This window comes from Niastella soli (assembly GCF_017742245.1).
Taxonomy (GTDB): Bacteria; Bacteroidota; Bacteroidia; order Chitinophagales; family Chitinophagaceae; genus Niastella; species Niastella soli.
In genome coordinates this window covers 1,616,490-1,674,160 of record NZ_JAGHKO010000001.1, presented here as the reverse complement: position 1 = coordinate 1,674,160, position 57,671 = coordinate 1,616,490, and the positions used below count along the sequence as shown (strand labels likewise).

General features: G+C 43.0%; 51 protein-coding genes (1 of these 51 only partly in view). 25 read left to right on the top strand and 26 right to left on the bottom strand.

Annotation, left to right across the window (positions count from 1 at the left end; all coding sequences use genetic code 11):
• Window positions 1-117: 117 nt before the first annotated feature.
• The 4 genes from J7I42_RS06870 to gldC form a co-directional block, all read right to left on the bottom strand.
• Entirely contained in the window at window positions 118-894 is a 777-nt protein-coding gene (locus J7I42_RS06870; protein WP_209138033.1) for an alpha/beta fold hydrolase, read from the bottom strand.
• 131 nt (window positions 895-1,025) lie between these two features.
• Window positions 1,026-1,568 carry a CvpA family protein gene (locus tag J7I42_RS06865; RefSeq protein WP_209138032.1) on the bottom strand — a complete coding sequence of 181 codons (543 nt, stop codon included), beginning with the start codon at window positions 1,566-1,568 and terminating at the stop codon, window positions 1,026-1,028.
• A gap of 194 nt (window positions 1,569-1,762) precedes the next feature.
• Window positions 1,763-2,215 carry a GatB/YqeY domain-containing protein gene (locus J7I42_RS06860; RefSeq protein ID WP_209138031.1) on the bottom strand — a complete coding sequence of 151 codons (453 nt, stop codon included), beginning with the start codon at window positions 2,213-2,215 and terminating at the stop codon, window positions 1,763-1,765.
• A gap of 16 nt (window positions 2,216-2,231) precedes the next feature.
• Entirely contained in the window at window positions 2,232-2,579 is a 348-nt protein-coding gene (gene gldC, locus J7I42_RS06855; RefSeq protein WP_209138030.1) for a gliding motility protein GldC, read from the bottom strand.
• 592 nt (window positions 2,580-3,171) lie between these two features.
• Here gldC and J7I42_RS06850 point away from each other — a divergent pair.
• The 7 genes from J7I42_RS06850 (at window position 3,172) to J7I42_RS06820 (ending at window position 9,545) form a co-directional block, all read left to right on the top strand.
• A complete protein-coding gene (locus J7I42_RS06850; protein ID WP_209138029.1) occupies window positions 3,172-3,912 on the top strand; it encodes a DUF4290 domain-containing protein in 741 nt (246 codons plus the stop codon).
• A gap of 161 nt (window positions 3,913-4,073) precedes the next feature.
• Window positions 4,074-5,378: a UDP-N-acetylglucosamine 1-carboxyvinyltransferase gene (gene murA, locus J7I42_RS06845; protein ID WP_209138028.1), complete on the top strand. Its 1,305-nt coding sequence runs from the start codon at window positions 4,074-4,076 to the stop codon at window positions 5,376-5,378.
• A 62-nt stretch (window positions 5,379-5,440) separates the two neighbouring features.
• Window positions 5,441-6,010 carry a guanylate kinase gene (gene gmk / locus J7I42_RS06840; protein ID WP_209138027.1) on the top strand — a complete coding sequence of 190 codons (570 nt, stop codon included), beginning with the start codon at window positions 5,441-5,443 and terminating at the stop codon, window positions 6,008-6,010.
• 51 nt (window positions 6,011-6,061) lie between these two features.
• Window positions 6,062-7,345 carry a hemolysin family protein gene (locus tag J7I42_RS06835; protein WP_209138026.1) on the top strand — a complete coding sequence of 428 codons (1,284 nt, stop codon included), beginning with the start codon at window positions 6,062-6,064 and terminating at the stop codon, window positions 7,343-7,345.
• A gap of 169 nt (window positions 7,346-7,514) precedes the next feature.
• Window positions 7,515-8,372 carry a twin-arginine translocase subunit TatC gene (gene tatC, locus J7I42_RS06830; RefSeq protein WP_236065398.1) on the top strand — a complete coding sequence of 286 codons (858 nt, stop codon included), beginning with the start codon at window positions 7,515-7,517 and terminating at the stop codon, window positions 8,370-8,372.
• A gap of 40 nt (window positions 8,373-8,412) precedes the next feature.
• Window positions 8,413-8,859 (top strand): ribose 5-phosphate isomerase B, encoded by a 447-nt coding sequence (gene rpiB, locus J7I42_RS06825; protein ID WP_209138024.1) that lies wholly within the window; start codon window positions 8,413-8,415, stop codon window positions 8,857-8,859.
• Between the two features lie 233 nt (window positions 8,860-9,092).
• Complete coding sequence (locus J7I42_RS06820; RefSeq protein ID WP_209138023.1) at window positions 9,093-9,545, top strand: hypothetical protein; 453 nt, start codon at window positions 9,093-9,095, stop codon at window positions 9,543-9,545.
• Between the two features lie 74 nt (window positions 9,546-9,619).
• Here the strand turns inward: J7I42_RS06820 and J7I42_RS06815 are convergent, their stop codons facing one another.
• The 3 genes from J7I42_RS06815 to J7I42_RS06805 form a co-directional block, all read right to left on the bottom strand.
• Entirely contained in the window at window positions 9,620-11,728 is a 2,109-nt protein-coding gene (locus J7I42_RS06815; protein WP_236065397.1) for an LTA synthase family protein, read from the bottom strand.
• Window positions 11,729-11,954: 226 nt separating this feature from the next.
• Entirely contained in the window at window positions 11,955-12,929 is a 975-nt protein-coding gene (locus tag J7I42_RS06810; protein WP_209138021.1) for a deoxyhypusine synthase family protein, read from the bottom strand.
• 262 nt (window positions 12,930-13,191) lie between these two features.
• Window positions 13,192-13,635, bottom strand: coding sequence for a hypothetical protein (locus tag J7I42_RS06805; RefSeq protein WP_209138020.1), 444 nt, complete (start codon window positions 13,633-13,635; stop codon window positions 13,192-13,194).
• Window positions 13,636-14,238: 603 nt separating this feature from the next.
• Between J7I42_RS06805 and J7I42_RS06800 the strand changes: the two genes are divergently transcribed.
• The 4 genes from J7I42_RS06800 (at window position 14,239) to asnB (ending at window position 18,092) form a co-directional block, all read left to right on the top strand.
• Window positions 14,239-14,823 (top strand): acyl carrier protein phosphodiesterase, encoded by a 585-nt coding sequence (locus J7I42_RS06800; RefSeq protein WP_209138019.1) that lies wholly within the window; start codon window positions 14,239-14,241, stop codon window positions 14,821-14,823.
• Between the two features lie 195 nt (window positions 14,824-15,018).
• A complete protein-coding gene (locus tag J7I42_RS06795; RefSeq protein ID WP_209138018.1) occupies window positions 15,019-15,588 on the top strand; it encodes a DUF2911 domain-containing protein in 570 nt (189 codons plus the stop codon).
• A 4-nt stretch (window positions 15,589-15,592) separates the two neighbouring features.
• Window positions 15,593-16,234: a DUF2911 domain-containing protein gene (locus tag J7I42_RS06790; protein WP_209138017.1), complete on the top strand. Its 642-nt coding sequence runs from the start codon at window positions 15,593-15,595 to the stop codon at window positions 16,232-16,234.
• Window positions 16,235-16,250: 16 nt separating this feature from the next.
• Window positions 16,251-18,092: an asparagine synthase (glutamine-hydrolyzing) gene (gene asnB / locus J7I42_RS06785; protein ID WP_209138016.1), complete on the top strand. Its 1,842-nt coding sequence runs from the start codon at window positions 16,251-16,253 to the stop codon at window positions 18,090-18,092.
• 75 nt (window positions 18,093-18,167) lie between these two features.
• On the opposite strand, the gene J7I42_RS06780 is transcribed toward asnB, so the two are convergent.
• The gene (locus tag J7I42_RS06780) at window positions 18,168-18,608 is read right to left on the bottom strand and encodes a hypothetical protein (protein WP_209138015.1); all 441 of its coding nucleotides are present in this window, start codon (window positions 18,606-18,608) and stop codon (window positions 18,168-18,170) included.
• A gap of 346 nt (window positions 18,609-18,954) precedes the next feature.
• Here J7I42_RS06780 and J7I42_RS06775 point away from each other — a divergent pair, with 346 nt between their 5' ends.
• Together J7I42_RS06775 and J7I42_RS06770 are read left to right on the top strand one after the other, a co-directional pair.
• Window positions 18,955-20,094, top strand: coding sequence for a cystathionine gamma-synthase (locus J7I42_RS06775; RefSeq protein WP_209138014.1), 1,140 nt, complete (start codon window positions 18,955-18,957; stop codon window positions 20,092-20,094).
• A 45-nt stretch (window positions 20,095-20,139) separates the two neighbouring features.
• Window positions 20,140-20,913, top strand: coding sequence for a TIGR02757 family protein (locus J7I42_RS06770; protein ID WP_209138013.1), 774 nt, complete (start codon window positions 20,140-20,142; stop codon window positions 20,911-20,913).
• A 45-nt stretch (window positions 20,914-20,958) separates the two neighbouring features.
• Here J7I42_RS06770 and J7I42_RS06765 read toward each other — a convergent pair whose 3' ends face one another.
• Complete coding sequence (locus J7I42_RS06765; RefSeq protein WP_209138012.1) at window positions 20,959-23,670, bottom strand: outer membrane beta-barrel protein; 2,712 nt, start codon at window positions 23,668-23,670, stop codon at window positions 20,959-20,961.
• A gap of 208 nt (window positions 23,671-23,878) precedes the next feature.
• Here J7I42_RS06765 and J7I42_RS06760 point away from each other — a divergent pair, with 208 nt between their 5' ends.
• Window positions 23,879-24,208, top strand: a complete 330-nt coding sequence (locus J7I42_RS06760; protein ID WP_209138011.1) for a hypothetical protein — start codon at window positions 23,879-23,881, stop codon at window positions 24,206-24,208.
• Window positions 24,209-24,228: 20 nt separating this feature from the next.
• Window positions 24,229-25,353: a hypothetical protein gene (locus J7I42_RS06755; protein ID WP_209138010.1), complete on the top strand. Its 1,125-nt coding sequence runs from the start codon at window positions 24,229-24,231 to the stop codon at window positions 25,351-25,353.
• 65 nt (window positions 25,354-25,418) lie between these two features.
• On the opposite strand, the gene J7I42_RS06750 is transcribed toward J7I42_RS06755, so the two are convergent.
• From J7I42_RS06750 to J7I42_RS06735, 4 genes are all read right to left on the bottom strand, one after another.
• The gene (locus tag J7I42_RS06750) at window positions 25,419-26,081 is read right to left on the bottom strand and encodes a sterol desaturase family protein (RefSeq protein WP_209138009.1); all 663 of its coding nucleotides are present in this window, start codon (window positions 26,079-26,081) and stop codon (window positions 25,419-25,421) included.
• 23 nt (window positions 26,082-26,104) lie between these two features.
• Complete coding sequence (locus tag J7I42_RS06745) at window positions 26,105-27,202, bottom strand: fatty acid desaturase family protein (protein ID WP_209138008.1); 1,098 nt, start codon at window positions 27,200-27,202, stop codon at window positions 26,105-26,107.
• A 194-nt stretch (window positions 27,203-27,396) separates the two neighbouring features.
• Window positions 27,397-29,877 (bottom strand): glycoside hydrolase family 9 protein, encoded by a 2,481-nt coding sequence (locus J7I42_RS06740; RefSeq protein ID WP_209138007.1) that lies wholly within the window; start codon window positions 29,875-29,877, stop codon window positions 27,397-27,399.
• A gap of 4 nt (window positions 29,878-29,881) precedes the next feature.
• Window positions 29,882-31,129, bottom strand: a complete 1,248-nt coding sequence (locus J7I42_RS06735) for a serine hydrolase (protein ID WP_209138006.1) — start codon at window positions 31,127-31,129, stop codon at window positions 29,882-29,884.
• 160 nt (window positions 31,130-31,289) lie between these two features.
• Between J7I42_RS06735 and J7I42_RS06730 the strand changes: the two genes are divergently transcribed.
• From J7I42_RS06730 to J7I42_RS06715, 4 genes are all read left to right on the top strand, one after another.
• Window positions 31,290-32,300: a fumarylacetoacetate hydrolase family protein gene (locus J7I42_RS06730; RefSeq protein WP_209138005.1), complete on the top strand. Its 1,011-nt coding sequence runs from the start codon at window positions 31,290-31,292 to the stop codon at window positions 32,298-32,300.
• Window positions 32,301-32,311: 11 nt separating this feature from the next.
• Complete coding sequence (locus J7I42_RS06725) at window positions 32,312-33,193, top strand: flavin reductase family protein (RefSeq protein ID WP_209138004.1); 882 nt, start codon at window positions 32,312-32,314, stop codon at window positions 33,191-33,193.
• A 114-nt stretch (window positions 33,194-33,307) separates the two neighbouring features.
• Window positions 33,308-34,834, top strand: a complete 1,527-nt coding sequence (lysS, locus tag J7I42_RS06720; RefSeq protein ID WP_209138003.1) for a lysine--tRNA ligase — start codon at window positions 33,308-33,310, stop codon at window positions 34,832-34,834.
• Between the two features lie 228 nt (window positions 34,835-35,062).
• On the top strand, window positions 35,063-36,346 hold the full coding sequence (locus J7I42_RS06715) for a T9SS type A sorting domain-containing protein (RefSeq protein ID WP_209138002.1): 1,284 nt from the start codon (window positions 35,063-35,065) through the stop codon (window positions 36,344-36,346).
• 69 nt (window positions 36,347-36,415) lie between these two features.
• Here J7I42_RS06715 and J7I42_RS06710 read toward each other — a convergent pair whose 3' ends face one another.
• The 5 genes from J7I42_RS06710 to J7I42_RS06690 all read right to left on the bottom strand — a co-directional run bounded on the left by J7I42_RS06710 (window position 36,416) and on the right by J7I42_RS06690 (window position 42,741).
• Window positions 36,416-37,237: an SDR family oxidoreductase gene (locus J7I42_RS06710; protein ID WP_209138001.1), complete on the bottom strand. Its 822-nt coding sequence runs from the start codon at window positions 37,235-37,237 to the stop codon at window positions 36,416-36,418.
• A gap of 781 nt (window positions 37,238-38,018) precedes the next feature.
• Window positions 38,019-39,566 carry a DHA2 family efflux MFS transporter permease subunit gene (locus tag J7I42_RS06705; RefSeq protein WP_209138000.1) on the bottom strand — a complete coding sequence of 516 codons (1,548 nt, stop codon included), beginning with the start codon at window positions 39,564-39,566 and terminating at the stop codon, window positions 38,019-38,021.
• A 99-nt stretch (window positions 39,567-39,665) separates the two neighbouring features.
• A complete protein-coding gene (locus J7I42_RS06700) occupies window positions 39,666-40,718 on the bottom strand; it encodes an HlyD family secretion protein (RefSeq protein ID WP_209137999.1) in 1,053 nt (350 codons plus the stop codon).
• A gap of 30 nt (window positions 40,719-40,748) precedes the next feature.
• Complete coding sequence (locus J7I42_RS06695; protein WP_209137998.1) at window positions 40,749-42,110, bottom strand: TolC family protein; 1,362 nt, start codon at window positions 42,108-42,110, stop codon at window positions 40,749-40,751.
• A complete protein-coding gene (locus J7I42_RS06690; protein ID WP_209137997.1) occupies window positions 42,100-42,741 on the bottom strand; it encodes a TetR/AcrR family transcriptional regulator in 642 nt (213 codons plus the stop codon). Before J7I42_RS06690 ends, J7I42_RS06695 begins: the two co-directional genes overlap by 11 nt.
• Before the next feature lie 1,583 nt (window positions 42,742-44,324).
• Between J7I42_RS06690 and J7I42_RS06685 the strand changes: the two genes are divergently transcribed.
• The gene (locus tag J7I42_RS06685; protein ID WP_209137996.1) at window positions 44,325-45,365 is read left to right on the top strand and encodes a sialidase family protein; all 1,041 of its coding nucleotides are present in this window, start codon (window positions 44,325-44,327) and stop codon (window positions 45,363-45,365) included.
• Window positions 45,366-45,891: 526 nt separating this feature from the next.
• On the opposite strand, the gene J7I42_RS06680 is transcribed toward J7I42_RS06685, so the two are convergent.
• The 4 genes from J7I42_RS06680 to J7I42_RS06665 form a co-directional block, all read right to left on the bottom strand.
• Entirely contained in the window at window positions 45,892-46,881 is a 990-nt protein-coding gene (locus J7I42_RS06680) for a potassium channel beta subunit family protein (RefSeq protein WP_209137995.1), read from the bottom strand.
• Between the two features lie 337 nt (window positions 46,882-47,218).
• Window positions 47,219-47,797 carry an LPS export ABC transporter periplasmic protein LptC gene (gene lptC / locus J7I42_RS06675; protein ID WP_209137994.1) on the bottom strand — a complete coding sequence of 193 codons (579 nt, stop codon included), beginning with the start codon at window positions 47,795-47,797 and terminating at the stop codon, window positions 47,219-47,221.
• Window positions 47,798-47,824: 27 nt separating this feature from the next.
• Window positions 47,825-48,559 (bottom strand): type III pantothenate kinase, encoded by a 735-nt coding sequence (locus tag J7I42_RS06670; RefSeq protein WP_209137993.1) that lies wholly within the window; start codon window positions 48,557-48,559, stop codon window positions 47,825-47,827.
• Window positions 48,560-48,653: 94 nt separating this feature from the next.
• Window positions 48,654-49,301 carry an LON peptidase substrate-binding domain-containing protein gene (locus J7I42_RS06665; protein WP_209137992.1) on the bottom strand — a complete coding sequence of 216 codons (648 nt, stop codon included), beginning with the start codon at window positions 49,299-49,301 and terminating at the stop codon, window positions 48,654-48,656.
• A 121-nt stretch (window positions 49,302-49,422) separates the two neighbouring features.
• On the opposite strand from J7I42_RS06665, the gene J7I42_RS06660 reads away from it, so the two are divergent.
• Genes J7I42_RS06660 through J7I42_RS06640 form a run of 5 tightly spaced genes read left to right on the top strand, consistent with a single transcriptional unit; the run spans window position 49,423 to window position 53,720 of the window.
• Window positions 49,423-50,298: a glycosyltransferase family protein gene (locus tag J7I42_RS06660; protein WP_209137991.1), complete on the top strand. Its 876-nt coding sequence runs from the start codon at window positions 49,423-49,425 to the stop codon at window positions 50,296-50,298.
• Between the two features lie 40 nt (window positions 50,299-50,338).
• A complete protein-coding gene (locus tag J7I42_RS06655; protein ID WP_209137990.1) occupies window positions 50,339-51,097 on the top strand; it encodes a glycosyltransferase family 2 protein in 759 nt (252 codons plus the stop codon).
• Window positions 51,098-51,901, top strand: coding sequence for a glycosyltransferase family 2 protein (locus J7I42_RS06650; protein ID WP_209137989.1), 804 nt, complete (start codon window positions 51,098-51,100; stop codon window positions 51,899-51,901).
• A 10-nt stretch (window positions 51,902-51,911) separates the two neighbouring features.
• Complete coding sequence (gene meaB / locus J7I42_RS06645; protein ID WP_209137988.1) at window positions 51,912-52,826, top strand: methylmalonyl Co-A mutase-associated GTPase MeaB; 915 nt, start codon at window positions 51,912-51,914, stop codon at window positions 52,824-52,826.
• A 15-nt stretch (window positions 52,827-52,841) separates the two neighbouring features.
• Window positions 52,842-53,720 carry a hypothetical protein gene (locus J7I42_RS06640; protein ID WP_209137987.1) on the top strand — a complete coding sequence of 293 codons (879 nt, stop codon included), beginning with the start codon at window positions 52,842-52,844 and terminating at the stop codon, window positions 53,718-53,720.
• A 17-nt stretch (window positions 53,721-53,737) separates the two neighbouring features.
• Here the strand turns inward: J7I42_RS06640 and J7I42_RS06635 are convergent, their stop codons facing one another.
• The 4 genes from J7I42_RS06635 to J7I42_RS06620 form a co-directional block, all read right to left on the bottom strand.
• Window positions 53,738-53,956, bottom strand: a complete 219-nt coding sequence (locus tag J7I42_RS06635) for a hypothetical protein (protein ID WP_209137986.1) — start codon at window positions 53,954-53,956, stop codon at window positions 53,738-53,740.
• 234 nt (window positions 53,957-54,190) lie between these two features.
• Complete coding sequence (locus J7I42_RS06630; protein ID WP_209137985.1) at window positions 54,191-55,090, bottom strand: RDD family protein; 900 nt, start codon at window positions 55,088-55,090, stop codon at window positions 54,191-54,193.
• Window positions 55,091-55,204: 114 nt separating this feature from the next.
• Window positions 55,205-57,013, bottom strand: coding sequence for a translational GTPase TypA (gene typA / locus J7I42_RS06625; RefSeq protein ID WP_209137984.1), 1,809 nt, complete (start codon window positions 57,011-57,013; stop codon window positions 55,205-55,207).
• Window positions 57,014-57,197: 184 nt separating this feature from the next.
• Window positions 57,198-57,671 carry the final stretch of an acyltransferase family protein gene (locus tag J7I42_RS06620; RefSeq protein WP_209137983.1) on the bottom strand. The gene runs 633 nt beyond the window's last position, so only the last 474 of its 1,107 coding nucleotides appear in the window; its start codon lies beyond the right edge, outside the window; its stop codon occupies window positions 57,198-57,200.

Here is a 57,671-nt window from a genome sequence, read left to right as displayed (position 1 = left end):
CACAACTGGTTTGTATCACAATAGTACCTATGCAAAATAAATTCCACACCAGGTATAAACCCTTGCAAACAGTTAGGTAATTACCTTAACCAAATATAATCATTTAGACGATAGTATTTAGGCTACCGCTGCAGGCTCGTTTAACTTTGTTAAAAATTTATGGAGTATACGGTTAAATTCATCCGGTACTTCCATCATTGGCGCATGACCACATTTGTCAATGAAATGCAGCTCGCTGTTTGGAATTAACCGATGAAACTCCCGGCCTACAAACGGCGGGGTAATGGCATCATTATTACCCCAGATCAATAACGTGGGTTGTTTGATTTGATTGATATCCTCGCCCAGATTATTGCGAATGGCGCTTTTTGCCAGTGCAATTATTTTTATGGCTTTCAAACGGTTGTTTACGATCTCGTACACCTCATCAACCAGTTCTTTGGTTGCAATCTTCGGGTCGTAAAAAGTTAACTCCGTTTTCTTCTTTATATAATCGTAATCACCGCGTTTAGGATAGGTATCGCCCATTCCATTTTCAAATAAACCGGAACTGCCGGTTAAAATGAGCGATTTTATGCGTTCAGGATTTTTCAGCACATGTAAAATGGCTACGTGGCCGCCTAATGAGTTGCCCAGCAGGTGTACATTCTGAAAATCGTGAAATTCAATAAACTTATGTACAAACTTCTGCAAGCCCCCTACAGAGGTATGCAGCAGGTCCATGTCAAGCAAAGGGAGTAACGGAACCACAACTTTGTTATGGTTCTTGAAGTAATTGATCAAATCACCAAAGTTGCTGAGGGCACCGAATAATCCATGTAATAGTATTAGCGGTTCGCCTTCGCCTTCTTCAATATACTTGAATTTATCCACTTGTTTGATCGTATAATTCATCAGCTATGTCTGTTCAAGTCAGTCAATTAATCGCTAAAGTAAACGTTTTACTGCAAATAATCCATCCTTGCAGTTTTACACTTGCAATTTTAATGTAAGCTACTGATTTTTTTACGTTTTCGTATCACACCTTAGCGTGGTAGCTTTTGTGTGGCAAACCCGTCAAAAAAAGCACTTAGCTCTGTAAACATATCTTTAAATACTGGTATCAGTTTCCCGAAACCGTTTATAACCCAGGGCCCCAGCGGCTGTAACCATGCCCAGGTAATTGACTTAGCGAGTGTTTCATCACTAATGAGCTTTACCTTTTGTACAAAGAACAGCACTACACTGAGTGTAAACATATACAAAATCGCGTACAAAATAACGCCTGCAATCCGGTTGGCCCATCCCATCATAGCCAGTTCAACTGTAGATTCCAACAAACTGGCCACCCAGCGCACTAATAAGACCACCCCGATAAAAACTACTGCAAATGAAATAAAAGGCATCCATTTCGCAGAGATATTAACGGAATCTTTTAAATAATCTGCTACAACCACCGATAATTTCATGGCAGCGGCTACACCTGCAATAAACGCAAAAATTGAAAATACTGCAACTATAAGTCCGCGCCGTAACCCTTTTATAATGGCTATAACCAGAAATATTAGAACTAATATATCTATGAGCATGGTACTGAAGTGTAACTTACATAAAATAAGGTCCGAAGTAAGAAGTATTTCAATCTTCCGGCATCTTCCCCACTTTTATACCTCCATTTCTTTCCGTTTATCCCAGCCTTCTCTATTTGCTATACGCCCTACTTCTTTTCTCCCGCTTCAAAATCTTACACCACAATAATACACTTCAATAGCAATTGCCCTGCCTATTTAGCTAATAACTCCTTTACCAACGCGCTAATTGCCTTTCCATCGGCCTTGCCAGCCAGTTGTTTGGTGGCCACACCCATCACTTTGCCCATATCGGCTGGTGAAGAGGCCCCGGTTTCGGCAATAATAGAAGCTATTATTGTCCTAAGTTCTTCCCCACTTAACTGTTTGGGTAAAAATTTCTCTATTATCTCAATTTCTTCCTGCTCTTTTTGTGCCAGGTCGGTCCGGTTCTGTTGGGTAAAAATTTCCAATGAATCTTTCCGTTGCTTAACCAGCTTCTGCAATATTTTGACCTCGTCTTCCTCCTTCAAATCGCCGCCCGCTCCTTCTGAAGTCTTTGCCAGCAAAATGGCAGCTTTAATGGCGCGTAAACTACGCAACGCTTTTTCGTCCTTGGCCAGCATGGCTGTTTTCAGCTCAACCATGATCTTTTGTTCTAAGTTCATATGCGGCTTTTTGAGATTACAATTTATTTTCTTTCAGTTGAATGTCGCGAAAACGACCATAAAAATCCTTGGCAAAGCTTTTCATCATTTCCACCAGTTCGGCCTGGTGCGTGGCCCGCTCAAAACTATCAGCCATCGTCATAATGGTTTGATAATAAAAATCGGCCATTTCATCAACCATCATATCTTTTGTCCACAGGTCCATACGCAATGCCGATTTATCGGCCCCGTCCCAAAACGACAACATCATAGCCCTCGCCTTCTGTGCATTCTCAGCAGTACTGTCCGTGGCATTCCACAATATTGTATCTGGAATGTTTTTTTCGTCAAGCGCTACATCAATAGTTATTCTCGATTGCCTCATTTTATTTGATTATCAGTTTTTTATATTTTGAACCGCAAAAGTACACCGATTTTTAATAGCTTTTGGTGCCTTACTACCCATTCACATTGTGTAAATGTAAATTAAACCACCATCCGGCATCAATTGTTAAATGATATATAAGATTTTGACAATGTCTGTGTTGCATAAAATACGGCCTGAAAAATAAGGTACTAACCCGTTGGTAAATACAAGATTATTTGATAATTTGGGGAATACGCTTCAAAATCTTCCCGGATTTATAAAAAACCTTTTCCCAGCCCAAAATCGATATCCTCAGAATGACTTCTGATCAAAGCTACTCTACATTAAGATGTTATTTGCAGCAGTAAACGACCTGGAAATGGTTTGTGTGTTTGTACCTCTTTAATCATTTGTAAGTTTTTGTGGCGCTTTTCGGAGCTGGATTACTATTACCCATTATAATCGCTTAGCCAACCCTAAAACTATTGGCGGCCTGGAGTTACCTCATTTACCTGTGGAAAAACCAATCCTTTTACAGAAAGGGCCTTAACAAAGGCCTTTTCTTTTTGTAAACTTACTTTGTTACTTTTGTTAACCTTATATTTATAGAATGAATAGTAGTATTGAAAAAATGGAATATAACACTACCAGAAATCATCTGGTAATGCGTGAATACGGAAGGCATATTCAAAAGATGATTGAATACCTGCTGTCGATCGAAGACCAGGAAACCCGCCAGCGTAATGCATATGCGGTGATTGAACTGATGGGATTCCTGAACCCCCACCTGAAAAACGTTGAAGATTTCCGACATAAATTATGGGACCACCTGTTCCTGATCTCTGATTTTAAATTGGCGGTTGACTCTCCCTACCCCATTCCTACCAGGGAAACTTTAAAATCAAGACCAGGACCACTGCCCTATCCCAAACGGTATCCCAAATTCTCGCACCTGGGTAAAAACCTGGAGCTGGTGATCAATAAGGCATTGAAAGAAGAACAAGGCGAGAAAAGACAGGGTTTTGCCAATGCAATTGCCTACTACATGAAGCTGGCTTATAATAACTGGCATAAAGAAACCGTACACGATGACGCTATTCAGGGCGAATTGACCAATATTACCGAAGGTCAGCTCACCTTTACCAATACACCGTATGTGCGGCAGCATCGCGCCAGCGACAACCGCGATCGCGATCGTGACCGCGACCGTGGTGGCTATGGCGATTACCGCAACAAACGTGGCGGCCAGAAGTTCCAGGGCCGTGGTGGCCGGGATCGCGATGACCGGGGCGGTGGTGGACGCGACAACCGCAATGACCGGGGCGGTAAATTCAAGAAAAGGTATAAATAATAGTACCCTCAAGTTCAGCAACTCAATCAGCCCGCTACCAGGCAGGCAGATAAAAGAATAATAAATTAATTAAAACCCCGACAGTAAAAGGTATTGTCGGGGTTTTATATTTGCAGCTTATTATTCCTTTTGGTAATAAAAAAACTCAGGAAACAGTAGCTATGAATTCATTCGAAGTCATCGGTGGTAAAAAATTAAAAGGTGAAATTGTTCCACAAGGCGCCAAAAACGAAGCCCTGCAAATTATCAGTGCCGTGTTGCTTACTTCTCAAAAAGTAACCATCACCAATATTCCTGACATTTTAGATGTAAACCTGCTCATTGAGTTACTGGGCGAAATGAATGTTAAGATCGAACGCCCCCAGCGTGATACCTGTATTTTTCAGGCCGATGAGGTGAATGTTGATTACCTGCGTAGTGATGCCTATAAACAAAAAAGTGGTCGCCTGCGTGGCTCCGTTATGCTGGCCGGCCCTATGCTAGCCCGCTTCAGAAAAGCCTATATTCCCAAACCCGGTGGCGATAAGATCGGCCGCCGCAGACTGGATACACATATCATTGGTTTCGAAAAACTGGGCGCCTCCTTCAATTATCTAGCCGAAGACGGCTTTTTTGAATTACAGGCACCCAATCTTAAAGGGACCTACCTCATGCTCGACGAGCCTTCTGTAACCGGTACCGCCAATATTATTATGGCGGCTGTTATGGCCGAAGGCACTACTACCATATATAACGCCGCCTGCGAACCCTATATTCAGCAATTGTGTAAAATGCTCAATCGCATGGGCGCTAAAATAAGCGGCATAGGCAGCAACCTGCTTATTATTGAAGGCGTACAGTCATTGAACGGTACCGAACACCGCATGCTGCCCGATATGATCGAGATCGGTTCATTTATTGGGCTGGCTGCAATGACGCAAAGCGATATCACCATTAAAAATTGTGGTATCGAACACCTGGGTATTATCCCTGAAAAATTCAAACAACTGGGCATTCAGCTCGAATTTAAAGGCGACGATATCCATGTGCCCGCGCAGGAAGTGTACGAAATTCAAACCTTTCTCGATGGCGGAGTGCTCACCATTTACGATCATCCCTGGCCGGGCTTTACCCCCGACCTGCTCAGTATTGTATTAGTTGTGGCCACCCAGGCCCGCGGCAGCGTGCTGATACATCAGAAAATGTTCGAAAGCCGGTTATTCTTTGTTGACAAACTCATTGATATGGGCGCACAGATCATTTTATGTGACCCCCATCGCGCAGCAGTTATAGGATTGGGCAGAAAACAAAGCCTGCGGGGAATTCAAATGAGCAGTCCCGATATCAGGGCCGGAATATCACTTTTAATTGCGGCATTGAGCGCCGACGGAAAAAGCGTAATTCAAAACATTGAACAAATTGACCGCGGCTATCAATATATCGATAAACGCCTGCAGGCATTAGGCGCTCAAATTAAAAGAATTTAAAAGCCCTCCTTCGCGGACGAAACAGGTACCCTATCAACAAACGCAAAACCACATACGCATACATGCACCAAAATAAAATAATAATCCTTACTGCCCCTTCAGGTGCCGGTAAAACATCTATTACCCATTACTTATTAAGGGAGTTTCCTCAATTGGCATTCTCTATATCGGTGGCCACCCGTAAAAGGCGTGAGAACGAAGTGGAAGGGAAAGATTATTATTTTATGACGGAAGAAGAATTTCACAACCGGAATAAAAACAATGAGTTTGTTGAATGGGAAATGGTGTATGAAGGCAAGATCTATGGCACGCTGAAATCGGAACTGGAGCGTATCTGGAACAATGATCAGGTACCTGTGCTGGATATCGACGTAAAAGGCGCCATTCACGTACAGGAACAATTTCCCGGTACTACCCTTTCGATATTTATTGACCCGCCTTCCGTAGACGAATTACGGCGCAGGTTAAGCTCAAGAGGTACCGAAACCGAAGAAAGCCTGCAAACAAGAATAAACAAGGCCTCTTACGAAATATCGTTCAAACACCACTTTACTAAGATAATTCTTAACGACAATCTGGAAAAAGCCTGCAAACTGGCCAAAGAAGCCGTTCAGCAGTTTCTGGAAAGCTAGGGGCCCCAGGCTGGGATATTCTACCTTTTTTTATATTTTCGTAGCCTAACTATGAGTTTACTTACCGGAATAGGCATTGTCATTGGCATTGTGTTTTTGTTGCTCGCTTATTTTGCAGGCATTGAAGTGGCTTTTACCTCAGCCAACCGGTTAAACATTGAATTAAAAAAGAAACAGGGCTCCAATGCTGGTATCTTATTATCGAACCTGTTCGATAATCCCTCCCGGTTCATAGGCACCAACGTGGTTGGGTTCAGCTTTTTCCTTACTTCCCTGGTTTTGCTGATGTCCATGTTTCTGACCGAAATGGTGAACTGGTACAATTTAGAATTGGCCACCCGCTCATTTTGGAGTTTTTTCCGCCTTTTATTCGAGATCGTACTCCAATGGTTTCTTATCATACTTTTTGGGGAATGCATTCCAAAGGCCATTTTCAAGGCTAAAAGCGATTCCCTGCTGTCTTTTTCAGCCCGGGTAGGTCTGCTGGGTTTCTTTGACCAGATATTTTACTGGATAGCGGCCGCTTTTGTAAGACTGTCGATCTTTATCCTGAACGTGATCTTCGATATGCGCATCGACAAGCGAAAAGAACCTTTTTCGCGCAGCGACCTCGATCACTTTTTTCAACAAACCAGTGAATACAACAGCGATGGCGCCGATATGAACACGGAGCTGTTTGAGAACGCCCTGTCATTGCCTAAAATAAAAGTGCGCGAGTGCCTGGTGCCCCGTAAGGAAATTGAAGCCATTGACCTGAATACCACCGTAGAAGAAGCCCGCAAAAAGTTTATTTCAACCAGATTGAGCAAACTAATTGTTTATGGTGGCAACATCGACCAGATCCTGGGCTATATTCACCAGCTCGATCTGTTTAAACAACCCGATCAGATAAAAGAGATCCTGCTGCCCATCCCCGCCATTCCCGAGAGTATGAGCGCCACCGATCTTATTAATAAATTCACCAAGGAACGCAAAAGCATTGCCTGGGTAGTGGACGAATTTGGCGGAACCGCCGGTATTGTTACCATGGAGGACCTCCTGGAAGAGATCTTTGGAGAAATAAAGGATGAATATGATGTGGAGGAATTTGAAGAAAAAATGATCTCTGAAGACGAGTACATTCTATCTGGCCGGCTGGAGCTGGATTACCTGAAGGAAAAATACAAACTGGAATTCCCCGAAAACGACTCGGAAACCCTTTCGGGCTTTATCATTCATCAGCACGAAACCATTCCCCGGTTTAAAGAACGTATTATCATTGGTAACTATGAATTCGAGGTTTTGAACGTAAGTGATACCCGAATTGAAATGGTACGCCTGAAGATATTGCGGTAGTTTGCAGGCTAAAACTTTAGTACTCAGATGCTAAGAGCCAAAAATCCATAAACTAAGTATTCTTACCTACGATTTCAACCCCTTAACAAGCTTTTAGTTGATACCAAGTTGATAAGCCTTAAATTTGCCCCGCTTTTACTATTTTTTTAGACTTTATGGCGTTCATCCTATGGCATTAAGCTTTTTAGAAAGAAGGAGCAATGATAGCGAGATGACTTTTATTGATCATCTTGAGGAACTGCGAGGACACATTATCCGTTCTGTGCTTGCTATCTTAGTTGCTGCAATTGTTATTTTTATAAATATTGACTGGGTATTTGACAACGTGGTAATGGGACCCGTACGTAACAATTTTGTGTCGTACAAGTATTTGTGTGGGTTCAGTCACTGGCTGCATATAGGCGATGCCCTTTGTATGCCACCTATTCCAGAAGGTTATAAATTATTGGGTAATACGGTAAGCGGGCCATTCATGTCTGCCATTCAAATTGGCATCATTGGTGGTTTTATTGCAGCCTTCCCCTATATCTTCTGGGAGTTCTGGAAATTTGTAAAACCGGCCTTATCGCCCAAGGAATTGAAATATTCCCGCAACGCCATCACCTTTGTCTCCTTATTTTTCTTTTTAGGAGCCGCCTTTGGATATTTCGTATTGGGCCCTTTTACCTTTAACTTTCTGGCCAACTTTAACCTGGGTACGGCCAACATGTATGAATACAAACCAGCGTTGGACGATTACATCGATAACCTGGTAAACATTATTTTAGGCTGTGGAATTGCTTTTGAGCTGCCCATTTTAGCCTATGTACTCACCAAGATCGGGTTGATAACCCCCAATTTTTTAACCACCTACCGAAAATACGCGTATGTAGTTATTCTGGTGGTGGCGGCCATCATTACGCCTTCCCCCGACTGGACCAGCCAGATGATCGTTTTCTTACCACTGGTGTTCCTGTATGAATTAAGCGTGATCGTATCAAAACGCGTGTATAAAAGAGACCAGATGGAACAGGATAACTGGGGTTAATTCAAATAATAAACACCTTAATTAGATAATTAGATTAGATATGTTCGATCTTTCAAAACCCATTGTAATTGGCAGCGACCATGCCGGATTTGATTATAAAGTGGCCATCGTAAAATGGTTAACCGAAAAAGGTTACCAGGTAATTGATAAAGGTGTTGATGAAAACAAGTCAGTTGATTACCCTGATTATGCACATCCGGTTGCCAGTTCGGTAGAAGATGGGGAAGCAGCATTTGGTATTTTATTATGCGGTAGCGCCAATGGCGTTTGCATTACAGCCAATAAGCACCAGGGCATTAGAGCCGGCCTGGCATTTGAACTGGAAGTGGCTAAATTGATCCGCCAGCATAACGACGCAAATATTATAGGTATACCGGCCCGTTTTGTTTCGCTGGAGTATGCCAAACAAATGCTTGAGATCTTTATTGCTACTCCTTTTGAAGGAGGCCGTCACCAGACAAGAGTAGATAAAATAGCCTGCGTATAATACGAAATAGGAAACAGGCGGTAAGAAGTGTGAATTATCCCATCTTCTTACCGCCTGTTTTATTTTGTACCTCCTCCATCCCCTCCCTCAATTGCAGCCGACACCTTCCTTGTAACACCAACATTATTGCAGGTAATTATACCATCTTAGGGATTAAAGGCTTAAAAATTAGTGTCTTACACAAGATTTTCTATTTGCAGGCGTTTTTGTGGTCAATCCCAAAATCAGTTTTTATGAAAAATGATCTATTAAAGAGCACGACCCTTATTGCCTCCGCATTTGCCCTGACCATTGTTTTTACCCAGAACGCCAGCGCCCAGGGCGGTCACCGTTCCGACTCAACCCGGATGATGAAAAAAGAACACCATCAACAGAAACGGGACGATCACCGTTCCGACTCGACCCGGATGATGAAACAAGAACATCATCAACAGAAACGGGACGAACACCGTTCCGACTCAACCCGGATGATGAAACAAGAACAACATCAACAGAAACGGGACGATAAGAAATTTGACAAAAAAATGGACAAGGCAGAAAAGAAAGAGGAACACAAGGAAAAAATGATTGCCAAAGACGAGAATAAGATAGAAAAGTACGAAGAGCGTAAGGCAAAACATGAAGGCGGAAACAAGGAAGAAAGACATGAACACCGCATGAGAAAAGACAGCACAACAACTCATTAACAGCAAGGCCCCCGAAGCATCGGGGGCCTTTTTTTTCCCAAAACCAGGTGCTGTAAACCTGATTGCTATTTAAATTAGTTGCGGTATTTGTTATTCTTGAGCAACCAGCTGGCACTTTGATAATAAGCAATGGCCTGTTTAACAAGGCTATCATTCAACGGTTGCTTTTGTGCCTTGCCAGTAGTAAAATCAGGCTTATACTGCTCTACCTGTTGTAAGGGCGACTGGATGATCAGTTCCCCATTTTTAAGATATCCAAGTCCCTGATAGGTACTGATAAAAGCCCGTTCATGACCGGCAGGTAATGAAAAAATATCCTGTCCAAAAAACTTTGACCGGTAATTGAACTTCAATAACCCCAGTATAGAAGGAGCAATATCAATTTGGGCCATCAGGCGATCATTTTTTTGTGGAGTAATATTCCCGGGGCTGTACATAAGCATGGGAATATGATAACCCGTTACCGGCAATTCAACACTGCCTGCGCTGCCCGCACAGTGGTCGGCCACTATTACAAACACCGTATTCTTAAACCAGGGCTTTTCACTGGCATTACGAATAAACTGGCCTATTGCATAATCGGTATATTTTACCGCCCCTTCGCGGGCCTGGCGGGAAGGTGGAATATCAATTCTGCCTTCGGGATAGGTAAAAGGCCGGTGGTTCGATACCGTCATCACTTGCGAAAAGAACGGCTTGCCGGTTTTATAATTGGAATCGAGCTGCTGCAGGGTCAAGGCAAAAAGATCTTCATCGGCCACGCCCCATATATTGGCATAATGTATCTGATCGGGCCGCAAGGCATTGCGATCAATAACATCATAATGATTCCCTGAAAAGAAGGCATTCATGTTATCGAAATAACCGTAGCCGCCATACAGGTATTGCGTTGTATATCCCTTCGATCTAAATACGGACCCCAGTGAGAACATATTTCCATTATCAGGTCTTTTTACAACGCTCTGTCCGGGTGTTGGCGGTATGGACAGCGACAGGGCTTCCAGACCACGCACTGTTCTGGTACCACTGGCATACAAATTAGTGAATAGCATGCTTTTTTCGGCTAAACTATCCAGATAGGGTGTTATGTTTTGATCGTTCCCGAATGCTTTCATGAAATCAGCACTAAAGCTTTCCACACTGATCATCACCACATTCATATTCCGTTCCGGTTCTGCATAAGTGATCTGTCGCTCAAGGTTAAACGGATCGTTACTTACAAAACGGGCATTGGGCGTTTCCAGCTGTTGGCGTACAATGTTGAATGCTTCCGCATCGGGCAACACCCGGTAAAACCGGTAGAAATCAAGTTCATTATGGAAAAAGGCCGTTCCAAACTCAAACAACCCGTTCGCCGCCAGCTCATTTGCATAAGCGTTGCTGCTGAACCGTTTCCAATTATTGGTTACAAAAAAATAAGTGATCAGGGGAAAGATCAACAACAGCAGTGCAACCACACTACGCCGTTGAAAACTAACTGCCTGCCGTAAGGCACGGTCAATATTTCTTCTTAAGTACCACACAATAGCAAATGAAACGATCAATACACCGGTAATGATCCACACTACAGGATATGATTCCCTGATATTGCCCAATACTTCGTTGGTATAAATGAGGTAATCTACCGCAATGAAATTATACCGGGTTGAGAATTCGTTCCAGAAAAAGTATTCGCTAATGGAATTGAACAACAGGAGAAAGGTCACCAAAAAAATATCGGCGCATAATACGTATTTACGCCATTGCATACGAAAGGCAGGGCCTTTTTTAGCCAGCAATAAATAAATTAACAACCGCATTCCAAATAAGGCTACAACTCCCCAATGCAGGGCAGCGTTGTATTCTGCAGGCACCAGTTGGGAAATGGAAAAAAACACCATTAGCCCCAAATACAAACCAATTACCCATTTTCGCCACGCAGGCGCATAAAGCTTTTCACTGGTAAACCACAGGTGCAGAACAAAGGGAATAATAATGTAGGAACTGATGGCCAGATCGTAAATCAGGCCAATACCAAATACGCCAAACAGGTTTGAGATCGTCCAGTCAAATCCCCTTCCGGTATACAATAACAAGCCTAATCGTGTTGCACACGAAATGCCCAGGTTAATGAATACCAGCAACAGGATAATGCCAAAACGATGCGCCAAGCCCTTTTGAACCAAGGATCGCAATCGCAGCATGTTTCTTAATGTGTCTGAAAATGTTGAATAATGAACCAGGTGAAATTGGTCCACCCGCTCAATTAGCTAATAAAACCGGTTATTTACAAAAGCCCCTATCAGGATGACCCTTATCATGAAAATTTTTTTTAATAGGGAAACCGGCCGCCCTCGCTTTAATAAAATTACAATGAAAAAGGCCCCCCGATGTGCATCAGAGGGCCAGTTAACAAGCGATTAATAGTTTTTACCAGCCTAAGATATAGGCAAATATGAGGGGAGCTACGATGGTAGCATCACTTTCTACGATAAATTTCGGGGTATTTATATCCAGTTTACCCCAGGTAATTTTCTCATTAGGTACCGCTCCGGAGTAAGAACCATAAGAGGTGGTAGAATCGGAGATCTGGCAGAAATAGCTCCAGAATGGAACATCATGCCATTCCAGGTCCTGGTACATCATGGGCACCACGCAAATGGGGAAATCACCGGCAATACCACCACCGATCTGGAAAAATCCAACGCCTTTACCGCCACTGTTCTTACGATACCAGTCGGTCAGGTAAACCATATACTCAATACCACTTTTCATGGTGGTAGCTTTCATTTCACCTTTGATTACGTAAGAGGCAAAGATGTTACCCATGGTGCTGTCTTCCCAGCCTGGCACGATGAGGGGCAGATTCTTTTCAGCAGCGGCAATCATCCAGCTGTCTTTGGGGTCTATCTGGTAATCTTTTTCCATTACCTTACTCAGCAGCAGCTTGTACATAAATTCATGGGGGAAATAGCGCTCGCCTCTGGCATCAGCGTCTTTCCACAGTTTAACTATATTATGCTGAATATGGCGAAATGCCTCTTCTTCGGGGATACAGGTATCGGTAACGCGGTTCAAACCCTGCTCCAGTAATTCCCACTCCTGTTGCGGGGTAAGGTCGCGGTAATTGGGAATGCGTTTGTAATGATCATGAGCTACCAGGTTCATGATATCCTCTTCCAGGTTGGCACCAGTACAACTGATGATCTGTATCTTATCCTGGCGGATCATTTCAGCCAGAGAAACACCCAACTCGGCAGTACTCATAGCACCGGCCAGTGTAACCATCATTTTTCCACCTTCCAGTAAATGGGTCTCATAACCTTTGGCCGCATCTACCAGGGCAGCTGCATTAAAATGCCGGTAATGATGTTGTATAAATTGAGAAACAGGTCCTTTGCTCATGATCAGTTTTTTTATGGCGCCAAAGGTAGGGAATCGGAGGCCAATTGCCAATTGGCAAAAGGATAAGCAATAGACAAATATTGTTGCTTAGTCTCCTGAAAAGTGTGAGGTAAGAAGCATGAATTAAGAGGTAGGAAAAACGGATAACATCGTACTTCCTATTTCTTACTTCATACTTCTAAATATGAAGGCTCCCCGATGAATCGGAGAGCCTTTTCTTTCCAACTAAAACCAACTATAAGAAAACCGTTGACTATTAATTTTATTTCCTTTCTTTTCTAAACACTTCCCAGCCTGTGGTGCCGTTTGATTTTAGTACAAGCTTCTGGTCACTATTCTCCAGCGTTACGTAATACACATTCTCATGATTGGAAGCCATTTCAAAAAGATCGGTTATCCAGTGTGTGCTGTAATTCTTTTTAAGGTCAGTGAGCAGGCTTATAGGCAACTGGCCCGATACTATATTGCGGGTTACTCCTAACAGGTTACCATTTTGCTCATAAAACGCATATACAACCTGTTCATTCAGGATAAAGGTTACTTTTACAAAGTCTTTTGTGGTTAACCATTGCACATTTTGTGCGCCTGCAAATTCTTTCTCGAAAGATTTAATAATTCTTTCATTTACTTCTTCTTTACCATTGGCAAATGCACTGCTGATGCTAGTTAATAATACGAAGATGCCAATGAGGATTTTGTTTTTCATGATGCTATTTTTTTACTTGGTTCAAATGAGTCCGGGCAATATGGGTCATCCTGGCTATTTGGATGCCAGCCCGGTTTGTTTTAAAATTTTTAAATTATTGTTTGAAGCGGTATGAAATATATGTAGCTGCTTTTCAAAAATTGTTACAGGTAACGGAAATTCTTTTTTTACTGGCTACTAAAGCATACCTGTTATACAATTTGCATAACCGAACCGGTTACACAATACTATATGCGAAGCAACAAACTTTTTCATGGCTATACTTTTAAACTGATTGACTAAACGGATGCTCTATTGATTAGTCGACACAAAAGTAACAGAGGTTACACTCACCGCACGAAATTTATGACTAATGGCAGCCTGTGTTAATTCAGGTTAAACAAAATAGCGGCCAGATTGTTAATGCACCCACTGAAATGCAGTCTGGTTAAGCGTTGCAGCCAATTGTTTAAATATTTCTTAAAACAGGGTTAATCGATCGTTAAAATGGAGTTGTGGAAATTAAGCAGGACTTAAAAAGGAAATATTATTAATTCTTTTTTCAATTTTATTACTAAAAACCGTTGTAAAACGCTATATTGTCAATACCTCAATTGTACACATTTGAACTATCTGGCGCACGCATATTTGTCTTTTAATCAGCCTGCTATACTGGCAGGAAATCTTTTCAGCGATTTTGTAAAAGGGAAGCAGGCATATCAGTATCCCGAAGAAGTGCGCAAAGGGATCCTATTACACCGGGCCATCGATTCTTTTACCGATGAACATGCCGCTACCCGGGAAGCCAAAAATATTTTTAAACCCCATTACCGGCTTTATAGTTCCGCCTTTATCGATGTTTCCTACGATCATTTTCTGGCCAACGACATTCAACAATTTACCGACGATTCCCTGTCTGAGTTTTCACAGCAGGTATACCTTTCCCTGGACAAATACCTGGATGTTTCGCCAGAACCGTTCAAACAGTTGTTTCCTTATATGAAACGGCATAACTGGCTATATAACTACCGTACCCGGCTGGGTATTGAACGAAGCTTTGAAGGGGTGGTCCACCGGGCCGCTTATTTAACCGACAGCCAAACGGCCTTTAAATTATTTGAAGAGAACTACCAGCAGCTGCAACAATACTATACCGCCTTTTTTCCCTCCCTGCATCAGTTCGCTCTGAGCACCCTGCAAAATATGTAAAGGCGCACTCCCCACTTACCCGATTAAAATCTTTTTAAAAATTACGCCCACCCGAAGGAATTTTTCCTTCCAGAACGTTTAATGAGAAATAAGTGTTAGCAGGGAATCTTTCTAACTTTTATTTTTGCCGATTAATTACAATCGTAGGGGATTGCCTGAATTTAATAGTCTTAATTTCTAAAATATAAAACGCAGATGAAGCAGTTGGTGGTTTTAATTCTTGGACTAACCTTAATCAATTCAACCGTAAAAGCACAATTTAAAGCACCGGCCCTGGATAAATCGCCCATGGACATGAGCTACTACCCGGTCAATTTCCCCATTCTGAAAATTCAGAATAAAGCCACAGAGCCCCTGTTGTGCCGTGTTTTATACAGCCGCCCGCAAAAAAACGGCCGGAGTGTTTTTGGTGACCTGATCGAATATGGCAAAGTTTGGCGGTTAGGTGCTAACGAAGCCACTGAAATTGAACTGTATAAAGATGTAAAAATTGATAATGCCCGGCTGAAAAAAGGCCGATACAGTATGTACGCCATTCCTTTTCAGGATAAGTGGACCCTGATATTCAATAAGGAAACTGATATTTGGGGCGCGTTTCAATACGACGATAAAAAAGATGTGCTACGTACCGATGTTAAACTGGAAAAACAACAGGACCCAATTGAGGCTTTTACCTTGCTTTTCGATAAAACCGATTCAGGCGCTAATATGATAATGGCCTGGGATAATGTAAAAGCCACCTTGCCGATCACCTTTATAAAATAAAATCATGTACCAAACCAGGCACCTTATAAAACTTTGCTGTATTCTCGGGCTGATAGCTTTTACTATTGGTTGCGACGGGCCCACCACTTCGGGTTCTAATTCCGTAACCATCAACCCCAACAATACTGCCAATCAACCGGTTGAAAAAGACCTGCAACCCGGGCTGGATAAATCGCCTATGGATATGGCCTATTATCCGGTAGATTATCCCAAATTAAAAATGACAGGTTCCTTAAATGAACCACCCGTTGCCCGTGTTATCTACAGCAGGCCACAAAAAAACAACCGTACCATCTTTGGTGATCTTATAAAATATGGCTCAGTTTGGCGCCTCGGTGCCAATGAGGCCACTGAAATTGAGTTCTTTAAGGATGTAATCATTACCGATAAAAAGGTTTCAAAAGGCCGTTACGTTATTTACTGTATTCCCCAGGAAGCCAAGTGGACACTGGTGCTGAATACCGATCTGTACACCTGGGGCCTGAAGATCGATTCCTCAAAAGACGAATATAAATTTACCATCCCCGTTTCCAAAACCCGCTTCCCTTATGAGCTCTTTACCATGGAGTTTGAAAAAGCCGGCAAGGGCATGCAATTAAGTATGGAATGGGATAGTGTAAAAGCCACCTTGCCGATTACCTGGTAATTGTTATCTTGTTGACATGTGTGGTATTGCAGGCATCTTAACCCATCAACCCGATCTGTTATCTGTACAACGCCTAACGAAAATGACAGAGGCGTTGGCTCACCGTGGCCCTAATGGAGAAGGACACTGGATAAATAAGGCCCATACCATAGGTTTTGGCCACCGGCGATTATCTATCATTGATCTGAGTGCCGCCGGTGCACAGCCCATGCATTACCTGGGCCGGTATACCATAATTCACAATGGCGAGATCTACAATTACCTGGAAATAAAGGAAACCCTGCGTCAAAAGGGATATTCCTTTCACAGCCAGAGCGACACCGAGGTAATAATGGCCGCCTATGATTGTTACAGATCTAACTGCCTGCAATATTTTGATGGCATGTTCGCCTTTGCCATTTGGGACGAACAGGAACAAACGCTGTTTGCAGCAAGGGACCGGTTTGGTGAAAAACCATTTTTTTATTATTTCGATGATATTCAGTTTGTATTTGCCAGCGAAATGAAAGCCCTGTGGGCCGTGGGCATTGAAAAACAGATGAATGAAAAAATGTTTTTCAATTACTTCACTCTTGGATATACGCAAAACCCGGCCGCTGCCGAAGAGACCTTTTATACGGAGATCAATAAGCTACCAGCGCGTTCTTTCATTGAATACCATTTACCCGAACAGCGTCTTACCCGCTCACTATACTGGAATATTGACGAAGACTTTATTGATGAAACAATTTCCGATCAACAGGCTATAAGCCAGTTCAATGATCTGTTCACCCAATCGATACAAAGAAGATTGAGAAGTGATGTGCCAATCGGCACTTCGTTAAGCGGTGGATTGGATAGTTCCTGTGTGCTGGCCACCATTCAAAGCATGGCACCCAGGCAATACAAAACCTTCTCGGCCATATTCCCGGGGTTTAAACAGGATGAATCGGGCTGGATCAAAAAAGTATCAGATCATTTCACTACACAAAATCATGCGGTTCAACCCAATGCAGACCGTATTATTCATGATTTTGAAAAAATATGCTATCACCAGGAAGAGCCTTTTCAATCGGCCAGCATAATGGCCCAGTATTATGTGTATGAACTGGCCCGTCAGCAAGGGGTTACTGTATTGCTCGATGGGCAGGGCGCCGATGAAATACTGGCCGGCTATCATAAATATTATCACTGGTACTGGCAGCAATTGTTCAGAGATAATAAAAGCGCGCTATACCATGAATTAAACCAGGCAAGATCATTAGGTATTACAGAACCCTGGGGCTTAAAAAATAAGCTGGCAGCAGCCATGCCCGCCTACGCAGGATGGTACCTGCGCCGGCAACGGGCGCGCCAACAACTTCGGCAAAACGATCTGAATACCGACTTTGTATACGAGCATGGTGAATCGTATTACGACATTGCTCATTTTGAAGAACTGAACAACATTCTTTATTACAACACCTTTGTAAACGGACTGGAAGAATTACTGCGGTATGCCGATAGAAACTCCATGGCACATGGTATTGAGGTACGGCTTCCCTTTTTATCGCACGAACTGGTTCAGCTGTTGTTTGCCATACCTGCACGTTTTAAAATGCGCGATGGTTATACAAAATGGTTGCTGCGAAAAAGCATGGAACCTAAACTGCCAGCCGGTTTGGCCTGGCGAACAGATAAAATAGGTTTTGAACCACCCCAGCAACAATGGATGCATGATGCGCGGTTACAGGAATATATTCATGAATCGAAGCGAACGCTCGTAAAACAGGGCATTCTGAAAGAGCAGGTCATACATAAAAAAATTCAGCCGCAAGAGGCCCACGCGGCTGACAATTACGACTGGCGCTATTTAGTGGCCGGTCAGTTACTGCGCTAAAATTTATAAAAAACACCTTGAGAGAATAGCCTGCTTTCACATAACCAACCCCTCAAGGTGTAACCAACCTTTAGCTTATACTTTTTTATACTTTTCTATCAGCTGGGTGTTACCATCTACATCAACTTTCAAGGTATACCAGTTGTTATTGTCTTCCATCTTGATGTAATAAAGTATGTTTCCACCAACAGTAGCTTCTGTTACGCCAAACAATTTCTTCTTTGAATTTTCCGTACTTACTTTATTCAAAATGTACAATGGCAGCAGTTGTGGGTTGTAATAACGAAGGGAGCTGATCATATTCCCTTCCTTGTCGTAATTTACTTTAGACCTGATGCCGCCGCTTACAAAGCTAACAGCAAAGTATTTGGGAAATTCTTCCCAACGAACTTCAGTGGCAGTGCTAAAAGTTTCATTGAATGCTTTCAGAACTTTCTCGTTCGGATCAAATGGAACAAATGCATACGTGCTGCCTGCTATGAGCGCAGCGGTGAGAATGGCTATCACTTTTTTCATGGCTAATACTTTTATGTGCGTGAAATGATGGATCAAAAGTATAGTGAAGCAAAGCGGAAGTCAAGACAATTAGTACCGGCGGGAGGGTCATGACAAGATATACGAACAATTTCGCACATTTTGCAATGATAAGTATTATCACTTATCACGTCAAATGCAGGCTGACTAACGGTTTGCAGGATGTTTCACTTAATTTCAAACAACAGGTTAAGCTTCTGTTAAACTGGAAAGCTGGATTGTAAACGACGTTAAAATCTTTGTTTGTGTACTAGCTGCCATTAATTCTGCATCTTTGTAACTTATATCATAGGCCATACATTAAATCATTCATTTAGAAAGAGTAATTATGAAAGAAGGAACTAAATACATACATGCCGGTGCTGAACCAGATCCATCAACCGGGGCTATCATGACACCAATTTACCAAACCTCCACTTATGTGCAGACCGCACCTGGTAAACACAAAGGGTTTGAATATGCCCGCTCTCAAAACCCTACCCGCTTTGCGTTGGAAGAAGCCCTGGCCGTAATTGAAAATGGAAAGTACGGACTGGCATTCAGCAGTGGCGTTGCCGCCACCGATGCCGTTATTAAATTGTTACAACCCGGCGATGAGGTGATCGCAGCCAATGATATGTATGGTGGTACCTATCGCCTGTTCACTAAAATATTTGAAAAGTTTGGCCTCAAATTCCATTATGTGAATATGCAGGATCCAGCCAACATCAAGCCTTATATCAATAAGAACACAAAACTGATCTGGACAGAAACGCCTACCAATCCGCTGATCAATATTGTTGACATTGCCGCAGTAGCAGCCATTGCAAAAGCCAATAACATACTGCTGTGTGTAGACAACACCTTCGCCTCTCCTTATTTGCAAAACCCGCTCGACCTGGGTGCCGATATTGTGATGCATTCGGCTACAAAATATTTGGGCGGACATAGTGATGTTATTCAGGGTGCGCTTGTTATGAATGATCAGGCCCTGCGTGACCAGTTGTATTTTATTCAAAAAAGTTGTGGCGCTGTGCCCGGTCCCATGGATTGCTTTTTAGTATTACGCGGCATTAAAACCCTCCATGTACGCATGCAACGCCATTGTGAGAATGGAGAAAAGATAGCGCAGTTCTTACGCAATCATCCTAAAGTAGGACATGTTTATTGGTGCGGCTTTCCCGATCATCCGGGTTATGCAATTGCCAAAAAACAAATGCGTGGCTTCGGCGGAATGATCAGCTTTACTTTAAAAGATGACAGCGTGGAAACAGCCATGAAATTGTTATCCTCTACCAAAGTATTTTCACTTGCCGAAAGCCTTGGCGGAGTGGAGTCATTGATCAATCACCCGGCTACAATGACCCATGCGTCCATACCACGCGAAGAACGTATAAAGAATGGCCTCAGTGATTCTTTGATCAGATTAAGTGTGGGTATTGAAGACGCAGAGGACCTCATAGACGACCTCAAAGCAGCTATAGGATAATTGATGAACGGTAATACTATAACTTCTCAAATAAGCTATTAACGCATGAAACAGCCATCTTTAAAAGATTTCCTGAATCGTAAAACGGAGGAATACAACCAGCCTTCGTTCATTAAAGATGATCCTGTTTCAATACCGCATTTATTTACCCAACAGGCCGACATTGAAATTGCAGGTTTTTTCGCAGCTGTATTCGCCTGGGGCAACCGCACCATCATTATAAAAAAATCACGTGAACTGATGCAGTCCATGGACATGGCACCGCATCAGTTCATTTTACATCATACCGACAACGAACTTAAAAAGTTGTTGTCATTCAAACACCGCACGTTTAACACTACCGATCTGTTGTACTTTATTGAGTTTTTACAATTCCATTATTTAAAACATCCCAGCCTTGAAAGTGCATTTACACTTGGTATGGAAAAAACAGATGACACCATTGAAAATGGATTGACCAGTTTTCATCACTACTTTTTTTCACTGGAACATGTGCCGGCCCGTACCCGTAAACACATTGCCACACCAGAAAAAAACTCTACCTGCAAACGGTTGAATATGTACCTGCGCTGGATGGTACGCTCCGATAATAGTGGTGTTGATTTTGGTATTTGGAAAAACATTTCGCCTGCACAACTGATCTGCCCCATTGACCTGCACGTGGCCCGCGTGGCCAAACGGTTTAACCTGTTGCCAAGAAAACAGATCGACTGGCAAGCGGCCATCGAGCTTACGACCCACCTGCGTAAACTGGATCCCAATGACCCGGTGAAATATGATTTTGCCCTGTTTGGACTGGGCGTAGTAGAAAAGTTTTAATTAGGCGCATCTTAAGTAACGAGGTAGACTCACCCTCCCCCCTTATTACTTCGTACCAAACTTTCTCAGATTGTAAATAAAGCTTAACAAAAAGTATTGTTGCAAAACCTGGCTTTGGTGGTCTTCAATAAAGGTTTGTGAAATGCTACGCGATACGCCCACATTCTGTTTTAAAATATCATATACAGCCAGCCGTAACATCGCCTGTTGCTTTTTGAAGAGTAAAACATTGGCAGCCGCACTCCACATGGTAACGCTTTTATTAAAGCCTGGTGCTATTTGACTGTTATAATTATACTGCAGATTATTTTCCAGTATCAGCCATTTAGGCTGGTTCCAGAAAGCGCTCAGTGAAAGTGTCTTTGTATTAAAGGAGGCGTCCTGTATTGATTGAATTGAATAACGGGTCTTGTTATACCGGATATTAAAAGTGGGCATAATGCTCAATACCTGTTTATAAGTAAAGGTCAAACCCAAAGACTGACTCACACTATACGAATTGGAATTTACAAATTCCTTATTTGAAAATGTATTATTGCGGTTATAATAGCCATTGGTACCCAGGTTCATTCGCAACATCAACTCTCTTTGCTTCCAGGTCCTGCTGTATTGTACGTTGCCAGACATGCCATAATTCCCCTGTACATTCAGCGGTTGACTGTACTGCTTTCCCACATCATCAAACCAGGTTTGCGTTATGACCTGGTTTTGAGTAGTATTAAATCCCAGCCCGGTAAACCAGTAGTTATTCCCGTTTGATTCGCGTACCTGCAGATTTATGTTATGAAAAAAAGAAGGACGCAGATCGGGATTACCCAATTGCACATACAAAGGGTTACTGTTATCGGGCACCGGTTGTAATTGATAAATGGATGGCTGCTGGCTTCGGCCATTGTAGTAAATGTTCACACTGCCGTTTTTACTAAAATTAAATCCCATGTTGGCAGTAGGCGTGAAGTTCATATAATTTTGATGCAACAGCTCTCCTGTAGTAATGGTAAGATTGTCCTGTGTTAAAAACTGTAAGCCCGCTCCAATGGCGGCATTGTATTTACCCTTGCTAAGCGTAAAACTTGCATCAGGCGTCTGCGAAATATTGGTGTTACGAAAAGCATTGGTAAAGGCAGCGTCTTCCAGGTCGTATTTACCAGTAGTTGTATCAAACCGGTGAGTGACCTTGTCTGAAAAATTATTATTAAGCGAATAATTATAGCGGATTATAAGATTGACATACTTATTCAATGGTTCAGAATAAGTGGCTGAAAACGTCAATACCTTACCCGTGTTCTTACCATTGCTTCGCTGGTTTACCAGGTCTGTACTATCAATCAACCCCAATTTGTAGTAATCATTCTGACCTATATTATCACTCAAACTTGACTGGCCGTTATAACTATAATTCAAGCCAAATGTGATGCCCCTGCCTGGTTTGTGAAATCGATGACTGATAAAGAACTCGGTGTTGATGTTCTTCCCATCATCTTTTGTACTATAGGTATTCTCGCTGGTATTGATGACCTTTCCTGATTCGCTTTTTGAATTGGCCAATTTACTGTTTACCCCATCATTTTGGCTGGCATTTAAATTGGTGCTTATGTGAATTTCTGTCAGAGTATCAATGTTATAATCTGCATTCAGCGATAAACGATGATTCCCCCCATTGTAAATATTGTTATTATCGGAATTATAAAAGAATGTAGTGTCCGGTAAAATGTTTTGTCGTTGCGATTTTGAAAGGTTCTCGCTATGGCTGTTGTTGTAAAAATAACTTCCATTCAATTTAATCTGGCTGCCAATATTATTACTAAAGTTCAGACCGCCCGAACCAGCCCGGGTTAAACCGCCCCCGCCTCCATCGAGCGTACTGCTGCTGGTGGAAATATTAAAATCACCACCGGAAATACTTCCGCGATTTGTATTGTTTACATTCCCAATAACGCTGAACTGTTTACTGCCATTAAAGAAGTTGATCATTCCCGATCCTTCATAGCGCTCATCGGTACCATAACCGGCACTCAAATTTCCAAACCATCCTTTTTGCGCCTCTTTTCGCAGCGTAAGGTTTATTGCCAGGTCTTCATTGCCATCGTTCCTTTTATTAAAGCGCGCCTCCCTGCTTTTATTATCAACCACCTGTAGTTTATCAATAACATCTTTGGGTAGGTTCTTCAAAGCTACCCTGGGGTCACCGCCAAAGAATTCCCGGCCGTCAACCATTAACTTCGTTACCTTTTTGCCATTGATGGTAACGTTTCCGTCTCTGTCAACTTCCGCACCCGGCAATAATTTTATCAGGTCTTCAATCATTGCATTGGGCATGGTCTTAAAAGAAGCCACATTGAACTCAAGGGTATCAGGCTTTACTGATACCGGCGGTCTGAGCGCGGTAACTGTTACCGCTTTTAATTCATTGAATACTTTTACCAGCAGAATGGTATCAAGCAGTTGAACTTTGGTATCAGGCGCCAGGTTGAGGGCCCTGGTAAAAGGTTCATACCCCCTGTTGGTAATAACCAAAAAACAGGGCGTGCTCAATGGAATGTCTGTAACGGTAAATTCGCCCTTGCGGGTGGTGAGCGCATAATTAACAAGCGAAGAATCTTTTGACAGATAAACAGTTACCGAAGAGGACTCAACCGAACCACGACTTAATGAGTCTATAACCGTACCTTTGATGCTGCCATAACGGGGCCGTTGTGCCTGAACACAGGTACATAAAAATAAAAAGCATACAATTATCCCAGCACTCCAACGCATGTCCGGAGAATAAGGTTAAAATGTTATGAAGTGTGAGGGTCAATGAATGCTTTAGAATACACCATTCGCTCCTGGTGTATCCCTGTGTAAATTTAGTCAATTGGTGTCACAAGAATAAAACCGCCCGTAAATATTTATTCGGGTGACTAACGGGGTGCTGACGATACAAGATAATTTTTTTATGTAAAATGAACTTATTTACACACTTATGCAAAAGCCTGAAGAAAATGTCCCTTTAATACAAAAGCAGCTGAGCGGTGATTTTAACCTTCCTGTTACAAATGATAAACAACAGCTGGCGGAAGCTCTCGCAGAAGGCATAAACCAGTTGATACAAAGAGATTTTGCACGGCTTTTAAACATATTATACCGGATCGATATTTCTGAAAACACCCTTAAACAAACCCTGGAACAGCAGGCTGATGAGGATGCCGGGCTTTTGATTGCCAGGCTGATAATTGAGCGGCAGCTCCAAAAACAACAAATGCGGGCACAATTCAAAACCCGTGACAACATTCCGGATGACGATAAATGGTGAATAATTCCTAAGTTCGCTTCATGAACCTGATAGAGGTAGCCAATTGGAAACAGGCTCAAGCATTTATTGACCTGCCCAAAAGACTATATAAATACGATCCGCACTGGATTTGTCCGTTGGATAGTGATGTGGAAGCTATTTTTGACCCTTCCCGTAACGTTTTTTTTTCCCATGGCCTTTTAAACCGCTGGTTACTGGCTGATAAAAACGGCCTTATAATTGGCCGTATTGCCGCCTTTATAAATTACGAAAAATCTCATAAGAACCCCCAACCAACGGGCGGGGTTGGTTTTTTTGAATGTATACAGGATGAAAAAGCCGCCTTTCTTTTGCTCGATACAGCCAAAACCTGGCTCAAAAGCAAAGGCATGGAAGCCATGGACGGCCCTATAAATTTTGGCGAGAATGATAAATACTGGGGACTGCTCATCCACGGGTTTAAACCACCCAGCCTGGGCATGAATTACAACCCACCCTATTATAAAGACTTTTTTGAATCATATGGTTTTACCAAACTATACGATCAGCTCACCAACTTTTTAGACGCCACTACGCCCCTTCCTGAGCGGTTCACCAAGATCGCCGACTGGGTAATGAAGAAACCGGATTATAGCTTCCGGCATTTCGACAAGTCGAAGTTTGACCAGTACGCCGCTGACTTCCGCGAGATCTATAACGACGCCTGGAGCAATTTCGAAAACTTCACTCCCATTGAAATGGGTACCATTAAGGAGTCCTTCCGGCAAATGAAGGCCATTATGGATGAAAAGATCATCTGGTTCGCTTACTTTAAAGATGAACCTATTGCCGTGGTGCTTTGTTTGCCCGATGTAAACCAGATCTTAAAACACGTACACGGCAAACTAAACCTGTGGGGTAAGCTAAAATTCCTCTGGTACTCAAAAACCATGAAGGTTGAAAGACTGCGGATCATCATTATGGGTTGCAAGAAAAAGTTCCAGAACCATGGTATTGAATCGGCGCTTATTCGCTGTCTGCAGCTGGAGGTATTGCCGCGTAATACCATCACGGGTGTTGAGCTGGCCTGGGTGGGCGACTTTAACGATAAGATGATCGCCCTGCACGAAGCTACGGGCGCCAAACAGGATAAAATACACCGAACTTACCGCTACATATTCAGGTAACAAATAAAAGATGCCCCGACCATACAGCCGGGGCATCTTTTTATTCAAATCTCTTAGATAACGTTTTAGTTTTTAAACATCAGGTCTCTCACCTTCTCTTTATCTTCTTTTTCCTTTTTCAGATCGAACATGGTACCAAAGACCCTGTCCCAGATAGTAGTACTAACCCCATAGCCTTTATTCTCATTTTTATAATGATGCAGGTGGTGATTGCGCCAAAGCGGTTTCATCCATTTAAAAGGCGGGTTCCACGCATGAATGGCATAATGCATACTGCCATATAACAGGTAACCTAAAATAAAACCCGGAAAGAACATAAACACATTCTCGCGCATCACCAGGTACATAAGACCAAAAATGGCCGATGCCATTATAAGGCTGGGTACCGGCGGCAGAAATAACCGTTCCCTGTCGCGCGGATAATGATGGTGATTGCCATGCATGGTATATACAAACTTCTGTACCCGGGGGCTTTCGCTCACCCAATGGTATAGAAAACGATGCGCGATATACTCAAAGAATGTCCAGAAAAGCAGCGCACCCATGAATGTACCCGTAATGCGCAATGGAGTGAAGCCAAAGTGATCATGACTGTAATAGAGCATGTAAATGATCACCGGAACATACATTCCCCAAATAACCAGGGGGTGTGTTTTGGTGAGCATTTCGAGGTATTGGTTCTGAAATAACCGTGCCTGTCCTTTATTATGTATCTTCTCAAATTTCATAAACCGGGTGATTAAGGGCAAAATTACATAGTTTCTTCAAAAATATCCTCTGTAACACCATTCTCTTTCAACAACTGGTAATGTTTGCTTAATGAAACCCCCAATGAGTACTGCCGGTATGGTAGATTGTATTGCTCTGCATACTTTTTTAACAATCCGGTTACTTCGGGGTAATAAATATGATTAACGTTCGGGAACAAATGATGCGCCACATGATAATTAAAACAGCCCATAAAAAACCTGATGAACCAGTTATCGTTGGTAACGTCATTGGTAGTCGTTAGCATATGCATCATCCAGTTATGCGGTAGGCTATTACCTTCATCCGGCAAAGGAAATTCAGAACTCGTATTGGCATGAGGGCTTAACAACACCATCAATGAAAATACGCTGGCAGTAAATAACATTATTACAAACCCCAATACTATCTGCCACCAGGTTATGTGCAAAATCATTTTGGGCAACACTATCAGGTATAACAAAAAGAATGCCTTGAATACAAACAATTTTACATATTCAACTTTGGGAATAGTAACCAGTTTCCAAATGGTTTTCTTCTTATTAAAAAAGTCTTTGAAATCCCGTACCAGCAACCAGTTGAAAAGGTATAAGGGATACAACAGCGGCAAATAAATATGCTGATACCGGTGAATGGGTAGCGCGCTGCCTGTAGGGAAAATACGTGCCAGGTCACTCTGCTCAATATCGGTATCCCATCCATTCACATTGGGATAGTTGTGATGAAAACGAATATGCCGCTGTCGCCATACAAAGCTATTCGCTCCCATCAGATCGAACAGGTAAACATACCATTGATTTAATTTTTTATCTGGGAAAATGGTGCCGTGGACCGCATCGTGAATGATATTCAGGAATATCATCACCAGGAAAACACCCAATAGGAAATAACCGGTGTAAAAGATCCCTGGCTGGTTACCGGCTACCAGTATGACTGTATAAGTCAATATATAAATGGCGGGGAAAAATACTGCCTTTAATAAAATGCTGCCCCGTCGTTTTGGTTCCAATTGCTGTACAAGAATACTCACATCCTGACGCAATTGATGAAAAATGACTTCATCGCCATTCTTCGCATAGCGTGGTTTGGTTGCCTTTTCCATCAGGAAATCATTGTATGATCTTATCCTATCTTAAATAAATGCTTGCCAGGGTACTCACTTGGTTGGAAAAGTTGATGCAATATTTATAACCACCTAATGAAAAAATGGTTTAGGGAAGACTAAAAATTATTTGAGAAGGCTACTATTAAAAATAATAGTAATAACCGTTAGGGAAATTTTTCTACATTTTCTTGTTATCGTAAGAGATCTCTGACGGTGGTCAATGTGTAACTTCTTTGGCGGAGATAATTGATCAGCGCCGGAAGCTGGTAATAAAATTTATCTGTGCGGGCAGGATGCGAACCTATGTGTATCAATAATACAAAGCCATTTAACCCCGTGGCGCTTCGTTGTTCATAATTAATAATTGAATCTAATATCGCCGCACTGCTCCGGTAGTTCTTCATATCGGGTGTAGTATAATCCGCATTGCTATAAGTGCCTGGTGTATAATTTATCAATTGTAAGCCCGCTTGTTTAGTCCAGGCGGCAATCGTATCATTATACCATTCATACGGTGGCAGAAAATATAATGCTTCTTTTTTATTAATGCTGTACGCAGCCATAGCAGTATAATTGTCGGCCAGGTCATGGGCAAATTGCTTTTGCGTCACCAACAGGCTGTCACGTTGGTTCCAATCGCAATACACCAGGTGTTGGTCGGAGTGAGGCCCCAGATAATTGCCCTGTTTTCTCAATTGACCAATTATCTGTTTGTTGGCGGCCTTGCGATAAAACCGCCCCGTAAAGAAAAAAGAAGCCTTTATTTTTTCCTGTTGTAAAAACCGGGCAATATAAGCAGCGCCATCTGCATATTCATCGCCGGTAAAAACAAGTGCCAGTTGTTTTTTGGCAGTACTTCCCCGCGTTATAGCGCCATGATCATAAGTAACAGGCGTTTGTTGTGATTTGCCCATTTCTTTGGCTGCCAGTAAATAAATAAGCGATGCCGTACCGTCCATGGTGGGTTCATTGGTACTGTAATCGCCATAGTCATCATGATACACTACCAGGTCGCTTTGAAAGTCGGCATATTCATCGGGTTCGTTCAGGGTGATACCGATCAGACTTTTATAAATTGACCCATACACCGGGCCATCAACCAACCCGCCATTAATGGGGTAATGCCCTATATGAGTAAAAGCCGAGTGTGGGTCGGCCGGCGTATCACCACCAGCAGGCAGCCCATAAACCATACTGGAGCCCCAGGGATTACAGCCCAACAACCAGTCAAAACAAGCCTGCTCCAGTTCGCTATAGCTGGTATCACCACTCAACTGACGGTACCAATAACATTGTATGGCAAAGGAAGTGGTGAGGTTATTACTGCACCAGATAAACGGTATGCCCCGGTAAAAAGCATTCTGCCGGGCCTTTTGCCATACCCGTTCAATTCCCTGTTTATAAAAATTTATCAAGGTAGCACGCTCAGTACCGGTTGACAATTTTGCCAGTTCGTAATGCCCGATATTGATAAAAGGATACCACTGATAATGCCGGGCCGTATCAGCACCCAGCCACGGTGTTATAGTTTCGCCCTTTGCATATGTTTTTGCCGCCCCCAGGTATTTTTTATTGGCCCTGTTCAGGTGGGCAAGTGCGGCGCCGGCCAGCTCCATATCGTCTGTCCAGTTGTCTTCTTCATAAAAATAAGGCGAGCGCCCCGGTGCCGTTTGGCAAACACCAGGCTTTTCAACGCCCAATGTCCAGGCCGACAATGCCCGGCTTTGTAATAAAGTATCATTAAATAACTCAGCCCCTAAAGCAAACGCGCTGGCAAACTTGCCAGCAGTGGAAGCCAGACCGGTTGACCGGTTCTTATATTTCCCAAAACCCTGAGGAGTGGCTGTACAAAAATAGACCGGCCGTTCAAAGCCACGACCATAAAAACTATCCTCTTTGGGCAAGCGCATTCCATGATGATCTCGGTCGTCGGCAATCTGATTAAACAACCAGTCTTTACGGGGATGCATTTTTAATAACCAGTTCAAACCCCAGCGGGCTTCATCCAGCACATCGGATTGGTTATTTTTCCCAGGTAACCCGTTTGCCAAATGGCCATCGCCAAAGGCATTGGGAAAATCGCGCGCTGCAGCCAGCAAATGCCAGGTAGCATTGGCCGATGTAGTTAAATATTGCAGATAATCGGAGGCATCGTGCCAGCCACCACTGGCATCAATATGGGTGCTATCGGGCATAGGACCGTATAAGGTATACCCATCATGCGTATGGCAACTGTCTTTCAAAAAAGGATTAAAGCCACTGCGTTGTTGCCGCATGTAACTCAAACAGAAATCGGCCGCACCTTTGTACACATCTGCCCCAATGGTGAACTCAGGCGAGGTAGCCTCACCCGCCTTTATAAAATAACGCCCTGGTTTGGTGAAGTTGGTAAAATTCAACCGGCCCGTTTGGGTAAAGGGCCCATACCCTCCATATGCCTTACCGGCTTTTCCTGTAAAAACGGGTTTTCCACTGGTTACATCAATAATAGAAAAACTGGTTATGGTATTATTTTCTTTACTGCACCACACCGCTATCTTGGGGCTGCCAGGTTTATAACCCAATAAATTAATGCGCACCCAACTTTGTTGCGGTTGGGCTGTAACGGTAAACCCGGTTAGGTTTAACAGTAAAACAAGTAAACCAATAGAGGCAAGCCGGCACTTTATCATACACTTAATTGCTATAATTAAACTGAAAGGCACTCAGATCAGGTGAATATTTTCTTTTCCGTTTCAGTTCGTATTGGTAAATAATATTTCCTACTTCTTTAAAAAAAGGATACCCGGTTTCTTCATACTCATATTTGTCATCATTCAATACCCCATCGCTGTTCACATAAATATTGCCACTTACCATAAATTCAATCTTGTTCTTGAAATCAACGATATAGGCAACATCGGTCAGGAAACCATACGACCAGCCTGTTTTATTAAATACCCGCATATAAGGCGGAATTTTACTTTTCCAGGCTTTGAACATAAAGAACTTGGTATAACTATCGAAAAACTCAGTAGTATCATATCTCGGATAATCGCTTTCTGATGGCAGTTCACTCATATAGCGATGCAGGAATGTATAATCTTCGGGTTGTAAATGAAACTGTTTTTTAGCGGGCGTTGCTTCAGGAAACAAAGCAGCCTGCAATACCTGTTGCATATCTTCCAATGGAAAATTATTATGCGTGGTAAAATCGAAGGGTTCTTTTATTAAACTATCATACCGGTTAAAATGCGCCCGGCCTATCAATATTTTCTTATGAAAGTCGAACGGATCAGGATTGAACAAAGGAATTTGTGCATACAACAAACTATCTTCCTTCATAAACCGGATAGGATTGGTATGGCGGTTCTCATCCTCATTCATGGTAACAAAGCGGCGGGTAATGCGGGTATCCTTATACCCCATTTGCCATAAGCGTTCATTCAATTGTTGCTGGCCTACAAATTCATACAAGCGGTTATAGGCGTCGTTGTCGCTTACCAGAAAGACCTTTTTTACATAATGGGCTAAAGATGGCAGATAGTTGGCAGCGCTGCTATCGCATTTAACCCGGGTTTGGCGGCTATACGCGCTATCGGTAAGCATGGTGGTATATTTGGTAACACCATACTTCTTTAAGGTATTGATCTTTTCCAGGGCTAATAAGGCTGTGGGCAGTTTAACCATGGAGGCCGGGTTAAAATATTCATTCCGGTTTACCCTGAAATAATAATTGGTAAAATGAGGCTTGTTATTTTTATCGCGGTCGATCTTTGTATAAATAAGCTGGTAGTGAAACGTATCGGGTTGGTTTAATATATCTTTCAAAAAAGGCGAGGCCTGTTCCCGAATCAGCTGTTCAAGCCATTTATCCGTTTTGTTTTGCGCATGAGCTATGCCAATTGTTGCTAACAAGGCTGTTACTACCACCAATTGTTTCATGGGCAAAAGTTACAAACAATTGAAACCGCCCGGCAATTTTTTATACCGCATTTTCCGGCAGACTTTCCCCCAGTCACCCTTCCAACCAGCCAACTCGTCAACTCGTAACAAACTAGTCAACTAGTTAACTTAAATTGCAGCCATTAAAATACTGCCATACATGAAACTTGTTTCTTATCTCAGCGAAGGTCATGACCGTGTAGCCATACTGGTAGACGGATTACTATATGATACCGAAGTTTTACACCCCGATCTGCCTCCCAATATGAGTATGTTCCTTGTTTACTGGGAAGACGCTTATGCCATGGCGCTGGGTGGAGAAATGATGATCAAAGAAGGGAAAATCCCTAAAAGCAAGGGCTTTGCGTATAATAGCGTACCTATTCTTGCACCCGTTCCTTTTCCTTCATCCTGCCGTGATGGGTATGCTTTCCGCCAACACGTGGAAGCGGCCCGCCGTAATCGCAAAGTGCCCATGATCCCCGAATTTGACCAATACCCCATTTTTTATTTTACCAATCACCATAGTATTCAGGGCCCGGGCGATATTCAATGTATGCCCGATCATTTTGAAAAACTCGACTTTGAGTTGGAAGTAGCCATTGTGATCAGTAAAGCAGGCCGTAACATCAGGGCCGAAGATGCCGATGAATATATTGGCGGCCTCATGATCATGAACGATATGAGCGCACGTCGTCTGCAAATGGAGGAAATGCTGTTGAACCTCGGACCTGCCAAGGGAAAAGATTTCTCAACAGTGATCGGCCCCTGGCTGGTAACCCTGGATGAATTACAACAATATGAGGTACCTACCAAAGCTGGTCATACCGGTAAAAGTTTCAACCTGCGCATGCAATGCCGGGTAAATGGCAAACAGGTGAGCGATGGTAACATGAAAGATATGGACTGGACCTTTGCCGAGATCATTGAAAGAGCATCTTATGGCGTAAACCTGAACCCAGGTGATGTAATTGGCAGCGGCACCGTAGGCACCGGTTGCTTTTTAGAACTGAATGGCACCGGTAAACTGAACGATCCCAACTATGTTGAACAGTGGCTGCAACCTGGCGATGTGGTGGAAATGGAAATTGACGGACTGGGTATACTCAGCAACACCATCGTTAAAGAAGAGGATGATTTTTCATTATTGGCCAGAAAGAAATCAGTTTAATTCCCTGCAACATGATCATTGATTTAAAAGACCTGACACCCGTACTGAGGCAAAACTATTTGCAACATGCAATAGCGCCCCGGCCTATTTGTTTTGCCAGTACCATTGACAAGGCAGGTAATGTTAACCTGAGCCCCTTTAGTTTTTTCAATATGTTTTCCAGCAACCCGCCCATGGTGATCTTTTCACCGGCCCGGCGGGTACGCGATAATACCACCAAACACAGCTTGCAAAATGTACTGGAAGTACCTGAAGTGGTGATCAATATTGTTGATTACGACATGGTATACCAAACCAGTTTGGCCAGTTGTGAATTTCCCAAAGAGGTGGACGAATTTACCAAGGCAGGTTTTACCGCAGAACCGGCCACACTGGTGAAGCCACCCATGGTAAAAGAAAGCAAGGTGAAAATGGAATGCAAGGTGCATGAAATAAAACCATTGGGTACCGAAGGCGGGGCTGGCAACCTGGTGCTTTGCGAGATCCTGCGTATGCATATTGCCGATGAAATACTCAATGAAAATGGGATGATCGATCAGCGTAAGCTGCATCATGTGGCCCGCCTCGGTGGCGACTGGTATTGCAAGGTTGACGAAACCAATCTTTTCATGGTGGAAAAACCCAATACCAAACTGGGCATTGGCATCGATGCGCTGCCTGCTCCTATTAAAAACAGTAAAATATTAACTGGTAATAACCTGGGCCAGTTAGGCAATGTGCACGAAATGCCGGTCATTGACCCGGCTTTTGATGACGCCCAGCTAAAAAGCATTTTTCAATATTATTCGGTAAATCCCACAGAAATGGAAACCGAATTACATACCTATGCCAAAAAGCTGCTGAACGAAGGCAAGGTGCAGGAAGCCTGGCAGGTATTACTGGCGCTTAATTAGTTACCTGGTGCCGCCAGCCCCCACCTATCGGGGGTTACCAGGAAAACCGGAAATGGCCATGCCTTGGTGCTTGCCCCTTATTTATTTACCTTTGCAGCCGCATTTGCAAAATATATGAGTACACAACATTTGTCTGAACAGGAGATCATTAGACGCGAGAAATTACAGGAATTACAAAAACTGGGTATCGATCCATACCCCGCACCGCTTTATCCCGTGAATATCACTGCCGAAAAAATAAAGCAGGACTATAAGGGTGAAGAAAATAAAGCTGATTTTGCCGATGTATGCCTGGCTGGCCGTATTATGGCCTTTCGTGATATGGGTAAGGCTTCTTTTGCCAAAATTCAGGACAGCACCGGAACTATTCAGGTGTATATCAAGCGCGATGAGATCTGCCCCGGCGAAGACAAAACGCTGTACGATAAAGTATGGAAACACCTCATTGACATCGGTGATATCGTTGGCGTAAAAGGGTATGTGTTCACCACCAAAACTGGTGAAACCTCTATACACGTTACAGAACTCACCTTCCTGACTAAGTCGTTAAAACCGTTACCGATCGTAAAGGAAAAAGATGGTGAGACCTTTGATGCGGTCACTGATCCCGAGTTCCGTTACCGTCAACGGTATGTGGACCTGATCATTAACCCAACGGTTAAAGACACGTTCTTAAAACGCAGTCAGCTCATCAATACCATCCGTGATTTCTTAAATGCCCAGGGTGCCCTGGAAGTAGATACTCCGGTATTGCAAGCCATCCCTGGTGGTGCAGCTGCCCGCCCATTCATTACGCACCACAATGCGCTGGATGTGCCTTTTTATTTGCGTATTGCCAATGAGCTGTATCTGAAACGCCTCATCGTAGGCGGGTTCGACTGGGTATATGAATTCAGCCGTAACTTCCGTAACGAGGGCATGGACCGCACGCATAACCCTGAGTTTACCGTGCTGGAATGGTACACTGCCTACAAAGATTATTTCTGGATGATGGAGATCACCGAACAACTGTTCGAGAAGATCGCCCTCAACCTGCATAATACTACTGCACTTAAAGTAGGTGATAAAGATATTGATTTCAAAGCGCCATTTAAGCGCATCAGCATATACGATGCTATTAAAGAACATACCGGCTTCGACGTTAGCAATATGAACGAAAGCGAATTGCGCGAGGTGTGCAAAAAGCTGAACATTCATACCGAAGCCAGCATGGGTAAGGGAAAACTGATTGATGAACTCTTTGGGGAGAAATGTGAAATGCATTACATCCAGCCCACCTTTATCATCGACTACCCGGTTGAAATGAGCCCGCTTACCAAAAAACACCGCAGCAAAGCAGGGTTGGTTGAACGTTTTGAACTGATGGTAAATGGTAAAGAGATCGCCAATGCCTACAGTGAATTGAACGACCCCATCGATCAACGCGAGCGTTTTGAAGAGCAGGCTGAACTGCTGAAACGCGGTGATGACGAAGCCATGTATATCGATAATGACTTCCTGCGCGCCCTCGAATATGGGATGCCACCCACCTCAGGCATTGGAATTGGTATCGACCGCCTGGTGATGCTGATGACCAATCAACCCAGCATCCAGGATGTACTGTTGTTCCCGCAAATGCGGCCTGAAAAAACAGGTGAGTAAAAAATCATATTCTTAATAAACATCATACAAGACCCTGACATTTAATATGTTGGGGTCTTTCCTTTTAATTTATTCCCGTTTTTGGACACCCTTTTCCCATAGGAGGAAACCCTTAGGACGGTAGCTAAATTTTTTTCATAGATAACGTTTTAGCTTTTAGCGCATTAAGGGCTTTCCCTTAGTTGGCAGCGTTATTGTAAACTTCACACTATCAAAAGATCCGTGAATATGAAACAAGTTTACACGCTCGCATTCCTGCTTATATTAAGTGTACAACACACAATTGCACAATCAGTAACGCTCGATTGGGGACCCAGTTTTAGAAGTGGAAATGGTTGGAAGGATGGTAATGAAACTGGTACTGCCAACAACATCGGTAGCTCTGGCGTAAATGCAACCGTAACTATTACCAACAGCCAGACTAACGCTGACCCTTACGATGGTTTTACCGTATTTACCTCTCCCGGAATAAACCATAATTATTATAGTGCGTTGAATTCTACCGCTAAAAGCCTGGGGTTCGGTGTTGACTGGAACAGGAATACCAGAACTGCTGATATCACCATTAAATTCAGCGCGCCTGTTGCCAATGTAAAATTCAACATTGCCGATATTGATAAATCAGGTACCAACTCAGCCACTTATATTGATCAGGTTACTATAACCGGTAGCAAAAATAATACAGCAGTAACCAATCCTACGCTTTCAAAACTGGTTACAACCTCAACGATTTTCACCATAGCCGGGAACACGGCCACAGCCAATCCTACTAACGGAGTGGGGGGTAGCTCTAATTCATCCCTCACCGATCAGAGTGGAACAGTGGTTGTTAATTTTGGTACCACCCAATTAGATCAGGTAACGATCCATTACCAGAATAATAGCAACGCTGATAACGATCCTACCCAACAATTCATTCTTATTGGCGGTGTTGCTTTTCAACCGGCTTCCACCTTACCGCTTACGTTGACTTCTTTCAATGGCATCTTTAAAAATAATGCTGTTCAGCTTAACTGGACAACCTCACTGGAAGACAATGTAGATAAATTCGTTGTTGAAAAAAGCTCCAATAGCACCGACTGGCAGCCATTGACAATAGTGAAAGCCACTGGCACCAGCATTATCAGCAATGAATACAAGACTACCGATGCTACTGCAGCGGCCGTGAATTATTATCGCCTGAAAATGGTTGACCTCGATGGGCAGTATACCTATTCACAGATCATTCAGATCCGTAGCAATGGGGATGAAAAAACCAGCGTCAGGTTGTATCCCAATCCTGTTGCCAACTCAGCCACTTTAAATATCACCAGTGACAACAAACTGACTGCAACTATTAAATTATATAACCAGGCTGGTGCACCCTTGCAACAACTGCAACGTCCGCTTATTACCGGATCGAATAACATTCCTGTTCCCGGCATCGCCCTGTTACAGCCAGGGGTATATATAATTACTGTAGAAGATGAAACAGGTAAAAAATTAGGAACGACTCAATTCTTTAAACAATAACCTCCTGATTGTAGCCATGATTAAAACAAAAAAGGTCCCCCGACATATCGGGGGACCTTTTTTTATAATTTATAAGAAAAGATCAGGCATTAATTTCTGCGAGGGGTTCACGGCATAGTGCGTAAAATCGGTAACCCCCTGTTCACTCAGGATCTCTTCATCAATAAAGAAATTACCCGTGCACTCTGACCCCGGCCGTTGCAGCAGATAATAAGCAGCATCTGCTACTATCTCAGGTTTGCGGCTGCGTTGCACCATTAGATCGCCGCCCACAATATTTTGAATGGCTGCTGTAGCAATGGTAGTTTTTGGCCATAGGGCATTTACCCCAATTCGATGCGGCTTTAATTCTTCTGCCAAACCCAGCACACACATACTCATCCCAAATTTACTTATGGTATACGCGAGAAAGCGCCCAAACCATTCGGGGTTCAGGGTTAATGGCGGTGATAAATTCAGGATATGCGCATTTGTACTCTTCTTTAATGCGGGAATACAGGCCTTGCTCATAAAAAAGGTGCCCCGCACATTTATATCGTGCATTAGGTCCCAGCGTTTGGGCTCCATTTGTTCGGTGGGCAATAAATTAATAGCGCTGGCATTGTTGATCAATATGTCAATGCCGCCCAGTTGGTCCATCGTTGTTTTTACAATCTGTTCAATACTGTCTTCATATCGAATGTCGCCCTGGATAGGAACAACCTTACCTGCACCGGCTTTGGAAATGTCTTCTGCAGCGGTATAAATGGTCCCTTCCAGTTTAGGATGCGGTTCAGCTGTCTTTCCTACAATTGCAATCTCGGCCCCTTCAGCTGCTAAACGCATAGCAATAGCTTTTCCTATTCCGCGCGAGCCTCCTGTGATCAGTACTTTTCTTCCCTTAAATGGCATGTGTTTTCGTTTTTTCGGGTGATTCAATTAGCAAAGCATCCTACAATTTATTCTAATTCAGAATCAAATAGAAACTAAAAGTACAAGCACTTACACGATTACGTAGTTTTACTATTGCGTAAGTAATTGCTGAAATTTTTAAATCAAGCGTTTATTCTCTTGCAAAGTCGATATTTTAACAATATGTTTGCTACTGTTACTGATTGATTGATTCACAAGAACACCAATGTCCAAAGAAAAACCTGATCCAACAATCCAAGGAAAAACCAATTAACAAGATCCAGAAAAACCAATCCTGATAAAATCAGGACGATCCAAGATCCAGAGAAAGACCAAGAAAAAACCAATGTTCCTGAAAACCGAACGTTCCTGAATCATTCAATTAAGACAAAAAACAAAATCCAGATCCGCTTAATCCAAGGCATCCTTTGAAAACGATTTAAAATTTGTACCTCCTGATGAACCCTGTTCCTTCTTGGTAAGGTTTAGTACAACTTTTTGACAGTCCCGGAATACCTCCGGGATTGTTTCTTTTTATACCTGTCCCAAACTCATTATAAAACCAAAAGTCCGAAAGAAGCGGACCGCTTTCGCGGTTACTCCTTCCGGACTTTTATCCTTTGGACCTTCGGACATTTCAGCCATCGCTTTGCTTACTTTCTATAACCTTGTAACCTGTCTATTTTTACCTGTTGTCCTTGGGTCCTTTATCTCATCTAACTCTCTACTTGCGATCTTTTAGTAGTTCCAGCTATATACGGGTTTTTCAATAAATACATGCTTAGTGCGCATCGGTAATAATAACCGGCTTCTTTTTGAATTTCTGCAGGTATATTACCGGGATTGCCAACAATACAAACACCCCAATGACCATATACATATGATCGTATGTAACCAGCATGGTTTGTCTGATAATATTCCCCTCCATCATCCCGTTGCTTGCCTGCTGTGCCTCCAGTAAAGAATATCCCTTGCCCAGGAATAGCTGCACCAGGCCTTCCTTACGTTGTACAAAAGCAGGGTTAAAATTATTGGTGTTCCCAATTAACGCAGTGCGCACCTCTCCCGACTTAACGTGAATGAGCGTGGTTAAAATGGCCACCCCAAAGGAACCTCCCAACTGCCGCATCATATTGTTCAAACCAGTTCCCTGGCCTATTTGCTTGCCCTGTAGCCCCTGAACAGCCAATGTAGTCAACGGTACGAACAGAATGGCCATACCAATACCACGAATGATCAGTGGCCAGAAGAAATCGCCAGTGCCTGATTCCAGGGTGCTGTTCGATAACAGCCAGCAAAACACAAAGAACAGAATGAAACCACCGGTTGCCATAAACTGAGCCGGCACTCCTTTCTTTAACATAGCCCCTACAAATGGCATACACAAAATGGTAGCCAGGCCCCCAGGCAACAGGATCAACCCGGTTTGCAGGGCAGTAAAGTGTAACAGGTTCTGACAAAATACCGGGAATATAAATACCGATCCATATAAGGCGAATCCAAGCGCAAAGGAGGTAATAATGCCTATTGCAAAGCTTCGGTCTTTCAAAATTCGAAAATCAACTACCGGGTGATCGGTGCTTAATTCACGCCATATAAATCCAATACCAGCCAAAATGGTTGAGATGGTAAGTGCAGCTATATACGGAGTTTGAAACCAGTCTTCGGTTTCGCCTTTTTCCAATACCACCTGCAAACTACCCACACCAATGGCCAGCAATAAAATGCCCCACCAGTCAACCGGCTTGCCCTTGGCAAGCATGGGCGACTCCCGCACAAACATCGATACCAGGAAGGCAGCAATAGCGCCAACAGGAATGTTTACATAGAAGATATAACGCCAGTTGGTATTATCAACAATGTAGCCACCAATGGTGGGTCCAAGTGTTGGGCCTACCACCGCACCCAAACCAAACAGGGCGGTTGCCATCCCGATCTCTTCACGGGGCCAGGTTTCCATCAATATGGCTTGTGCAGTTGACAACAAACCACCACCGGCCAAACCTTGCAATAATCTGTATAGTATTAACTCAGTGAGCGAGTTTGCCTGTCCACATAAATAAGAGGCGGCTGTAAAGATGAGGATAGAGGCCAGAAAATAATTCTTTCTTCCAAAACGATCCCCTAACCAACCCGACATAGGCAGTACGATCACATTCGCTACCGCATACCCCGTCACCAGCCAACCGGCATCTTCCAGGGTTGCGCCCAGGTTACCCATTATATCCGGCAGGGCTACGTTTACGATCGTCGTATCGATCAACTCCAGCAGGGAAGCCATGATCACCGTAATGGTGATGATCCACTTCCTGAATCCATGTTCTGCCATAATATTTTATTTTGCTAAACGTTGAACGCCGAAGGCTGAACGCGGGATACACCACTATAGGTCATCTCGTTTTTCGTTGAGCGTTTTGCGTTCCGCGTATTAAGGTTTTTTAGTATCAACTACCACTTTGGCACTTAAACCAGGACGTAAGCGGCTAATGAATTCTTTATCTGATTTATCAAGCTTGATACGTACAGGTACCCGTTGTACAACTTTTACGAAGTTACCGGTAGCATTATCAGGAGGCAGTAAAGAGAACTTGGCCCCAGTTGCACCTGCAAATGATTCCACCGTTCCATTTAATTGATGATCTGCGAATGCATCCACATTGATATGCACAGCCTGTCCTATCTGGATTTTTTCAATCTGAGTTTCTTTGAAATTCGCGGTCAAATACAATCCGTTGTCATTTACGATAGAAAACAATGACTGACCAGCCTGTACCAGCTGACCCGGTTGAATGGTTTTCTTTGAAATAACACCATCGGTGGGGGCAGTAATAACAGTATAGCTTAATTGCAATTTGGCATAATCAATATCTGCCTGACGCAAACCGATGTTTGAAGCAGTGGCATTCACCTGTTGTTTGTTGGTGCTTACTTTCTCACTTACTACAGGCACCTGAGTTTGGGCAACATGTAAAGCAGCTTCTGCAGCATCTTTTTCAGCTTTGGCTGCATCATACTGCGCCTTGGTAATAGCATGGTCTTCATACAAAGCTTCATAACGCTTGAAGTCTTCAGTAGCTTTCCAAACCCGCACTTTGGCGGTTTCAATATTTGCCTGGGCAGTAGCGATGCCGGTTTTAGCTTCGTTCACGGCATATTGCGAAACGTTCACTGATTGTTTGGCAACAGCCAGGGCAGCCTGGGCCTGTTGCAGCCTGATCTGAAAATCACGGTCATCCAACACAACCAGGGTATCACCTGCATGTACAACCTGATTATCTACAAAACGAATTTCTTTAATATAACCGGTTGCTCTTGTCACTACCGGACTGATGTCGGCATCGAACTGAGCGTTGTCGGTTTCCTCATGGCTTTGGCCATAAAAATATTCTTTAGCGGTAAACGCCAGGGCGCCTACTAAAACAAGACCCAGGATAATAGGGAAAACGATCTTTTTTCCTTTGCTCTTTTTAACGTCGTTCATACAATATCTCTTTAATGCTTTTTTAAATGGTTAGGGTTGAATGTGTCCGGTTGTTTTCAAAAGTGCATAGTAAGCGGCGGTAGCATCTGCTTTTGCCAACTCCAGCTTCAAACGCGATTGATACAACAGGGTTTGTGCTTCAATACGGTCGGTGGTTGTAACCAGGTTGTTCTTGAATTTCGATTCGGTTATCCTTTCGTTCTCAGTTGCCTGTACCACCGCATCATTCAGTAATTTGATTGTTTCCAGTGTTTGCTGATATTGGATATAGGATTTATTCACATCCATTTTCACCTGGTCGGTCAATACATTACGGGTAGCCGTTACTTCCTGCTTTTGTAAACTGGCTTCAGTAGCCTTGTTCTTGTTTTTGAAGAACCCGGTAATATCCCAGCTTGCATTGATCCCTACTACAAAAGGTGCCAGGTAAGTAGCGCTTTTAGGCACCAATGCTTTTGAAGGGTTAATGTAATACAGGTTACCACCAACACCAAGGGTAGGTAATTTTTCGTCGCGAATTTTCTTGATGTTGATCTCAGTCAGTTTATCCTGGTAATTCAGCGAGCTGAATTCCTTTCTATCTTGCAGGGCCTGCTTCATGTAAACATCCGCTCCTTCTGTTATATCCAGTTTGTATACCACATCCTGTACCTGTACCATTGTATTGTCAGGCAAGCCCAGCAAGATATTCAGGTTATAATTCACCACCTTACGGCTGTGTTCCAGTTCTACCTGTTGTATTTGAATATTCGATTTCTCTAATTGAAAACGTAACACATCATTCTTGGTAGCCAACCCCTGACTTTCAAACTTTTTGATCTCTGTTAATTTCTGATCAACGTCTTCCATGTTCTGGGCTACTATCTTCAGGTTCTGCTGAATTTTGTAGAAGTTGATATAGGCATTGATGATGTTGTAAACAATTTCATCTTTATCCTTATCGGCATCCAGTTTGCTGCTTTGGATCAGGATGTTGGCCGATTCTTTTGCATAACGGAATTTGTGCTGTGCAAAAATTGGTTCATTAATACTGAGTGTTCCCTGATACAAGGTGTTATCAAAAGGGAATTTCATGCTTTTGGGATCGGCGCCACCTTCGGAAGGCAGGGCAAAACTTCTCGACAGCATCAAAGCGTGACTGTAACCGGCGCTCACTTTTACAGTAGGCATTGTTTCGTCTTTCGCCTGTTCCAGTTGTGAGTTGGCTTGTTCAATTTTATTTTGAGCCAGTTTTAATTGCTTACTGTTTTGCACGCCCAGCTGTACGGCTTCCTCCAGGCTGATGGTTCTGGTTTGTGCTTGCGCAGAAAAAATGGTTAGTAATAAGGCTAGTCCAGATACTATTTTCTTTTTCAAGTTCATGCGTTCTATATTAAATATGTTATTCTTCATTTTTGATATCCAGGTGCGCCCGCAACATTTGTTGTAAATGGGTCTTCAATCGGGCCGACATTTTCTTACGGTAAGTAGCATCGTCGGTTTCATCAATTTTCATCAGGCGGCTATACAGGTTGGCCGAGTTTACTACCTGCGTTAAAGTGCCAAAAACACTGGCCATCGTAAGCTCTACATCCACTTTAGCAAACAGTTTCTTCCTTTGTCCATCGGCGATCACTTTCTTTATCTCCTCCAGGTTCCGCATTTTTATACTGATGATGAGCTCCTTTATTGGGCTCGACTTCGCTTGATTGTATGTCTGCGACAGGATACAATGGAACCGGTAGTTGTTCATTATTTTTTCAATATAGAACTCAACCAGTTTGTCTATTTTATCCCAGGGGGTCAGCGTTTGATTCTTATTTAATTCCTCAATAACCCCCAGTGTATACCCGGCCCGGTCTTCAACCAGTGCTTCCAGTAATTTTTCTTTTGATCCGAAGTAATACGAGATCATGGCAAGATTAACGTTAGCGAGTTGGGCTATATCCCGCACAGAAGTCCCATCAAATCCATTTTCTGCAAACAGTTGCTCTGCAACTGAGAGTATGTGTGCTCTTTTATCTACTTTCTCCGTGAGTGACATATGACATCCTTCTTTTGGAGCCCCAAAATTAAACAAACGTTTAAATTAAACAAACGTTTAAATAACTTTTTCCCGACACGGCGTTGCAATTATATAAATGGGAACGGGTTGGATATAACTCATTGAGAATGATACTTAGTTGATTTTAAAGAAGATCAGGGGTACTATTTTAATATTAAAGGGGTTGGCGAAACAGTGCTCCGATAACAATTAAATAACAAACGGCCCTTGTCATTAGTCACCCATCATGCGGGTCTCGACAAGATCTGAACGGGTTTGCACTCCATAAGGTTCAAAAGCATACTGGTTTTAGGGAGCGGCTGTAGTGGAGTTGTAGTAGAGTGGTAGAGGAATGCTCAGGAAGTGGTCAGCCAGTTGTCTGCATATTGTCAGGGAGTTGTCTTGGGACTGGTTCCATGAGCATATCCGGAGTACCCGTGGAGTACCCGTGGACCACCCTGAGACAATAGGCAGGCCATTGGGCTACCATCTTAATACAATTAAAGTACCATTAGGCCTCAGCTGTGCCCCTACCCGGTATCGCTTTTGGCGGGTGCTGGTAGTTGACTTGTCGCCAGATGGTAGGGAAAGCATCTGGGTATTGCCTGAAGATTGCCCGGCAATGGCCCGAGTATTGCCTACCGGCACTAAGGGTTCTGGGGGGACTCCAGGCAATCCCCAGGGTGGTCCCGGGCAGGTAATCTGGCATTCAGCTACCATTCCCCCGCTATTTTCCTCCCACTATGCCAGGACCTGAAAACCAGGATTTAGGCTGCAAAGCTGGGACAAAACAGGAGTATTACCCGGACTTAACAGGGACTTTATCCCTGTGAGGTCCTTGTGAGGTCCTTGTCAGGTCCCTGCGAGGTCCTCAATAATCCCTGCTCTGTTTGGAACAATAAGCCCCGATGTAGTACATTTTTGACATTTGTACACACCGGGGCAATCAATTTTGTGCCTGCATCGGGTAAAATTCTTACAATCCTAAAATGGCTGAAACCCGCGCCCCATCGACGCACAAACATTGTTCAGAAATATTGCATAAAGAGTAAAAAAAATATTAATACCACATAATAAAAGAAACGCGCTATCGTTTCTTTTGTGTTTTTGCATCAATTACGGTATCTGGGTGAAGATTACGATAACCTGGTTACAGGTTATTCTGAAGACAGGAGGTGTAAGATGCCGAGCGTAGATCTATAACACAGTCACTTAGTTCTCATTTAATAATATCAGGGTATGAACCGGCTTCTCTAAGCCGGTTTTCTTTTTCAGTTGTACGAACAGCAAACATGTGGCCAAATAAATTCCCGGGATAATTTGTAAGGTAAAATTTTAACGCCGGACCAAAAGAAATTATTACCGCTTACCCCTTTCAGTTACTTTCTCACTTTTCACTTTTGATCTTTTTTCCACAACTATAAAAATGACTTTCACTATTGGCACAGATAAAATTCACCTGACAAAGGTAGAATATATATCTATAACAAGTATCCATATGTGATTTTGGTTCTAACTTGTTTTGGAAAGCATTCGTTGATACTTCATTTTTGTGCTTCACTTTTAACTATTAAATTTTATCAATGAAAAGAAATCATCTTTCCTGGTTATTCCTGCTTCAAATTGTCTTCGTTTTTATGTCATGTCAAAAGAAAGGAATTGAAAACAACCAAAATGTAAACAATGGTAATGAACTAAATGCTCCTGTATCGCCACTCTCCATTGATGTATTAAAATATTATTATAAAGGTTCAACCAATAATAATATTTATAGCGGAAACAGCGCAGACGGCTTTAACTGGAATTCTACCCAGGTAAACAATGGCGCTTCTACTAACAGCGGTCCGGCTGCAGCATTCCTGAATGGCAACATTTACATGATCCACAAAGGGAGGACTAACAACAATCTGTACTTTTCCACCAGTGGCAATAACGGAAATAACTGGTCGTCTGACGTAGCGTTCAACAATGGTGCAGGTACTGTACGTACGCCTTCAGCCTGTGCATTTAACGGTAAATTATATGTAGCTTATGTAAGCACCAAGTTTGATGATAAAGACACAGAACCATATTATCACTCACATAGCAAAATATACTATTCTTATAGTTCAGATGGAGGGGCCACATGGACAGAATCAATTATAGACTATGAAACTTTTGATGAACCCTGGATTTTTACCGATGGCACTCAGATATATATAGCATTTGCCAATGTAAAAGAATTAAACTCATTTGCCCTGGTATCTTCCACAGATGGTATTACATGGTTTAATACTTCAGTTGCACCATATCCAGCCATACATCAGTCGGTAGCCGTTAATTCAAACGGAAGGGCCTGTATGGTTAGATGCGATGGCAACCAGCAAATAAGTGTTCAGTATTCCGATGATAAAATTAACTGGTCCGCACCTAGTTATCTTTTAAATTCATCCAATGGAATTGCGGCTTCTTCACAAAGACCAACCATAACATTTGACAGAACAAACAACAGGTTTGTGGTGGTTTATAAAGGCTTAACAAATAACAATATTTATTATGCAGACGACAGAGATGGCGTTTTAAGAGAAAGAGGCACCGCAAATGGTTCAACTACCGAATCACCTTATGCTCTCTTTGTAAACTAGTTTTTATTTACTTACCGTAGTTTAAACTATAAGGCCCCGTATCGAATCAGTCTGATTCGGTACGGGGCCAATTTTTTTTATGTAAACACCCCTTTAAAAAAATAATGCCGCCCTTGAAAAAAGGCGGCCTTTTTGCCCTATGCACTATTTAACCCCTATTAGAAAGTTCTAATATCTTTATATAAATTTCTTTATTCGCTTGCTATATGATTAGAAACAACGGAAGCGCTTAAAATCTTAAGTAATTTTTACAATTTTTTTTTGTCGGGACATTCGCTATTGTTTTTTGCAAAAAGAAATAGTAATAATACCATTATGGGGGTCCATAATTAGATACCAACCCATCGCAATAGCAGCATTACCCAGGACCATTCTACGTGCCTGTAACCGTTAGTTGATGAAATTACCAGGTTGTATGTATTAAAGAAAACTACACCATGTTTGGCTGTTCAGCCGGCAAAATAAAAGGCATACCACGGAAAAACCGGGGTATGCCTTTTTCTTGTAGAATTATTTATTGAACCGCCTAGGCGAGGTCCATCGTAGGCTTATTCTGTAAAATATTTTCAATTTGTTCCAGCACTTCTGGTGTTAATACCTCCACCGCTTCCAGGGCTTTCAGGTTTTCCTGTAATTGCTCTGTTTTGGTGGCGCCCAGAATGGCCGTGGTCACATTTGGATTTTTTATAGTCCATGCAATGGACAGTGCTGCCAGGGAAACATTCAGTTGTTTGGCCAGCGCGGTGAGCTGTTTTACTTTCTTCAATTTCTCATCCTGGATCCACCTGTCCTTTAACCAGCCAAAGCCTGTAATAGCCAGCCGGGAGTCTTCAGGAATGCCTTCATTGTATTTCCCGGTGAGGAAGCCGGCTGCCAGCGGGCTCCAGATGGTGGTGCCCAACCCTACATTTTGGAACACGGGCAGGTAATCCATTTCCATTTTATTTCGCTCGAACATATTGTACTGCGGCTGCTCCATAACCGGGCCTATAAGGGAATACTGTTGTGCCACCCGGTGGGCTTCCATGATCTCTGCGCCGCTCCACATGCTGGTTCCCCAATACAATACTTTGCCTTGTTGGATCAGGTTGTGCATGGTCCAAACCACTTCTTCAATAGGTACCGTAGGATCGGGGCGGTGACAGAAATACAGATCGAGGTAATCCTGTTGCAGGCGGTCAAGCGCCGCATGGCAGGCTTCTACTAGGTGTTTTCTGCTTAAGCCACCCTGGTTAGGTTTATTGTTCTTTCCATGGATGCCAAAAAATACTTTTGACGACAACACATAGGAAGTGCGGTCCCAGTTCTTTTGCTTCAACACGCGGCCCATCATTTTTTCACTTTCCCCACCAGCATATCCTTCTGCATTATCAAAAAAATTAATACCCGCATCATAGGACATACCCATTAATGTATCAGCTATACTATCATCAATTTGCTTGTGAAATGTTACCCAGCTTCCAAATGAAAGAACACTCAATTGAACGCCTGATCGTCCAAGTCTTCTGTATTCCATAAAAATGTGTTTAGGGACCAAATGTAAGGCTGAAGTGGTATAGCCGACAAATCTTATGTGCGCTAAGAATAAAGGTAGTGGGCAATGGGCAATTATTGCCTATTACCCATTGCCTCGCCCCGAATGAAACACATAAACCCACCCCTTCCCCTCCCAGGAGGGGATTTTAATAAACAAGCATTAACTAAACGACATTGAATGGGCAATGGGCAATGTCCGACTGATAGCAAGACTCGGTTCAGGCAGACGGTAAATGTCAGTAGTGAGACCCGACTTCCCCTATCAACCCCGTCAACGCTATCAACTTTCCTGGTCAACCGGTCAACTGATCAACTTCCTATTGCGGCATACCGTTGCTGGGTACCAGCATGGGGCCTGAGCTGCTGTAAAAAGTGTATGAGGTAAGATCCTGGGCAGCACGTAATCCGTTTTTGGCAAAGATTATTTTATCGCGCTGATATACATGGGCGGGCTTATCGGTGTAGAATTCTTTTTTATCCTGGTCCCACCACAGCTCCTGTGTACGCAGGGTATCGCCGTTCTTGATACTTTGCACCAATACGCTGTCGCGCAACAGTACTTTATGATCATACTCCACATATTTGGCGTAACGGGCATCAACGGTACTTTCTATAACAGTGCTGTCGTTGTAAAAATCAACATGCATAGTGCGGGGAAACTCCATATAGGGCGAATCGGCCTGTACACGTAGCATATACGGTGAGGTGAGTTTGGCCTTTACTGTGCCCGACTGGCTTAAATAGCTCTCTACATTTTTAGCCTCTTCAACAGCCAGTTGCTTTTTAAAGAGGCTATTAACTTCATTCTCGTCGTTCTCGCATGCCGTCAATACAAAAAAACAACCCATCAACAAGGCTGCGACAACAAAGCTGTATGTACTAGTGGTTCTTCGCATAATTCGCCTGCTAACAACTTCATTCTGTTACACATTATTGTGTTCGCTGATAGCATAAAGTCCCTTGAAAATAAGGTCAGGGTCTGCAAATATCCTGTTTTTCAAATGATACACAAAATAGGGTGCATCACCCCCGGTTAAGACCACGTTAAAGTTCCGGTACCGCTCTTTATACGCATCTATCATCCCATCGATCTCTTTGGCCATTCCCAGAATTACCCCACTGAGTATATTGGTACGGGTATCATACCCAATCAGCGGCAAATTCCAGTCTTTTTCAACCAGCGGAAGTTTGGCTGTAAATAGTTTCAGCGATTTAAACCGCATTTCCATACCAGGTGAAATACCACCGCCTAAAAACTCCCTGTTCTTATTAACGAAATTATAGGTGATAGCACTGCCCAGGCCTATTACCAGATTGTTATGTGTGGGAAAAAGATCAACGGCAGCAGCCATCAACGCCAGGCGGTCGGCCCCAATATCCTGTGGTTTGCCAACCGGTGTGGTAATAAGTATTTTTGACTGGTGATTTAATTTATGGAACCGGGAAGCAGCAACGAGCAGCTGCTCCATTTCAGGATTATGATTTACTACAGAAGAAAGTATTGATTTGGCAGGCTTATACGTTTCAATCAGGGTTTGAATGGTCTCATTACTATCATTTTCCAGTATCAGCACTTCCTTTAATTCCCTGTTAATAAACACAGCACATTTCAACCGGGTATTGCCGAAATCAAAGCATAGCGTAGTTGTATGAACCAATCTGTATAGATTTTAACGGTTTCCTGGGATTAAATACCGGATGAAGAAATGCGATTTTTTTGTTTCTGCCAAAAAAGATTCTTCCAGGAACGTTTTACAGATCGAGATTGAAATCGAAGGCTGATAAATTGCGGAAATGCCCATTCAATTTTACTTTTTCCTTTAACTGCTCCATTTCCAGCAGCATGGGCAATACTTTTTGTAAATGCCTTTTTATGAATTCCTGCCGTTGCAGTTCTTTCATCAGCCCTAACATCAAATATTCCTCTTCGAGCGACATACCGGCATGATGCCCTACATCGTATGATCTTAATTCCTCCTCAGGCTTTTTAAAATCTTTTGAAATATTCAACAGGCGGTGCATTTCTTTTACCCCATTTACTACTTTTTGCATCAGTTCCCGGTTGCCAGCTTCGTCATTTTCAGGATAATTAACAATGGCGCCGCTGTATAATTTTTCCGGCACCTGTTTTATTACCTCCAGAATGCGAAAAATGCGCAAACCCTCTGTTTTGATATCCATTTCGCCATTTTCATACGTTTGCACTATTTCGTTTACCTGCACCAGGGTGCCCAATTCCTGCAACTTGTTATTCACAACCGAAGGAATGCCAAATGATTTTTTGGCCTCGAAACATTCATTTATCAATTGTTTATAGCGCGGCTCAAAAATGTGCAGGTGTACCTTTTCGCCCGGGAAAACCACTATGTTCAGGGGGAATATCGGAATAAAATTAGTCATATTAAATACGCGTTTTGCAATCTACCACAATGTTTTTAAACCTGTAAAATATATTCCACATTCAGCTACATTTGCATGGCATATTGCTGTTTTTCTTTAACACTGTATATAAATAAAAGTTATGAAAATTTCGGGATTTATTATTATACGAAATGCTGTAATTAATGATTATCCCGTAACGGAAGCTATACGTTCTGTATTACCACTAGTAGATGAAATGATAGTAAGTGTAGGCGATAGCGAAGACGATACCGTTGGGTTGATACAATCTATTGCGAGTGATAAGATCCGAATTGTGCATTCTGTTTGGGACCCGGCTTTACGAAAAGGCGGCGAAGTGCTGGCTGTTGAGACCGATAAAGCCTTTGCACATGTATCATCCGACTCCGATTGGGCTTTTTACATTCAGGCCGATGAAGTGGTGCACGAAAAATATTATCCCGCGATACTGGAAGCCGCTAAAAAATATAAAGACCAGAAAGCAGTGGAAGGGCTGCTTTTCAAATACACCCACTTTTATGGTACGTATGATTATGTGGGTGATAGCCGGCGCTGGTACAATCGCGAGATCCGCATCATAAGGAATGATAAAAATATTCATTCGTATAAAGATGCCCAGGGCTTTAGAAAAGATGGCCGTAAACTGAATGTAAAATTGATCGATGCGCATATTTACCACTATGGGTGGGTAAAAAGCCCCAAACAAATGTTGCAAAAGCAAAAGAATATTGGCAAATTCTGGCGTTCCGATGAAGAATGGAAAAGCTTTCTTTCAGAATCAGATTTCTGGGACTTCAACAATGATTTTGATTCGCTGGCAAAATTCACAGAGACCCATCCGGCCGTAATGCAGGACCGCATAAAAAGCCAGAACTGGAATATAAAGCTGGATGTAACCCGCAAACGTTTTTCATTTAAAAAACGTATTCTTTACTATATTGAAAAAACAACCGGTAAACGCCTGTTCGATTATCGCAACTATAAAATATTAAAATAATCCATACCTGTTGAACAACGTCCAACATAAAAATAATTCAATGAATTCGATTACAGCCGTAATCATTACCCATAATGAAGCCCGGAACATTCAACGTTGCCTCGCCTCATTAAGATCAGTGGCTGATGAAATTATTGTTGTAGATTCTTTCTCAACCGACGACACGGTGACCATCTGTAAACAGGAAGGTGCCATAGTGATACAACAAAGCTGGCTGGGATTTGGACCACAAAAGAATGTGGGTATTCAAAAAGCCAGTCACGAATATATATTGTCTTTAGATGCCGATGAGGCCCTGGATGAGGAACTGCAGAAAAGCATTCTGGCTGCAAAGAATGAAGGGTTGCAAGACATGTACGAGTTTACCCGCTCGAATTTTTATTATGGGAAATTCCTCCGTCACGGTCTTGAATACCCTGATTTCAAGATCAGGTTATTCCCTAAAAGCAAAGTACGGTGGAATGATGAACTGGTGCATGAAACCTTACAGATAGCGCCGGGCCTGTCGTTGAAACGCCTGAAAGGCCATCTGCTGCATTACACCTACTACTTAATAGAGGAACACGTAGCCAAAGCAAACAAGTATACTACATTAGGCGCAGAGTTAAATTTCAAAAGAGGGAAAAAAGCATCCTGGTTTAAAATACTATTTTCACCATTAGCCACTTTTGTACAGGCTTATATCATTAAAGGAGGTTTTCTCGATGGCGGACATGGTTTTATCTTAGCTGTGTTCCATGCATACGGGGCCTTTATGAAGTATACCAAATTATGGCAGTTAAATAACGAAAAGAAGTAAATGAGCAAAAAGCCAACCAGTACATTACTGATAGCTACCTATAACTGGCCACAGGCACTGGAGCAAACCCTGTTGAGCGTAAAACGCCAGGAGGTGCTGCCTAATGAAGTGATCATTGCCGATGATGGGTCAAAAGAAGAAACCGGAAAACTTATTGCTGATTTCCAGGCCAGCTTCCCGGTGCCATTACGCCACATCTGGCAACGGGACGAAGGGTTTAAACTGGGACAGATCCGCAACAAAGCTATAGCTGCGGCTACCAGCGATTATATCATTCAGATAGATGGCGATCTCATATTGCATCCCGCTTTTATTAAAGACCATGTGCAGGCCGCACGGCCTGGTCACTTTATTGGCGGAAGCCGGGTTTTGTTGAGTGAAGAATTATCGAAACAGGTTTTCCAGCACAAACCGCAACACATTTCCCTTTTTGAAAAAGGGGTACGTAATAAATTCAACGCGTTGCATGCCCCAGCCCTGGCGCGTTTTATTGAACTGTTCAAAAAAGAAAAGGGGCTGTACAACTTACGGGGTTGTAATATGTCGTTCTGGCGCAGCGATCTGCTGGCGGTGAATGGCTACAACGAACAAATAACCGGTTGGGGCCGGGAAGATACTGAACTGGTAATTCGGTTGTATAATAAGGGTATACAACGGGTATATTTTAAACTGCAGGGAATTGTATACCATCTTTATCATAAAGAATACGATCGTACCAGTGTTTTAAAAAATGACGAAGTGGTACAGCAGGCCATTGAAAATAAATCGACCTGGTGCGAAAAAGGGGTCGCGCAATATTTGTAACTCATATACCATGCAAACGAAGGCGCTTGTAAACTGGCAACAGTTGTTGTCGCAAATACAGGAAGGATCGCAGAAAGCCATTTCCCGGTGTCTGTCACTGGTTGAAAATGAAGTGGTAGGCTATGATCCCTTTCTCGCAAATTTGCCGGTGAATGAGCGCACCCAGATCATTGGGATAACCGGCCCGCCCGGGGCAGGCAAAAGCACCCTCACCGACGCCCTTATAGGCGAGCTGGTGGCCGCGCAAAAAAGGGTAGCTGTACTTTGTGTTGATCCCTCCTCCCCTTTCAATATGGGCGCCCTCTTGGGCGACCGCATTAGAATGAGTGAATGGTATAGTCACCCCAATGTGTTTATTCGTTCACTGGCCACCAGGGGTTCATTGGGTGGCTTGCATCCCAAGATCATTGAACTGACCGAAGTATTAAAGGCCGCACCGTTCGATAACATTATTATAGAAACCGTGGGGGTTGGTCAAAGTGAAGTAGAAATTGCCGGACTGGCCGATGCCACCGTAGTGGTATTGGTACCGGAGGCAGGTGATGAAGTGCAAACGATGAAGGCCGGTCTGATGGAGATCGCTGATATCTTCGTTGTAAATAAGGCCGACCGCCCTGATGCAGATACTTTTTACCGGAACCTGAAATTAATGTTACAGCCTGCATTCCATGCCACGGCCGTAGACATTCCGGTAATAAAGACCATTGCTTCACAAAAGAAGGGAATCCCGGAATTGGCAGAAGCCATCAACGCCCGATTGAAAGTAGCCCAAACTACCGAAAAGAAATTCCGGTTACTGTCCGATAAAGCCTTTTACCTGTTGCAAAAGCACCGGATGAAAGACATCAATAAAGAGACCTTGCTAGCCATTATTCAAAAAGAAAATATCACCAACGTTTATTCGTTTATTACACGATTTTATTAAATCCTATTGAATACTATGCATGTTTTGTATTGCACCTTTGGAAATCATTTTCATCATCATTTGCAGGCCGCATTCTCTGCCTTATCTTTTATGCAGCAGCCAAATGATGTAAAGTCTATAAATATTATCACCGACGCTGTACCTTATTACCAGCACATGTCGAAGCATGTGAATATAATTCCCGTTACTGCTGACACCATCACAGACTGGAAAGGAAAGGCTAATTACTTCTTTCGGGTTAAAATAAAAGCCATCCAACACCTGGCAGCTATGTATCCCGGCGAGCCCATTATCTATTGCGATACAGATACCTTTTTATTCAGCAAGCTCTCTTCTTTAAAAACCGAACTGTTAAGCGGTAAATCCTATATGCACGAGGATGAAGGCGCCTTATCACAACGTACGGGTAAACACAGCGTAAAAACCTGGAATGCCATAAAAGGTAAAGAATATGGCGGACTATTAATGAAACCCTCCGACCATATGCGTAATGCGGGTGTGGTTGCTTTTCCCAATACACAAAACGGGAAAGACGTTGCCATGGCCTTGCAGATCTGTGATGAAATGATCAATGATGGCGTTCCCCTGTTTTTGATAGAACAGTATTCCTTTTCGCTGACGATGCAACATTTTTATACGGTGGGTGATTCTACCCCGTGGATAGCGCATTACTGGCGTAATAAGCAGGATTGGAACCCGTTCATCTTAAATTGGATAGCCGAGCAACAGTTTAAACAAAAAACATTCGACGAAATAATAACGGAATTTGCACAGCTCGACCTGTCGCAGGTACCGGTGATCATAAAAAGGAAGTATACGGCCGAGAAATGGCACCGGGCGGTTGACTGGATCTTCCCGCCATCAAATATGCAATATGTGAAGCGTAATATGTAAGGGGTTATTATATAACCCTAGTTATCATTATTCTTCCACCAGCGGTATCCGATATACCCAATGATGAGGAAGGGGGTCAGCCCCAGGTAAATAATACCTGTATTCAGGGCTTTGGCTGGCCTTTCGCCCAATTGCTGGGCAGTCTTAGTACAAATAGAACATTGCGCCTGTAGATCGGCGGGAAGAATAAAAACCAGGATCAACAACAGAATTAATATCAGGCTCCCTCTTGTCATGACATTTCAATTACGGGGCAAAAATACAACATTTTAACGCTCCAGCTAGCTGGTGGAGCAAGGGGTAAAAAAATCCCGACTAAAAAGCCGGGATGGTTACAATACTCAAACAATACAAAGCGCAGCCTGCTTTGTTTCACAAATTTGGGGTAACTCTGATACCCTACAAGCCGCTGCCGGGTTGAATTGTGGAATTATTTGATTGAAATGTAGTTGTAATAGTTAAACGACCTTTTATGCCTCCCTGGCGGGCTGACTTTCATCAAAAGTCTTTTCCCAGGTATCTACGTATACGACAGCGGTACGCGAAGCCCGGTCATGCCATTTGGCGCCAAACAGAAAGGCAATTCTATCAAAGGGGATCAGGCGGCAAAGGGTGCGCAGAAAAACCCGCCCGTTCGACAGCTCTACACCATCGCTCACTACACAGGAGTTCGTGATCATTTTACCAAACGTTTGTCTGAAAATGGCCTCAGACAAATAGTAATACAATAAATAGCAAAAGACTACAAAAAGCTCTATACATAACGTAAATAACACCGGATTCCAGTCTTGGAATTGATAACGGGTATAATACCGAATAGTATTTAACATTCGGCTTAAACTAAGGAATACAGGGAGCATAAAAAGAAAATCAAGGAGATAATGCACAAAGCGGTGTGAGCCTGTAGTGAATGCAACCAGGTCATAATCCTTCAAATTCACTTTTTGCACCTGTTTTTCAGGCTTTTCTCTGATGAGCAATACAACAAATACTATCTCGGCCAGCCAGTTGAACAGGCGGTGAATGCCACTTAACAGATCACGGAAAAGCAATTCGCCCGATAAGAACAAATAATAGGTGCTGATCATTATTGAGAAAATGCCCATGATCACAAACAAATACCTGAACAGTACATATGCCTTTTCTTTTTGGTTATTATCTGACATAGCCAATACCCTGACACCAAACACGATAGTAGCTACATCAATACTCAGATAAAGTATACCATGAAACAGATCAAGTATCGCTGACGGGTTTCCCAAAAGATTATTTCTGCTAAATAAATGCGTGTAATACTGGAACCTGAAAACAAGCTGAAAAGCAATAAGGCCCAACGTGCATGCGACCAAAAGGGTTGTAGATTTTTTCATAGAAGACGGTTAAGCGAAGTACAAAATAGCAATTTTCCTTTCCTGGCGCAAACAAAAAAAGGAACCGCCATTGCTGACGGTTCCTTTCTATTATAAAAACTTATATAAGTACTATTAGGCTTCGGCCTTCATTGACTTTGCCTGTTTCTTTCTTTCTTCTTCATTGAGTATGGTCTTACGCATACGAATGAAGTTAGGCGTTACCTCAATACACTCGTCGTGTTGAATATATTCCATACACTCTTCGAGGGTAAGTTGAATTTTAGGTGCAATGTTGGTTGCCGCATCGCTACCGCTGGCGCGCATGTTGGTCAGCTTCTTTCCTTCGGTGATCTGCACTACCAGGTCGCCTGGTTTAATGTGCTCGCCAATGATCTGACCAGCATAAATTTCTTCACCTGGGTCGATAAAGAATGAACCTCTATCCTGCAGTTTATCCAGTGAGTAACCGGTAGAAGAACCATTTTCTTTAGCCAGCAACACACCGTTGTTACGACCAGGGATGGGGCCTTTCCAGGGTTTGTATTCGCTGAAGCGGTGGGCCATTACAGCTTCACCTTGTGTATTGGTCAACATTTGAGTACGCAAACCAATTAAACCACGTGAAGGGATCTCAAACTCCAGGTGTTGCATGTCACCTTTTGTTTCCATCACCAGCATTTCACCTTTACGGCGGGTTACCAGGTCAATTACTTTTGAAGCAAATTCCTGTGGTACGTCCACTACCAGTACCTCATATGGTTCATTTTTCTTACCGTCGATCTCTTTTACGATAACCTGAGGTTGACCTACAGTTAACTCGTAGCCTTCACGACGCATGGTCTCGATCAATACACCTAAGTGCAGGATACCACGGCCATAAACCAGGAAGGCATCGCCGCCTTCGCTGTCTACTACTCTTAATGCCAGATTCTTTTCAGTTTCTTTCATTAAGCGGTCGCGCAGGTGACGGCTGGTTACGAATTTTCCATCTTTACCATAGAATGGTGAGTTGTTGATGGAGAATGTCATGTTCATGGTAGGCTCATCAACGCTGATAACCGGTAAAGCTTCGGGGTTTTCAAAATCGGCAATGGTATCGCCAATGTTGAAACCTTCAATACCTACAACGGCGCACAGGTCACCGGCAACTACTTCAGTTACTTTTTTCTTACCCATGCCTTCGAACACATACAGTTCTTTTACACGGGTCTTTTTTATGCTGCCATCGGCCTGAACCAATGAAATGGGCTGGTTTTCTTTAATAGTACCGCGAGCTACTCTACCGATAGCGATACGACCCAGGAAAGAAGAATAATCCAGGGAAGTGATCTGCAATTGCAGGGTACCTTCGCTTACAGCTGGTGGTGGTACGTGTTTAATGATACCATCCAGCAACGGGTTAATATCTTCGCAGGGGGTTAATGAATCGTTGAACCAGCCGTTTTTACCACTACCATAATAAGTAGGGAAGTTCAGCTGCTCTTCAGTAGCATCGAGGTTAAAGAATAATTCAAATACCGCATCGTGCACTTCATCAGGACGGCAGTTGGGTTTATCAACTTTGTTGATGATCACAATAGGACGCAGGTTTAACTGCAGCGCCTTTTGTAATACGAAACGGGTTTGTGGCATGGGCCCTTCAAAGGCGTCAACCAACAAACACACACCATCGGCCATTTTCAGTACGCGTTCTACCTCACCGCCAAAGTCGGCGTGGCCAGGGGTATCAATTACGTTAATTTTAACGTCCTTGTACGTTACGGCCGCATTCTTACTAAAAATGGTGATACCTCTCTCTCTTTCCAGATCATTACTGTCCATGATCAATTCACCAGTTTCCTGGTTATCACGAAACACTTTGGTAGCGTGTAAGATCTTGTCTACCAGGGTAGTCTTTCCGTGGTCTACGTGGGCAATAATGGCGATATTTCTGATATCCATAAATTCCTTTTTCCTGACAGGAAATGTTTTTTAAATTCTTAATAATGAATGCCTTTGAATGCTTATTTCGCAGCAATGGCAAACGAGGCGCAAAGGTACGCCAAATCAACGGGCGAGGCAAGCAAAAGGGGAAACTTTATGTATAATTAATTCGCGTTTATACGGGTTTATATATATCGCCGCATTAAACCCGGACATAAACTTTTCGCTTGTCTAAAATCCAGCCTGTGAGCCAACACATTAGCATAAACCAGGTAGCAAATAGCAGCGAGCCGGTATACGGGCCGGAAAGTCTGAAAATATGCTCGTATAGCCATTTATACAGGTGGGAGGCTCGCAACAGGATGGCCACCACCTCCGACAATAGGTAAATAAACAGGGCATTTTTACCAAAGACTTCAAAAAAGTACGTCCAGCCCGTTATATTTAAAAAGTCAGTAATGTAAATAATTCCAGCCAGCAATAAGCAGTCGAACCCCATGGTATACAACACAAAAGAGCTGGTCCACAGGTTTTTGTTTATAGGAAAAACAATATTCCAACAAAGCCCAAGCACCGTTGATACAAGGCCTGCCCCGGTTAACCCGGCAAGCATTTTTCTTGTTTTGCCTGCCGTTTGAATATACCACCCTACCAGGTACCCCGCAACCACATTGAC

Excerpts from the sequence above, each read along its gene's own strand:
- J7I42_RS06870 (WP_209138033.1), bottom strand. The coding sequence starts at position 894 with ATGAATTATACGATCAAACAAGTGGATAAATTCAAGTATATTGAAGAA.
- J7I42_RS06865 (WP_209138032.1), bottom strand. The coding sequence starts at position 1,568 with ATGCTCATAGATATATTAGTTCTAATATTTCTGGTTATAGCCATTATA.
- J7I42_RS06860 (WP_209138031.1), bottom strand. The coding sequence starts at position 2,215 with ATGAACTTAGAACAAAAGATCATGGTTGAGCTGAAAACAGCCATGCTG.
- gldC (WP_209138030.1), bottom strand. The coding sequence starts at position 2,579 with ATGAGGCAATCGAGAATAACTATTGATGTAGCGCTTGACGAAAAAAAC.
- J7I42_RS06850 (WP_209138029.1), top strand. The coding sequence starts at position 3,172 with ATGAATAGTAGTATTGAAAAAATGGAATATAACACTACCAGAAATCAT.
- murA (WP_209138028.1), top strand. The coding sequence starts at position 4,074 with ATGAATTCATTCGAAGTCATCGGTGGTAAAAAATTAAAAGGTGAAATT.
- gmk (WP_209138027.1), top strand. The coding sequence starts at position 5,441 with ATGCACCAAAATAAAATAATAATCCTTACTGCCCCTTCAGGTGCCGGT.
- J7I42_RS06835 (WP_209138026.1), top strand. The coding sequence starts at position 6,062 with ATGAGTTTACTTACCGGAATAGGCATTGTCATTGGCATTGTGTTTTTG.
- tatC (WP_236065398.1), top strand. The coding sequence starts at position 7,515 with ATGGCATTAAGCTTTTTAGAAAGAAGGAGCAATGATAGCGAGATGACT.
- rpiB (WP_209138024.1), top strand. The coding sequence starts at position 8,413 with ATGTTCGATCTTTCAAAACCCATTGTAATTGGCAGCGACCATGCCGGA.
- J7I42_RS06820 (WP_209138023.1), top strand. The coding sequence starts at position 9,093 with ATGAAAAATGATCTATTAAAGAGCACGACCCTTATTGCCTCCGCATTT.
- J7I42_RS06815 (WP_236065397.1), bottom strand. The coding sequence starts at position 11,728 with ATGCTGCGATTGCGATCCTTGGTTCAAAAGGGCTTGGCGCATCGTTTT.
- J7I42_RS06810 (WP_209138021.1), bottom strand. The coding sequence starts at position 12,929 with ATGAGCAAAGGACCTGTTTCTCAATTTATACAACATCATTACCGGCAT.
- J7I42_RS06805 (WP_209138020.1), bottom strand. The coding sequence starts at position 13,635 with ATGAAAAACAAAATCCTCATTGGCATCTTCGTATTATTAACTAGCATC.
- J7I42_RS06795 (WP_209138018.1), top strand. The coding sequence starts at position 15,019 with ATGAAGCAGTTGGTGGTTTTAATTCTTGGACTAACCTTAATCAATTCA.
- J7I42_RS06790 (WP_209138017.1), top strand. The coding sequence starts at position 15,593 with ATGTACCAAACCAGGCACCTTATAAAACTTTGCTGTATTCTCGGGCTG.
- asnB (WP_209138016.1), top strand. The coding sequence starts at position 16,251 with ATGTGTGGTATTGCAGGCATCTTAACCCATCAACCCGATCTGTTATCT.
- J7I42_RS06780 (WP_209138015.1), bottom strand. The coding sequence starts at position 18,608 with ATGAAAAAAGTGATAGCCATTCTCACCGCTGCGCTCATAGCAGGCAGC.
- J7I42_RS06775 (WP_209138014.1), top strand. The coding sequence starts at position 18,955 with ATGAAAGAAGGAACTAAATACATACATGCCGGTGCTGAACCAGATCCA.
- J7I42_RS06770 (WP_209138013.1), top strand. The coding sequence starts at position 20,140 with ATGAAACAGCCATCTTTAAAAGATTTCCTGAATCGTAAAACGGAGGAA.
- J7I42_RS06765 (WP_209138012.1), bottom strand. The coding sequence starts at position 23,670 with ATGCGTTGGAGTGCTGGGATAATTGTATGCTTTTTATTTTTATGTACC.
- J7I42_RS06760 (WP_209138011.1), top strand. The coding sequence starts at position 23,879 with ATGCAAAAGCCTGAAGAAAATGTCCCTTTAATACAAAAGCAGCTGAGC.
- J7I42_RS06755 (WP_209138010.1), top strand. The coding sequence starts at position 24,229 with ATGAACCTGATAGAGGTAGCCAATTGGAAACAGGCTCAAGCATTTATT.
- J7I42_RS06750 (WP_209138009.1), bottom strand. The coding sequence starts at position 26,081 with ATGAAATTTGAGAAGATACATAATAAAGGACAGGCACGGTTATTTCAG.
- J7I42_RS06745 (WP_209138008.1), bottom strand. The coding sequence starts at position 27,202 with ATGGAAAAGGCAACCAAACCACGCTATGCGAAGAATGGCGATGAAGTC.
- J7I42_RS06740 (WP_209138007.1), bottom strand. The coding sequence starts at position 29,877 with ATGATAAAGTGCCGGCTTGCCTCTATTGGTTTACTTGTTTTACTGTTA.
- J7I42_RS06735 (WP_209138006.1), bottom strand. The coding sequence starts at position 31,129 with ATGAAACAATTGGTGGTAGTAACAGCCTTGTTAGCAACAATTGGCATA.
- J7I42_RS06730 (WP_209138005.1), top strand. The coding sequence starts at position 31,290 with ATGAAACTTGTTTCTTATCTCAGCGAAGGTCATGACCGTGTAGCCATA.
- J7I42_RS06725 (WP_209138004.1), top strand. The coding sequence starts at position 32,312 with ATGATCATTGATTTAAAAGACCTGACACCCGTACTGAGGCAAAACTAT.
- lysS (WP_209138003.1), top strand. The coding sequence starts at position 33,308 with ATGAGTACACAACATTTGTCTGAACAGGAGATCATTAGACGCGAGAAA.
- J7I42_RS06715 (WP_209138002.1), top strand. The coding sequence starts at position 35,063 with ATGAAACAAGTTTACACGCTCGCATTCCTGCTTATATTAAGTGTACAA.
- J7I42_RS06710 (WP_209138001.1), bottom strand. The coding sequence starts at position 37,237 with ATGCCATTTAAGGGAAGAAAAGTACTGATCACAGGAGGCTCGCGCGGA.
- J7I42_RS06705 (WP_209138000.1), bottom strand. The coding sequence starts at position 39,566 with ATGGCAGAACATGGATTCAGGAAGTGGATCATCACCATTACGGTGATC.
- J7I42_RS06700 (WP_209137999.1), bottom strand. The coding sequence starts at position 40,718 with ATGAACGACGTTAAAAAGAGCAAAGGAAAAAAGATCGTTTTCCCTATT.
- J7I42_RS06695 (WP_209137998.1), bottom strand. The coding sequence starts at position 42,110 with ATGAAGAATAACATATTTAATATAGAACGCATGAACTTGAAAAAGAAA.
- J7I42_RS06690 (WP_209137997.1), bottom strand. The coding sequence starts at position 42,741 with ATGTCACTCACGGAGAAAGTAGATAAAAGAGCACACATACTCTCAGTT.
- J7I42_RS06685 (WP_209137996.1), top strand. The coding sequence starts at position 44,325 with ATGAAAAGAAATCATCTTTCCTGGTTATTCCTGCTTCAAATTGTCTTC.
- J7I42_RS06680 (WP_209137995.1), bottom strand. The coding sequence starts at position 46,881 with ATGGAATACAGAAGACTTGGACGATCAGGCGTTCAATTGAGTGTTCTT.
- lptC (WP_209137994.1), bottom strand. The coding sequence starts at position 47,797 with ATGCGAAGAACCACTAGTACATACAGCTTTGTTGTCGCAGCCTTGTTG.
- J7I42_RS06665 (WP_209137992.1), bottom strand. The coding sequence starts at position 49,301 with ATGACTAATTTTATTCCGATATTCCCCCTGAACATAGTGGTTTTCCCG.
- J7I42_RS06660 (WP_209137991.1), top strand. The coding sequence starts at position 49,423 with ATGAAAATTTCGGGATTTATTATTATACGAAATGCTGTAATTAATGAT.
- J7I42_RS06655 (WP_209137990.1), top strand. The coding sequence starts at position 50,339 with ATGAATTCGATTACAGCCGTAATCATTACCCATAATGAAGCCCGGAAC.
- J7I42_RS06650 (WP_209137989.1), top strand. The coding sequence starts at position 51,098 with ATGAGCAAAAAGCCAACCAGTACATTACTGATAGCTACCTATAACTGG.
- meaB (WP_209137988.1), top strand. The coding sequence starts at position 51,912 with ATGCAAACGAAGGCGCTTGTAAACTGGCAACAGTTGTTGTCGCAAATA.
- J7I42_RS06640 (WP_209137987.1), top strand. The coding sequence starts at position 52,842 with ATGCATGTTTTGTATTGCACCTTTGGAAATCATTTTCATCATCATTTG.
- J7I42_RS06635 (WP_209137986.1), bottom strand. The coding sequence starts at position 53,956 with ATGACAAGAGGGAGCCTGATATTAATTCTGTTGTTGATCCTGGTTTTT.
- J7I42_RS06630 (WP_209137985.1), bottom strand. The coding sequence starts at position 55,090 with ATGAAAAAATCTACAACCCTTTTGGTCGCATGCACGTTGGGCCTTATT.
- typA (WP_209137984.1), bottom strand. The coding sequence starts at position 57,013 with ATGGATATCAGAAATATCGCCATTATTGCCCACGTAGACCACGGAAAG.